Annotated in this window: 65 protein-coding genes and 1 pseudogene (2 of these 66 only partly in view); 54 read left to right on the forward strand and 12 right to left on the reverse strand. The window is 66.0% G+C overall.

Translation table 11 applies throughout. The annotated features are described in order from the left end of the window. The 6 genes in view from ACZY0B_RS14310 to ACZY0B_RS14335 are tightly spaced (at most 46 nt apart) and all read left to right on the forward strand, a layout consistent with a single transcriptional unit that may run on beyond the window. A protein-coding gene (locus tag ACZY0B_RS14310; RefSeq protein ID WP_463764782.1) for a deoxyribonuclease IV crosses the window boundary here: on the forward strand, window positions 1–444 show its 3' portion. It extends 315 nt beyond the left edge of the window; the window shows 444 of its 759 coding nt (coding positions 316–759); its start codon lies beyond the left edge, outside the window; its stop codon occupies window positions 442–444. Between the two features lie 10 nt (window positions 445–454). Continuing rightward, window positions 455–1,291 (forward strand): extracellular catalytic domain type 1 short-chain-length polyhydroxyalkanoate depolymerase, encoded by an 837-nt coding sequence (locus tag ACZY0B_RS14315; RefSeq protein ID WP_463764783.1) that lies wholly within the window; start codon window positions 455–457, stop codon window positions 1,289–1,291. A 46-nt stretch (window positions 1,292–1,337) separates the two neighbouring features. Further along, a complete protein-coding gene (locus tag ACZY0B_RS14320; protein ID WP_463764785.1) occupies window positions 1,338–2,966 on the forward strand; it encodes an acyl-CoA dehydrogenase family protein in 1,629 nt (542 codons plus the stop codon). Between the two features lie 8 nt (window positions 2,967–2,974). Continuing rightward, entirely contained in the window at window positions 2,975–3,922 is a 948-nt protein-coding gene (locus ACZY0B_RS14325) for a crotonase/enoyl-CoA hydratase family protein (RefSeq protein WP_463764786.1), read from the forward strand. A 2-nt stretch (window positions 3,923–3,924) separates the two neighbouring features. Next, entirely contained in the window at window positions 3,925–4,647 is a 723-nt protein-coding gene (locus ACZY0B_RS14330) for a PaaX family transcriptional regulator C-terminal domain-containing protein (RefSeq protein WP_463764787.1), read from the forward strand. Further along, entirely contained in the window at window positions 4,644–5,411 is a 768-nt protein-coding gene (locus ACZY0B_RS14335) for a crotonase/enoyl-CoA hydratase family protein (protein ID WP_463764788.1), read from the forward strand. The genes ACZY0B_RS14330 and ACZY0B_RS14335 overlap by 4 nt, the downstream gene beginning before the upstream one ends. 14 nt (window positions 5,412–5,425) lie before the next feature. On the opposite strand, the gene ACZY0B_RS14340 is transcribed toward ACZY0B_RS14335, so the two are convergent. Further along, window positions 5,426–5,905 (reverse strand): DUF3060 domain-containing protein, encoded by a 480-nt coding sequence (locus tag ACZY0B_RS14340; RefSeq protein WP_463764789.1) that lies wholly within the window; start codon window positions 5,903–5,905, stop codon window positions 5,426–5,428. Between the two features lie 38 nt (window positions 5,906–5,943). After that, a complete protein-coding gene (locus tag ACZY0B_RS14345) occupies window positions 5,944–6,321 on the reverse strand; it encodes a DUF3060 domain-containing protein (protein ID WP_463764790.1) in 378 nt (125 codons plus the stop codon). Window positions 6,322–6,521: 200 nt separating this feature from the next. Between ACZY0B_RS14345 and ACZY0B_RS14350 the strand changes: the two genes are divergently transcribed. The 10 genes and pseudogenes from ACZY0B_RS14350 (at window position 6,522) to ACZY0B_RS14395 (ending at window position 16,765) form a co-directional block, all read left to right on the forward strand. Beyond that, on the forward strand, window positions 6,522–7,169 hold the full coding sequence (locus ACZY0B_RS14350) for a TetR/AcrR family transcriptional regulator (protein ID WP_463764791.1): 648 nt from the start codon (window positions 6,522–6,524) through the stop codon (window positions 7,167–7,169). Between the two features lie 279 nt (window positions 7,170–7,448). Further along, window positions 7,449–7,823: a 30S ribosomal protein S12 gene (rpsL, locus tag ACZY0B_RS14355; RefSeq protein WP_007167812.1), complete on the forward strand. Its 375-nt coding sequence runs from the start codon at window positions 7,449–7,451 to the stop codon at window positions 7,821–7,823. Continuing rightward, a complete protein-coding gene (rpsG, locus tag ACZY0B_RS14360; protein ID WP_463764792.1) occupies window positions 7,823–8,293 on the forward strand; it encodes a 30S ribosomal protein S7 in 471 nt (156 codons plus the stop codon). The genes rpsL and rpsG overlap by 1 nt, the downstream gene beginning before the upstream one ends. A 74-nt stretch (window positions 8,294–8,367) precedes the next feature. After that, complete coding sequence (fusA, locus tag ACZY0B_RS14365) at window positions 8,368–10,473, forward strand: elongation factor G (protein WP_463764793.1); 2,106 nt, start codon at window positions 8,368–8,370, stop codon at window positions 10,471–10,473. A 101-nt stretch (window positions 10,474–10,574) separates the two neighbouring features. Next, complete coding sequence (gene tuf, locus ACZY0B_RS14370) at window positions 10,575–11,765, forward strand: elongation factor Tu (RefSeq protein WP_463764794.1); 1,191 nt, start codon at window positions 10,575–10,577, stop codon at window positions 11,763–11,765. Window positions 11,766–11,931: 166 nt separating this feature from the next. Further along, window positions 11,932–12,153 (forward strand): annotated as a pseudogene (locus ACZY0B_RS14375) (PE family protein); the annotation flags it as partial. A 682-nt stretch (window positions 12,154–12,835) separates the two neighbouring features. Continuing rightward, window positions 12,836–13,660, forward strand: a complete 825-nt coding sequence (locus tag ACZY0B_RS14380) for an SHOCT domain-containing protein (RefSeq protein ID WP_463764795.1) — start codon at window positions 12,836–12,838, stop codon at window positions 13,658–13,660. 89 nt (window positions 13,661–13,749) lie between these two features. Then, window positions 13,750–14,577, forward strand: coding sequence for a mycofactocin-coupled SDR family oxidoreductase (locus ACZY0B_RS14385; RefSeq protein ID WP_463764796.1), 828 nt, complete (start codon window positions 13,750–13,752; stop codon window positions 14,575–14,577). Between the two features lie 25 nt (window positions 14,578–14,602). Beyond that, window positions 14,603–15,775 (forward strand): NAD(P)/FAD-dependent oxidoreductase, encoded by a 1,173-nt coding sequence (locus tag ACZY0B_RS14390; protein ID WP_463764797.1) that lies wholly within the window; start codon window positions 14,603–14,605, stop codon window positions 15,773–15,775. A gap of 6 nt (window positions 15,776–15,781) precedes the next feature. Next, window positions 15,782–16,765, forward strand: coding sequence for a D-2-hydroxyacid dehydrogenase family protein (locus ACZY0B_RS14395; RefSeq protein WP_463764798.1), 984 nt, complete (start codon window positions 15,782–15,784; stop codon window positions 16,763–16,765). Here the strand turns inward: ACZY0B_RS14395 and ACZY0B_RS14400 are convergent. The 4 genes from ACZY0B_RS14400 to mftR all read right to left on the reverse strand — a co-directional run bounded on the left by ACZY0B_RS14400 (window position 16,762) and on the right by mftR (window position 20,276). Then, a complete protein-coding gene (locus ACZY0B_RS14400; RefSeq protein ID WP_463764799.1) occupies window positions 16,762–18,036 on the reverse strand; it encodes a VOC family protein in 1,275 nt (424 codons plus the stop codon). The two genes, ACZY0B_RS14395 and ACZY0B_RS14400, sit on opposite strands and share 4 nt — an antisense overlap. Next, window positions 18,033–18,554, reverse strand: coding sequence for an RNA polymerase sigma factor (locus ACZY0B_RS14405; protein WP_463764800.1), 522 nt, complete (start codon window positions 18,552–18,554; stop codon window positions 18,033–18,035). Before ACZY0B_RS14405 ends, ACZY0B_RS14400 begins: the two co-directional genes overlap by 4 nt. Window positions 18,555–18,621: 67 nt before the next feature. Then, on the reverse strand, window positions 18,622–19,683 hold the full coding sequence (locus tag ACZY0B_RS14410) for a DUF2332 domain-containing protein (protein ID WP_463764851.1): 1,062 nt from the start codon (window positions 19,681–19,683) through the stop codon (window positions 18,622–18,624). Further along, complete coding sequence (gene mftR / locus ACZY0B_RS14415; RefSeq protein ID WP_463764801.1) at window positions 19,680–20,276, reverse strand: mycofactocin system transcriptional regulator; 597 nt, start codon at window positions 20,274–20,276, stop codon at window positions 19,680–19,682. Before mftR ends, ACZY0B_RS14410 begins: the two co-directional genes overlap by 4 nt. Window positions 20,277–20,374: 98 nt before the next feature. On the opposite strand from mftR, the gene mftA reads away from it, so the two are divergent. The 7 genes from mftA (at window position 20,375) to mftG (ending at window position 26,997) form a co-directional block, all read left to right on the forward strand. Next, window positions 20,375–20,464, forward strand: a complete 90-nt coding sequence (gene mftA / locus ACZY0B_RS14420; RefSeq protein ID WP_036466690.1) for a mycofactocin precursor MftA — start codon at window positions 20,375–20,377, stop codon at window positions 20,462–20,464. After that, window positions 20,449–20,778 carry a mycofactocin biosynthesis chaperone MftB gene (gene mftB, locus ACZY0B_RS14425; RefSeq protein ID WP_463764802.1) on the forward strand — a complete coding sequence of 110 codons (330 nt, stop codon included), beginning with the start codon at window positions 20,449–20,451 and terminating at the stop codon, window positions 20,776–20,778. The genes mftA and mftB overlap by 16 nt, the downstream gene beginning before the upstream one ends. Next, the gene (gene mftC, locus ACZY0B_RS14430; protein WP_463764803.1) at window positions 20,775–21,965 is read left to right on the forward strand and encodes a mycofactocin radical SAM maturase; all 1,191 of its coding nucleotides are present in this window, start codon (window positions 20,775–20,777) and stop codon (window positions 21,963–21,965) included. Before mftB ends, mftC begins: the two co-directional genes overlap by 4 nt. Window positions 21,966–21,967: 2 nt before the next feature. Next, on the forward strand, window positions 21,968–23,137 hold the full coding sequence (gene mftD, locus ACZY0B_RS14435) for a pre-mycofactocin synthase MftD (protein ID WP_463764804.1): 1,170 nt from the start codon (window positions 21,968–21,970) through the stop codon (window positions 23,135–23,137). A 277-nt stretch (window positions 23,138–23,414) separates the two neighbouring features. Beyond that, window positions 23,415–24,146, forward strand: a complete 732-nt coding sequence (gene mftE / locus ACZY0B_RS14440; RefSeq protein WP_463764805.1) for a mycofactocin biosynthesis peptidyl-dipeptidase MftE — start codon at window positions 23,415–23,417, stop codon at window positions 24,144–24,146. After that, window positions 24,143–25,555, forward strand: a complete 1,413-nt coding sequence (gene mftF / locus ACZY0B_RS14445) for a mycofactocin biosynthesis glycosyltransferase MftF (protein ID WP_463764806.1) — start codon at window positions 24,143–24,145, stop codon at window positions 25,553–25,555. Before mftE ends, mftF begins: the two co-directional genes overlap by 4 nt. An 8-nt stretch (window positions 25,556–25,563) precedes the next feature. Beyond that, a complete protein-coding gene (gene mftG / locus ACZY0B_RS14450) occupies window positions 25,564–26,997 on the forward strand; it encodes a mycofactocin dehydrogenase MftG (RefSeq protein ID WP_463764808.1) in 1,434 nt (477 codons plus the stop codon). An 8-nt stretch (window positions 26,998–27,005) separates the two neighbouring features. On the opposite strand, the gene ACZY0B_RS14455 is transcribed toward mftG, so the two are convergent. After that, window positions 27,006–28,490, reverse strand: a complete 1,485-nt coding sequence (locus ACZY0B_RS14455) for an MFS transporter (RefSeq protein ID WP_463764809.1) — start codon at window positions 28,488–28,490, stop codon at window positions 27,006–27,008. A gap of 244 nt (window positions 28,491–28,734) precedes the next feature. On the opposite strand from ACZY0B_RS14455, the gene ACZY0B_RS14460 reads away from it, so the two are divergent. From ACZY0B_RS14460 to ACZY0B_RS14530, 15 genes are all read left to right on the forward strand, one after another. Beyond that, window positions 28,735–29,337 carry a TetR/AcrR family transcriptional regulator gene (locus ACZY0B_RS14460; RefSeq protein WP_463764852.1) on the forward strand — a complete coding sequence of 201 codons (603 nt, stop codon included), beginning with the start codon at window positions 28,735–28,737 and terminating at the stop codon, window positions 29,335–29,337. A 516-nt stretch (window positions 29,338–29,853) separates the two neighbouring features. Further along, window positions 29,854–30,159 carry a 30S ribosomal protein S10 gene (gene rpsJ / locus ACZY0B_RS14465; protein ID WP_003873519.1) on the forward strand — a complete coding sequence of 102 codons (306 nt, stop codon included), beginning with the start codon at window positions 29,854–29,856 and terminating at the stop codon, window positions 30,157–30,159. 14 nt (window positions 30,160–30,173) lie between these two features. Then, the gene (gene rplC / locus ACZY0B_RS14470) at window positions 30,174–30,827 is read left to right on the forward strand and encodes a 50S ribosomal protein L3 (protein ID WP_463764810.1); all 654 of its coding nucleotides are present in this window, start codon (window positions 30,174–30,176) and stop codon (window positions 30,825–30,827) included. Then, window positions 30,827–31,495, forward strand: a complete 669-nt coding sequence (gene rplD, locus ACZY0B_RS14475) for a 50S ribosomal protein L4 (protein ID WP_463764811.1) — start codon at window positions 30,827–30,829, stop codon at window positions 31,493–31,495. The genes rplC and rplD overlap by 1 nt, the downstream gene beginning before the upstream one ends. Beyond that, complete coding sequence (gene rplW / locus ACZY0B_RS14480) at window positions 31,495–31,797, forward strand: 50S ribosomal protein L23 (protein ID WP_463764812.1); 303 nt, start codon at window positions 31,495–31,497, stop codon at window positions 31,795–31,797. Before rplD ends, rplW begins: the two co-directional genes overlap by 1 nt. A gap of 29 nt (window positions 31,798–31,826) precedes the next feature. Beyond that, a complete protein-coding gene (gene rplB, locus ACZY0B_RS14485) occupies window positions 31,827–32,669 on the forward strand; it encodes a 50S ribosomal protein L2 (protein ID WP_463764813.1) in 843 nt (280 codons plus the stop codon). Between the two features lie 18 nt (window positions 32,670–32,687). Continuing rightward, window positions 32,688–32,969, forward strand: a complete 282-nt coding sequence (gene rpsS / locus ACZY0B_RS14490; protein ID WP_019514048.1) for a 30S ribosomal protein S19 — start codon at window positions 32,688–32,690, stop codon at window positions 32,967–32,969. Continuing rightward, on the forward strand, window positions 32,966–33,541 hold the full coding sequence (rplV, locus tag ACZY0B_RS14495) for a 50S ribosomal protein L22 (RefSeq protein ID WP_463764814.1): 576 nt from the start codon (window positions 32,966–32,968) through the stop codon (window positions 33,539–33,541). The genes rpsS and rplV overlap by 4 nt, the downstream gene beginning before the upstream one ends. Next, window positions 33,541–34,377 (forward strand): 30S ribosomal protein S3, encoded by an 837-nt coding sequence (gene rpsC, locus ACZY0B_RS14500; protein WP_463764815.1) that lies wholly within the window; start codon window positions 33,541–33,543, stop codon window positions 34,375–34,377. Before rplV ends, rpsC begins: the two co-directional genes overlap by 1 nt. Before the next feature lie 2 nt (window positions 34,378–34,379). Further along, complete coding sequence (rplP, locus tag ACZY0B_RS14505; RefSeq protein WP_096284779.1) at window positions 34,380–34,796, forward strand: 50S ribosomal protein L16; 417 nt, start codon at window positions 34,380–34,382, stop codon at window positions 34,794–34,796. Then, the gene (gene rpmC, locus ACZY0B_RS14510; RefSeq protein WP_463764816.1) at window positions 34,796–35,029 is read left to right on the forward strand and encodes a 50S ribosomal protein L29; all 234 of its coding nucleotides are present in this window, start codon (window positions 34,796–34,798) and stop codon (window positions 35,027–35,029) included. The genes rplP and rpmC overlap by 1 nt, the downstream gene beginning before the upstream one ends. Continuing rightward, window positions 35,029–35,373: a 30S ribosomal protein S17 gene (gene rpsQ, locus ACZY0B_RS14515; RefSeq protein ID WP_463764817.1), complete on the forward strand. Its 345-nt coding sequence runs from the start codon at window positions 35,029–35,031 to the stop codon at window positions 35,371–35,373. Before rpmC ends, rpsQ begins: the two co-directional genes overlap by 1 nt. Before the next feature lie 113 nt (window positions 35,374–35,486). Continuing rightward, window positions 35,487–37,838, forward strand: coding sequence for an arylsulfatase (locus ACZY0B_RS14520; RefSeq protein ID WP_463764818.1), 2,352 nt, complete (start codon window positions 35,487–35,489; stop codon window positions 37,836–37,838). Window positions 37,839–37,884: 46 nt separating this feature from the next. After that, the gene (locus ACZY0B_RS14525; RefSeq protein ID WP_463764819.1) at window positions 37,885–38,538 is read left to right on the forward strand and encodes a hypothetical protein; all 654 of its coding nucleotides are present in this window, start codon (window positions 37,885–37,887) and stop codon (window positions 38,536–38,538) included. 87 nt (window positions 38,539–38,625) lie between these two features. Next, window positions 38,626–39,552, forward strand: coding sequence for a DUF4436 domain-containing protein (locus ACZY0B_RS14530; protein ID WP_463764820.1), 927 nt, complete (start codon window positions 38,626–38,628; stop codon window positions 39,550–39,552). 13 nt (window positions 39,553–39,565) lie between these two features. Here ACZY0B_RS14530 and pstS read toward each other — a convergent pair whose 3' ends face one another. Continuing rightward, window positions 39,566–40,693 (reverse strand): phosphate ABC transporter substrate-binding protein PstS, encoded by a 1,128-nt coding sequence (pstS, locus tag ACZY0B_RS14535; protein ID WP_463764821.1) that lies wholly within the window; start codon window positions 40,691–40,693, stop codon window positions 39,566–39,568. 484 nt (window positions 40,694–41,177) lie between these two features. On the opposite strand from pstS, the gene ACZY0B_RS14540 reads away from it, so the two are divergent. From ACZY0B_RS14540 to rplO, 14 genes are all read left to right on the forward strand, one after another. Continuing rightward, the gene (locus ACZY0B_RS14540; protein WP_463764822.1) at window positions 41,178–42,062 is read left to right on the forward strand and encodes a DUF4436 domain-containing protein; all 885 of its coding nucleotides are present in this window, start codon (window positions 41,178–41,180) and stop codon (window positions 42,060–42,062) included. Window positions 42,063–42,104: 42 nt separating this feature from the next. Then, window positions 42,105–43,004 carry a formylglycine-generating enzyme family protein gene (locus tag ACZY0B_RS14545; protein WP_463764823.1) on the forward strand — a complete coding sequence of 300 codons (900 nt, stop codon included), beginning with the start codon at window positions 42,105–42,107 and terminating at the stop codon, window positions 43,002–43,004. A 135-nt stretch (window positions 43,005–43,139) separates the two neighbouring features. Beyond that, window positions 43,140–44,096 carry a DUF4436 domain-containing protein gene (locus ACZY0B_RS14550; RefSeq protein WP_463764824.1) on the forward strand — a complete coding sequence of 319 codons (957 nt, stop codon included), beginning with the start codon at window positions 43,140–43,142 and terminating at the stop codon, window positions 44,094–44,096. A gap of 73 nt (window positions 44,097–44,169) precedes the next feature. Beyond that, on the forward strand, window positions 44,170–45,663 hold the full coding sequence (locus tag ACZY0B_RS14555; RefSeq protein WP_463764825.1) for an HNH endonuclease signature motif containing protein: 1,494 nt from the start codon (window positions 44,170–44,172) through the stop codon (window positions 45,661–45,663). Between the two features lie 269 nt (window positions 45,664–45,932). Further along, entirely contained in the window at window positions 45,933–46,301 is a 369-nt protein-coding gene (rplN, locus tag ACZY0B_RS14560; RefSeq protein ID WP_085233453.1) for a 50S ribosomal protein L14, read from the forward strand. After that, window positions 46,302–46,619: a 50S ribosomal protein L24 gene (rplX, locus tag ACZY0B_RS14565; RefSeq protein WP_463764826.1), complete on the forward strand. Its 318-nt coding sequence runs from the start codon at window positions 46,302–46,304 to the stop codon at window positions 46,617–46,619. After that, window positions 46,619–47,182: a 50S ribosomal protein L5 gene (gene rplE, locus ACZY0B_RS14570; RefSeq protein WP_463764827.1), complete on the forward strand. Its 564-nt coding sequence runs from the start codon at window positions 46,619–46,621 to the stop codon at window positions 47,180–47,182. The genes rplX and rplE overlap by 1 nt, the downstream gene beginning before the upstream one ends. Window positions 47,183–47,186: 4 nt before the next feature. Further along, entirely contained in the window at window positions 47,187–47,372 is a 186-nt protein-coding gene (locus ACZY0B_RS14575) for a type Z 30S ribosomal protein S14 (RefSeq protein WP_463764828.1), read from the forward strand. A gap of 85 nt (window positions 47,373–47,457) precedes the next feature. Beyond that, a complete protein-coding gene (rpsH, locus tag ACZY0B_RS14580; protein ID WP_463764829.1) occupies window positions 47,458–47,856 on the forward strand; it encodes a 30S ribosomal protein S8 in 399 nt (132 codons plus the stop codon). A 10-nt stretch (window positions 47,857–47,866) separates the two neighbouring features. Then, window positions 47,867–48,406: a 50S ribosomal protein L6 gene (gene rplF, locus ACZY0B_RS14585; RefSeq protein ID WP_463764830.1), complete on the forward strand. Its 540-nt coding sequence runs from the start codon at window positions 47,867–47,869 to the stop codon at window positions 48,404–48,406. 38 nt (window positions 48,407–48,444) lie between these two features. Then, complete coding sequence (gene rplR, locus ACZY0B_RS14590) at window positions 48,445–48,813, forward strand: 50S ribosomal protein L18 (RefSeq protein WP_463764853.1); 369 nt, start codon at window positions 48,445–48,447, stop codon at window positions 48,811–48,813. A gap of 22 nt (window positions 48,814–48,835) precedes the next feature. Then, a complete protein-coding gene (gene rpsE, locus ACZY0B_RS14595; RefSeq protein WP_463764831.1) occupies window positions 48,836–49,513 on the forward strand; it encodes a 30S ribosomal protein S5 in 678 nt (225 codons plus the stop codon). Then, complete coding sequence (rpmD, locus tag ACZY0B_RS14600) at window positions 49,510–49,692, forward strand: 50S ribosomal protein L30 (protein WP_463764832.1); 183 nt, start codon at window positions 49,510–49,512, stop codon at window positions 49,690–49,692. The genes rpsE and rpmD overlap by 4 nt, the downstream gene beginning before the upstream one ends. Continuing rightward, entirely contained in the window at window positions 49,689–50,132 is a 444-nt protein-coding gene (rplO, locus tag ACZY0B_RS14605) for a 50S ribosomal protein L15 (RefSeq protein WP_463764833.1), read from the forward strand. Before rpmD ends, rplO begins: the two co-directional genes overlap by 4 nt. Here rplO and ACZY0B_RS14610 read toward each other — a convergent pair. After that, complete coding sequence (locus tag ACZY0B_RS14610) at window positions 50,129–50,728, reverse strand: TetR/AcrR family transcriptional regulator (RefSeq protein ID WP_463764834.1); 600 nt, start codon at window positions 50,726–50,728, stop codon at window positions 50,129–50,131. The two genes, rplO and ACZY0B_RS14610, sit on opposite strands and share 4 nt — an antisense overlap. 95 nt (window positions 50,729–50,823) lie before the next feature. Between ACZY0B_RS14610 and ACZY0B_RS14615 the strand changes: the two genes are divergently transcribed. Beyond that, window positions 50,824–51,735, forward strand: a complete 912-nt coding sequence (locus ACZY0B_RS14615) for an alpha/beta hydrolase fold domain-containing protein (protein WP_463764835.1) — start codon at window positions 50,824–50,826, stop codon at window positions 51,733–51,735. On the opposite strand, the gene ACZY0B_RS14620 is transcribed toward ACZY0B_RS14615, so the two are convergent. Then, window positions 51,732–52,658, reverse strand: a complete 927-nt coding sequence (locus ACZY0B_RS14620) for an LLM class flavin-dependent oxidoreductase (protein ID WP_463764836.1) — start codon at window positions 52,656–52,658, stop codon at window positions 51,732–51,734. The two genes, ACZY0B_RS14615 and ACZY0B_RS14620, sit on opposite strands and share 4 nt — an antisense overlap. A 39-nt stretch (window positions 52,659–52,697) precedes the next feature. Here ACZY0B_RS14620 and sppA point away from each other — a divergent pair, with 39 nt between their 5' ends. Continuing rightward, window positions 52,698–54,500 carry a signal peptide peptidase SppA gene (gene sppA, locus ACZY0B_RS14625; protein ID WP_463764837.1) on the forward strand — a complete coding sequence of 601 codons (1,803 nt, stop codon included), beginning with the start codon at window positions 52,698–52,700 and terminating at the stop codon, window positions 54,498–54,500. A gap of 6 nt (window positions 54,501–54,506) precedes the next feature. Here sppA and ACZY0B_RS14630 read toward each other — a convergent pair whose 3' ends face one another. Both ACZY0B_RS14630 and ACZY0B_RS14635 read right to left on the reverse strand, forming a co-directional pair. Next, window positions 54,507–55,421, reverse strand: coding sequence for a class I SAM-dependent methyltransferase (locus tag ACZY0B_RS14630; protein ID WP_463764838.1), 915 nt, complete (start codon window positions 55,419–55,421; stop codon window positions 54,507–54,509). Between the two features lie 20 nt (window positions 55,422–55,441). Then, window positions 55,442–55,495 carry the final stretch of a class I SAM-dependent methyltransferase gene (locus ACZY0B_RS14635; RefSeq protein WP_463764839.1) on the reverse strand. The gene runs 861 nt beyond the window's last position, so 54 of the gene's 915 nt are visible here — the last part of the coding sequence; its start codon lies off the right edge, out of view; its stop codon occupies window positions 55,442–55,444.

The following is a 55,495-nucleotide window of genomic DNA, read 5'->3' on the forward strand; positions in this document are numbered from 1 at the left end:
CTGGACGAGGGTTTTGCCCGCTGGCGCAAGGCTCTCGATCAGCTGGAATCCACCGTGCCGGTGTATCTGGAAAACACCGCGGGCGGGGACCACGCGATGGCGCGCCGCTTCGACACCATCGGCCGCCTTTGGGATGTCATCGGCGACACCGGAATTGGCTTCTGCCTGGACACCTGCCACACCTGGGCGCCCGGTGAAGCCCTGATCGATGCCGTCGATCGGATCAAGGCGATCACCGGCCGGATCGATTTGGTGCACTGCAACGATTCCAAGGACGAGGCGGGCTCGGGCCGCGACCGCCACGCCAACCTGGGGACCGGCCAGATCGATCCCGAATTGCTGGTCGCAGCCGTCAAAGCCGCGGAGGCGCCGGTGGTCTGCGAAACGTCCGACGAGGGCCGCAAGGACGACATCGCGTTCCTGCGGGAAAAAACAAACGGCTGATTGCAGGCCCATGCCCGGCCGGCTCGCAACGCTTTTCGGGATAGTTCTGCTGATTGCGGCATGTTCGTCGGGGCAGACGCTGCCGTCGGGCTTCGTCGCCGGCACCAGCATCCACCACATCAGGGCCGCCGGATACGATCGCAGCTATCGGCTCTACCAGCCCACTGGCGTGTCGGCGTCGGCTCCGCTGGTGGTCATGTTGCATGGCTTTTCCGGCAGTGGCGTGCAAGCCGAAAGGGATTACGGTTGGGACGGATTGGCCGAATCAGGCAAATTCGTCGTCGCCTACCCGGATGGCCTCGGCCGGGCCTGGAACGTCGACGGGGAAGGCTGCTGCGGGCGACCGGGCCGAGAAGGCGTCGATGACGTCGCCTTCATCACCGCCGCCGTCGCCGACATCGCCCAGAACATCGGTATCGATCCCGCCAAGGTCTACGTCACCGGGATGAGCAACGGCGGCATCATGTCTTACACGCTGGCGTGCACCACCGACATATTCGCGGCGATCGGTCCGGTCGCCGGCATCCAGCTGAACCCGTGCCGGTCTGCCCGGCCGACATCGGTCATGCACATTCACGGCACCGCGGATCGCCTGGTGCCGTACGGCGGCGGCCAGGGTTTCAGCGTCATCAATGGTCCACCCGTGGCAGCGGTGAATGCGTTCTGGCGCAACGTCGATCAATGCACCACCCCGGCTGTCACGACCGATGGTCCGGTCACCACGTCGTCCGCCGGATGCGCCGACAAACGCCAAGTCACGCTCATTACCATCGACCAGGGTGCCCACGAGTGGCCGCCGTTGGCGACCCGGACGCTGTGGGAGTTCTTCGCCGCGCGCTCGCGCTAGTATTACACCTCTTGTGCGGTTGTTGGAAAAATGTAATATGGGTGCCATGTCAGACACGCATGTCGTCACCAACCAGGTCCCACAGCTGGAGAACTACAACCCCGCGACATCGCCGATGCTTGTCGAGGCCCTGATCCGCGAGGGCGGGCAGTGGGGGCTGGATGAGGTGAACGCGGTCGGGGCGCTGTCGGCCAGCCACGAAGCCCAGCGTTGGGGTGAGCTCGCCGACCGCAACCAGCCCATCCTGCGCACCCACGACCGCACCGGACACCGTGTCGACGAAGTCGAGTACGACCCGGCTTACCACGAGCTGATGCGCGCGGCGATCGCGCACGGCCTGCACGCCGCGCCGTGGGCCGACGAACGGCCGGGCGCCCATGTGGTGCGGGCGGCCAAGATGTCGGCCTGGAACGTGGAGCCGGGCCATGTCTGCCCGATCTCGATGACCTACGCCGTCGTCCCGGCGCTGCGCTACAACCCCGAGCTGGCGGCGGTTTACGAACCGCTGCTGGCCAGTCGCGAGTACGACCCGGACCTCAGGCTGGCCACCACCAAGGCCGGCATCACCGCGGGCATGTCGATGACCGAGAAGCAGGGCGGCTCCGATGTGCGCGCCGGCACCACGCAGGCCACCCCGAACGGCGACGGCACCTACAGCCTGATCGGCCACAAATGGTTCACCTCGGCGCCGATGTGCGACGTCTTCCTGGTGCTGGCGCAGGCACCGGGCGGGCTGTCGTGCTTCATGCTGCCGCGCATCCTGCCCGACGGCAGCCGTAACCGGATGTTCCTGCAGCGCTTGAAGGACAAGCTCGGCAACCACGCCAACGCCTCCAGCGAGGTGGAATACGACGGCGCCATCGCCTGGCTGGTGGGGGAAGAGGGCCGCGGCGTGCCGACCATCATCGAGATGGTCAACCTCACCCGGCTGGACTGCACCCTGGGCAGCGCCACCAGCATGCGCACCGGGCTGACTCGCGCCATCCACCACGCCCAGCACCGGAAAGCGTTCGGCGCCTACCTGATTGATCAGCCGTTGATGCGCAACGTGCTGGCCGACCTGGCCGTCGAGGCCGAGGCCGCGACGATCGTCGCGATGCGGATGGCCGGTGCCACCGACAGCGCGTTGCGCGGGGACGAGAAGGAGACGCTGCTGCGCCGAATCGGCTTGGCGGCCAGCAAGTACTGGGTGTGTAAGCGTTCCACCCCGCACGCGGCCGAAGCGCTGGAATGCCTGGGTGGCAACGGCTACGTCGAAGAGTCCGGAATGCCACGTCTGTACCGCGAGGCGCCGCTGATGGGTATCTGGGAAGGTTCCGGCAATGTCAGCGCTCTGGATACCTTGCGCGCCATGGCAACTCGTCCGGAGTGCATCGAAGTGCTCTTTGCCGAGCTGGACGAGAGCGCCGGCCAGGACCCGCGACTGGGCAGCCACGTCGAGCGGTTGCATCAAGACCTGACCGACCTGGACACCATCGCCTACCGCGCCCGCAAGGTCGCCGAGGACATCTGCCTGGCCCTGCAGGGCTCGCTGCTGGTGCGTCACGGCCATCCCGCGGTCGCCGAGGCGTTCCTGGCGACCAGGCTGGGCGGTGCGTGGGGCGGCGCATTCGGCACGATGCCGACCGGGCTGGATCTGGCGCCCATCCTGGAGCGAGTCCTGGTCAAGGGCTGAGTCGCAACATGACTCATGCGATCAGGCCAGTCGATTTCGACAACCTGAAGACGATGACCTACGAGGTCACCGACCGGGTTGCGCGGATCACGTTCAATCGGCCGGAGAAGGGCAACGCGATTGTCGCGGACACCCCGCTGGAGCTCTCGGCATTGGTGGAGCGGGCCGATCTCGACCCAGGCGTCCACGTCATTCTGGTATCCGGTCGCGGGGAAGGCTTTTGCGCGGGCTTCGACCTGTCCGCATACGCCGATCGCACCGGCTCGGCCGGCGACGCGGGCCTTAAAGGCGCGTATGCGGGCACCGTGCTGGACGGCAAGACGCAGGGCGTCAACCACCTGCCCGATCGCCCGTGGGACCCGATGATCGACTACCAGATGATGAGCCGATTCGTGCGCGGCTTCTCCAGCCTGCTGCACGCCGACAAGCCGACGGTGGTGAAGATCCACGGTTACTGCGTGGCCGGCGGCACCGACATCGCGCTGCACGCCGACCAGGTGATTGCCGCGGCCGACGCCAAAATCGGCTACCCGCCCACGCGGGTGTGGGGTGTCCCGGCGGCGGGCCTGTGGGCGCACCGGCTCGGTGACCAGCGGGCCAAACGCTTACTGTTCACCGGTGATTCGATCACCGGCGCGCAAGCCGCCGAATGGGGCCTGGCCGTCGAGGCGCCGGACCCGAAAGACCTCGACGAGCGCACCGAGCGACTGGTTCAGCGCATTGCGGCGGTTCCGGTCAACCAGCTGATCATGATCAAACTCGCCCTGAATTCGGCTCTGCTGCAACAGGGTGTGGCCACCAGCCGGATGGTCAGCACGGTGTTCGACGGCGTCGCCCGGCACACGCAAGAGGGGCACGACTTCGTCGCCGATTCGGTCGAACACGGCTTCCGCGAAGCGGTGCGGCATCGCGACGAGCCGTTCGGCGACTACGGCCGCCGCACCTCCGAGGTGTAGTCATGCCGAACATGACGGCCCGGTCCGTGGTATTGAGCGTGCTGCTCGGCGCCCACCCGGCCTGGGCAACCGTAAGCGAATTGATCAGGCTGACAACTGATTTCGGAATCAAGGAGACGACGTTGCGGGTCGCGCTGACCCGTATGGTCGGTGCCGGCGACCTGATCCGCTCCGCTGACGGCTACCGGCTCTCGGATCGGCTACTGGCCCGCCAGCGCCGCCAGGACGAGGCCATGCGGCCGCAAACCCGGGCCTGGCGCGGAGACTGGCATGTCGTGATCGTCACCAGTGTCGGCACCGATGCCCGCACCCGGGCCGCACAACGAACCAGTATGTACCGCAAGCGCTTCGGTGAACTGCGCGAAGGTGTTTGGATGCGGCCTGACAACCTTGGCCTCGACTTGGAACCCGACATTGCCGACCGGGTACGGGTGCTCATCGCGCGTGACGACGCGCCCGGACAGCTGGCTGCCCAGCTGTGGGATCTGCCCGCGTGGGCGAGCGCCGGTCGGCAGTTGATCGACGAAATGGCCGATGCGCCGGACGTTCCCGGCCGGTTTATGGTGGCGGCGGGGATAGTGCGACACCTGCTCACCGACCCGATGCTGCCCGTCGAACTGCTGCCTGACGATTGGCCGGGCGGGCGGCTGCGCAGCGCCTATCACGACTTCGCGACCGAGCTGCTTCAGCGGCGCGATGCAACTCAACTCCTGGAGGCGAAATGAGTGATCCGGTGCGTGTGGAACGCAACGGCCCGGTGACCACGGTGATCCTCAACCGGCCGGGTGCGCGTAACGCGGTCAACGGCCCGACGGCCGCCGCGCTGTACGCGGCGTTCGGGGAATTCGACCGCGACGACTCGGCGTCGGTGGCTGTGTTGTGGGGTGAGGGCGGAACCTTTTGCGCGGGGGCCGATTTGAAGGCATTCCAAACGTCGGAGGCTAACACCATCCATCGGACCGGTCCCGGCCCGATGGGCCCGTCGCGAATGGTGTTGTCCAAGCCCGTGATTGCCGCGGTGAGCGGCTACGCCGTGGCGGGGGGCCTGGAGCTGGCCATCTGGTGCGATCTGCGGGTGGCCGAGGAAGATGCCGTGTTCGGTGTGTACTGCCGCCGATGGGGGGTGCCGCTGATCGACGGCGGCACCGTGCGGCTGCCGCGACTGATCGGGCAGAGCCGAGCGATGGACATGATCCTCACCGGCCGCGCTGTCAACGCCGACGAAGCACTCGCGATCGGACTGGCCAATCGGGTTGTCGCCAAAGGCCAAGCGCGACAGGCCGCCGAGGAGTTGGCCGCTGAATTGGCCGCCCTGCCCCAGCAGTGTCTGCGCGCGGATCGGCTTTCGGCGCTACATCAATGGGGCTTGCCCGAACCGGAGGCGATCGACCAAGAATTCGCCAGCATCGCCAAAGTTGCCGTGGAGGCCAATGAAGGGGCGGGGCGGTTCGCCGCCGGCGCCGGCCGTCACGGGGTGCCCGCGAGCTAGCCCTTCGCCAGGGGTCAGCTCGCCTTGTTGATGGTGTTGCCCGAGCCGAGGTTGTCCACCTTCGGGTCACCGTCTTTGTAAGTGATGGTGTTGTCGAGCCCCAGCACCGTGATCCGGGTCTCGACCTTGTCGATGGTGATCTTGTTGTTTGTGCCGCCGATGCTCACCGTCGCGCAGCTGCCGGTAACGGTCAGCGTGTTGTTGGAACCGGCGACATTCAGCGATTTGCCGCTGGCGCAGTCGAGCGTGCTCGTGGTCCCCATCGATCCGTAGTTCAGCGTGTTCCCGATCTCGACGGAAGCGGTGGTGCTTGCGCCGCTCGTTCCGGTAGTCGGTGCGGCCGCGCTGGTCTTCGTCGTCGTCGTGGTTGTCGTGCTGGGGCCCCCGGGCGGGTTGGCGGTCGAACTGCAACCGGCCAGCACCGCAGCCGCAACGGCCGGCGCCAGGGCGAGCATCACGAGCCGCGACGATCGGTCAGTGATGTGGACGCGCATATTCCCCTCCTCGGTACTCCCAACTGCAGTGCTGTGCCTCAGGCAGGCACCTGCTGCAGCCGGTTGGTCATTCCCAGTTCGCGGCCGCGGTCCCAGAGGATCGGCGCGCCATTGTGATAGAAGACGGTCTGGTCATAGCCATACACCGTGATGTCGTGCGTGACCGAGTCCGCGATGATCGTGTTGCCCGAGCCCATCACCGTCACCGCCCAGCAGTTGCCCATCGCGTTGACGTAGTTCCCGCTGCCGTTGACGATCAGAGTCGCGTCGTTGCAGTCCAGGGTCTGTTGGATGCCCTGCCCGATGACGTGGGTGTCGCCGTTCTTGGCCTGCGCGACCGGCGGTGGCGCGGCGGGTGTGGCGGTAATCGTGATGACACAGGTTGCAAGCGACCCGGCGACGGTTCTCCAACGCACCGCGGCCCCCTTCGCTGGGTATGTCTCTGGCGGGAATCTGCTGGACTGAGCCTACGTGTATTTGCCTGCTCGATGGCAAATTTTTTTCGTCGCGGCCAACCGCGACCCGCCCCGGATCCGTCCGAGTAGATTGGCGACTCCGTCAACTAGAGTCATTAGTTTGACCTTCACCTATTCACCGCAATCGAAGGGCGATCGCCATGGCAGTTCACCCGGAACAGCCGTCGGCGGGCGGGCGCCAGCGTGCCGGCAGATCCCCGTCTCGCCCGGGCAAGTTGAGCCGGGACGGCATCGTCGATGGCGCACTGACGTTCCTGGACCGAGAGGGCTGGGACTCGCTGACCATCAACGCGCTGGCGACTCAGCTGGGCACGAAGGGGCCGTCGCTCTACAACCACGTAGACAGCCTGGAAGACCTGCGTCGCGCCGTGCGGATCCGGGTCATCGACGACATCATCACGATGCTGAACCGGGTCGGCGAGGGCCGGTCCCGCGATGACGCGGTGCTGGTGATGGCGGGCGCCTACCGCAGTTATGCCCACCACCACCCCGGGCGGTACTCGGCGTTCACCCGGATGCCGCTGGGCGGCGACGACCCCGAGTACACCGCGGCCACCCGGGGTGCAGCCGCACCCGTCATCGCCGTGTTGTCCTCCTACGGACTCGACGGCGAGGAGGCTTTTTTCGCCGCGCTGGAATTCTGGTCCGCGTTGCACGGGTTCGTCTTGCTGGAAATGACCGGTGTTATGGACGACATCGACACGGATGCTCTGTTCAGCGAGATGGTGTTGCGGCTGGCGACAGGCTTGGACAGGCGCACTGCGCCGGACGGTACTCCGCCGAAATAGCGGCCGACCGGACACGGGCGCGCAGGTGTGTGGTTGGGTGCAGCGGTCGCTTTGACCTGCCAGACCAGCGGCGGGTATTGTGGTGGCTCGTGCCTGGCGGCTTACGGCGCCTGACGTAAGGAAGTGGATGCCGGGCAAATTCGCATGTCCACCACGCATCGGATGAATTCGGTGCTGAGCGAGTGCGACACACCCGGCCGCGGGGTAGTGCGGCGGGGCATAACCGCAGTACAGAGACTTAAGAGCAGCAAGAAGACTTCGAAGAGAGAAAGCCGGTAGATGCCAACCATTCAGCAGCTGGTCCGCAAGGGTCGCCGCGACAAGATCGCCAAGGTCAAGACCGCGGCCCTGAAGGGCAGCCCGCAGCGCCGTGGCGTATGCACCCGCGTGTACACCACCACCCCGAAGAAGCCGAACTCGGCGCTTCGGAAGGTGGCGCGCGTGAAGCTGACGAGCCAGGTCGAGGTCACGGCCTACATTCCTGGCGAGGGCCACAACCTGCAGGAGCACTCGATGGTGCTGGTGCGTGGTGGCCGTGTGAAGGACCTGCCCGGTGTGCGGTACAAGATCATCCGCGGTTCGCTCGACACCCAAGGTGTCAAGAACCGCAAGCAGGCTCGCAGCCGTTACGGCGCCAAGAAGGAGAAGAGCTAATGCCGCGCAAGGGCCCCGCGCCGAAGCGCCCGCTGGTCAACGACCCGGTCTACGGGTCGCAGCTGGTGACCCAGCTCGTCAACAAAGTTCTGCTGGACGGGAAGAAATCCCTGGCCGAACGCATTGTTTATGGTGCGCTCGAGCAAGCTCGCGACAAGACCGGCACCGACCCCGTCATCACGCTGAAGCGTGCCATGGACAACGTCAAGCCCGCCCTAGAGGTACGCAGCCGGCGCGTCGGTGGTGCGACCTACCAGGTCCCGGTCGAGGTGCGTCCGGAACGCTCGGTGACGTTGGCACTGCGGTGGCTGGTCAGCTTCTCCAAGCAACGTCGAGAGAAGACGATGGTCGAGCGACTGGCGAACGAGATCCTGGACGCCAGCAATGGCCTGGGTGCCGCCGTCAAGCGGCGTGAGGACACCCACAAGATGGCCGAGGCCAACCGCGCCTTTGCGCACTATCGCTGGTGATCACCTCCGGCAGTGCAGCCGGGGCGACAGACAAAGCGAACTAACTACGCAATCGAAAGAGTGGGAAGACTTCTGTGGCACAGAAGGACGTGCTGACCGACCTGACCAAGGTCCGCAACATCGGCATCATGGCGCACATCGACGCCGGCAAGACGACGACGACGGAGCGCATCCTCTACTACACCGGTATCAGCTACAAGATCGGTGAGGTCCACGACGGCGCCGCCACCATGGACTGGATGGAGCAGGAGCAAGAGCGCGGAATCACCATCACCTCCGCAGCCACCACCTGCTTCTGGAATGACAACCAGATCAACATCATCGACACGCCTGGGCACGTCGACTTCACCGTCGAGGTGGAGCGCAGCCTGCGGGTTCTCGACGGTGCCGTTGCCGTCTTCGACGGCAAGGAAGGTGTCGAGCCGCAGTCCGAGCAGGTGTGGCGCCAGGCCGACAAGTACGACGTCCCGCGGATCTGCTTCGTCAACAAGATGGACAAGGTCGGCGCCGACTTCTACTTCTCGGTCAAGACGATGGAAGAGCGCCTCGGCGCCAACGTCATCCCGATCCAGCTGCCCGTCGGTTCCGAGGGCGACTTCGAAGGCGTCATCGACCTGGTCGAGATGAAGGCGAAGGTCTGGCGCGGCGAGACGAAGCTCGGCGAGACCTACGAGACCATCGACATCCCGGCCGAACTTGCCGAGAAGGCCGACGAGTACCGCACCAAGCTGCTCGAGGCCGTCGCCGAGACCGACGAGGCGCTGCTGGAGAAGTACTTCGGCGGCGAGGAGCTCACCGTCGCCGAGATCAAGGGCGCCATCCGCAAGCTGACCATCAGCTCGGAGGCCTACCCGGTGCTGTGCGGCAGTGCGTTCAAGAACAAGGGCGTGCAGCCGATGCTGGACGCGGTCATCGACTACCTGCCCTCGCCGCTGGACGTACCGCCGGCCATCGGCCATGCGCCGGGCAAGGAGGACGTGGAGATCGTCCGCAAGCCGTCGACCGACGAGCCCTTCTCCGCGCTGGCGTTCAAGGTCGCGACGCACCCGTTCTTCGGCAAGCTGACCTACGTCCGGGTGTATTCGGGCAAGGTCGATTCCGGCAGCCAGGTCATCAACGCCACCAAGGGCAAGAAGGAGCGGCTGGGCAAGCTGTTCCAGATGCACTCCAACAAGGAGAACCCGGTGGAGACCGCGTCGGCGGGTCACATCTACGCGGTGATCGGCCTCAAGGACACCACCACCGGGGACACCCTGAGTGACCCGAACAACCAGGTCGTGCTCGAGTCGATGACCTTCCCCGCCCCGGTTATCGAGGTGGCGATCGAGCCCAAGACCAAGAGCGACCAGGAGAAGCTGAGCCTTTCGATCCAGAAGCTCGCCGAGGAGGACCCGACCTTCAAGGTGCACCAGGACTCCGAGACTGGCCAAACCGTGATCGGCGGCATGGGCGAGCTGCACCTGGACATCCTGGTGGACCGCATGCGCCGCGAGTTCAAGGTCGAAGCCAACGTCGGCAAGCCTCAGGTCGCCTACAAGGAGACCATCAAGCGGTTGGTGGAGAAGGTCGAGTTCACCCACAAGAAGCAGACGGGTGGCTCGGGCCAGTTCGCGAAGGTGCTGATCAACCTCGAACCGTTCCACGGCGAGGACGGTGCCACCTACGAGTTCGACAACAAGGTCACCGGAGGCCGCATCCCGCGCGAGTACATCCCTTCGGTGGATGCCGGCGCGCAGGACGCGATGCAATACGGTGTGCTGGCCGGCTACCCGCTGGTGAACGTGAAAGTCACCTTGCTCGACGGCGCCTACCACGAGGTCGACTCCTCGGAAATGGCGTTCAAGATCGCAGGATCACAGGTGCTGAAAAAGGCTGCGCAGCAAGCCCAGCCGGTGATCCTCGAGCCGATCATGGCGGTCGAAGTGACCACACCCGAGGACTACATGGGTGACGTGATCGGCGACCTGAACTCCCGCCGTGGCCAGATCCAGGCCATGGAGGAGCGGGCTGGTGCGCGCGTCGTTCGGGCGCACGTGCCGCTGTCGGAGATGTTCGGCTACGTCGGCGACCTGCGGTCCAAGACTCAAGGCCGGGCGAACTACTCCATGGTGTTCGACTCGTATGCCGAAGTCCCGGCGAACGTCTCGAAGGAGATCATCGCCAAGGCGACGGGCGAGTGAATATCAGCTCGGAGTAACCTGGCCCGGTTACCACCGCGGCATTTACAACAACATCAACACTGCTTTAACCAAAGCACCAATTAGTCCAGGAGGACACAGAAGTGGCGAAGGCGAAGTTCGAGCGGACGAAGCCGCACGTCAACATCGGGACCATTGGTCACGTTGACCACGGCAAGACCACACTGACCGCGGCGATCACCAAAGTCCTGCATGACAAGTACCCGAACCTCAACGAGTCGCGCGCCTTCGACCAGATCGACAACGCGCCTGAGGAGCGTCAGCGCGGTATCACCATCAACATCTCCCACGTGGAGTACCAGACCGAGAAGCGTCACTACGCCCACGTGGACGCCCCGGGTCACGCTGACTACATCAAGAACATGATCACCGGCGCGGCCCAGATGGACGGCGCGATCCTGGTGGTCGCCGCCACCGACGGCCCGATGCCGCAGACCCGTGAGCACGTGCTACTCGCCCGTCAGGTCGGGGTGCCCTACATCCTGGTCGCCCTGAACAAGGCCGACATGGTCGACGACGAGGAGCTGCTCGAGCTCGTCGAGCTGGAGGTCCGCGAGCTGCTGGCCGCCCAGGAGTTCGACGAGGAGGCTCCGGTCATCCGCGTCTCGGCGCTCAAGGCACTCGAGGGCGACGCTCAGTGGGTCGAGTCCGTCGTGCAGCTGATGGACGCCGTCGACGAGTCGATTCCGGACCCGGTTCGTGAGACCGACAAGCCGTTCCTGATGCCCGTCGAGGACGTCTTCACCATCACCGGTCGTGGCACCGTGGTCACCGGACGTGTCGAGCGCGGCGTGATCAACGTGAACGAGGAAGTCGAGATCGTCGGCATCAAGCCGACCAGCACCAAGACCACGGTCACCGGTGTGGAGATGTTCCGCAAGCTGCTCGACCAGGGGCAGGCCGGCGACAACGTCGGGCTGTTGCTGCGTGGTATCAAGCGCGAAGACGTCGAGCGCGGCCAGGTCGTGGTCAAGCCCGGCACCACCACGCCGCACACCGAGTTCGAGGGCAGCGTCTACATCCTGTCCAAGGATGAGGGCGGCCGGCACACGCCGTTCTTCAACAACTACCGTCCGCAGTTCTACTTCCGCACCACCGACGTGACCGGTGTGGTGACGCTGCCGGAGGGCACCGAAATGGTGATGCCCGGTGACAACACCAACATCTCGGTGAAGCTGATTCAGCCCGTCGCCATGGATGACGGTCTGCGCTTCGCGATCCGCGAAGGTGGCCGTACCGTCGGCGCCGGCCGGGTCGTCAAGATCATCACCTAGCTCGACCGCACAAGGCCCGGATTGCCCGTATCGGCGATGCGGGCCTTTGTGCATTTCGGCCGTGCAGAAGCTGCATAGATGGTTGGCAAATTTCCGGTAAGCTGTTTCGATGTCAGTAATTGACGGTCGGGGAATTTGACCGTCGCGGTCTGGCCGGGAGGTTCGGATGTCGTTCGTGAATGCGACGCCGGAGTATGTGGCGTCTGCGGCATCCGACTTGGCAAAAGTCGGATCCGCCATCGAGTACGCCAACTCGGCGGCATCGGGCGCGACCTCCGCCGTTGAGGCCGCCGGCGCCGACGCAGTGTCGACCAGCATCTCGCAGCTGTTCGGCGCGCACGCCGCCGCCTACCAAGCGATCAGCTCCCAGGCGGCGCTGTTCCATCAGCAGTTTGTGCAGCTCATGAGCGGTGGCGCGACGGAATATGCGAGCACTGAGGCCGCCAACGCCGCGCCGCTGGACATCGGGCCGCAGGCCGTGCTGGGCGCGGCCAACGCCTCCGGTCCCGGGCTCGGCGCCCAGCAGCCGGTAATCGGAGCCGCGGCACAGGCAAGTTCAGTAGCGGCGGGGGTGCCGGTGGGGGCTGCTGTGCAGCCGGGTGCCGTCGCGCCGGCGGCCATGTCAGCGACGGCGGCGCCGGCCACGGCGCCGATCACTCCGATGGCCGCGACCACCGCGGTGGCGGCCGCGCCGGCGGGATCGGCGGCCCAGGCGTCGCCGCACACGCAAACACCGGCGTATGCACCGGCGTATGCACCGGCAGCGACGACCGCGGCAGCGGCAGCGGCGGCCGCGGCAGCGGCACCGGACGTGTCCAGCCCGCTGACCGCCTCGGCTGCCCAGGTGGACGCGGCATCCGCGGAACTCTCGTCGGCCGGCATGCTGCCGGCGGCGATGCCGACACCGTCGGCCGGGCCGGCCACGCCGCCCCCGCCGGCGTCTCCCAAAGGCCGACCGCCGACACCGTCGCGCTGACCGGCCGGGCTGATGCCCGGACGCGGTTTGTACCTAAGGCGCACGCGACAGCGCTAATCTGACACGAACTTCCCGGCAAGGCGAGGAGACCCACGTGTTGGCGCGTTATCTGAAGACGCAGTTAGTGGTTTTGCTGTGCGGCGGTTTGGTCGGGCCGATCTTTCTGGTCGTCTACTTCACCCTCGGCCTGGGCAACCTGCTGCAGTGGATGTTCTATGTCGGCCTGCTCATTACCGTGGCCGACGTACTCATCGCGCTCGCGCTGACCAACTACGGCGCCAAGTCGGCGGTCAAATCGGCGTTGCTGGAGCAACACGGGGTGCTTGCGCTCGCGCAGATCACCGGGCTCGCCGAAACGGGTACCCGGATCAACGAACAGCCGCTGGTGAAGGTCGATCTGCACATCTCCGGACCGGGGTTCACGGCGTTCGATAGTCAAGACCGGGTCATCGCCAACGTCACCAGGTTGGGCAACCTCACCGCCCGCAAGCTCGTGGTCCTGGTCGATCCCACCACGCAACAATACCAAATCGACTGGGAGCGAAGCGCTTTGGTCAACGGTCTGGTGCCCGCGCAGTTCACGGTGGCCGAGGACAACCGGACTTACGACCTGAGCGGGCAGGCCGGGCCGTTGATGGAGATCCTGCAGATCCTCAAGGACAACAACATTCCGCTCAACCGGATGGTCGACATCCGGTCAAACCCGGGACTGCGTCAGCAGATCCAAGCGGTGGTGCGCCGCGCGGCCGAGCAGACACCCGCGGCGCAGGGGGCACCGGCGGGGGCGGCGCCGGTAGGCACACCCCCTCAGGCATCGATCGCCGAGCGGCTCCAGCAGCTCGAAACGCTGCGCGCCAGCGGCGCTTTGACCGATGACGAGTACAACGCCAGCCGGACCCAGATCATCTCGGAGATCTGAACCCTCCCGGTCTTCCAGCCGAGTTAGAACACGTTTCAGTTCCGCTGCTAGCCTGTGATTCGGCGAGATGCCGGCGAAAGGGGCGTGCAGTGTCGGGACGTGAAGGATCACTGCAAGGACGGGTGGCATTCGTTACCGGTGCCGCCCGCGCGCAGGGGCGCGCGCATGCGGTGCGGCTGGCCGCCGAAGGCGCCGACATCATCGCGCTCGATATCTGTGCGTCGGCGTCGAGCACCATCACCTACACGCCGGCCACACCCGAGGACCTCAACGAGACCGTCCGCTTGGTGGAGGCCGAGGGCCGCAAGGTGCTGGCCCGCGAGGTGGACATTCGCGACGACCCCGCGGTGCGGCAGCTGGTGGCCGACGGCGTCGAGCAGTTCGGCCGGCTCGACATCCTGGTGGCCAACGCCGGGGTGCTGGGCTGGGGCCGGGTCTGGGAACTCACCGACGAGCAGTGGGACACCGTCATCGGGGTCAACCTGACCGGTACCTGGCGCACCCTGCGCGCAGCGATACCCGCGATGATCGAGGCCGGCAACGGCGGATCCATCGTGGTGGTGAGCTCGTCGGCCGGCATCAAGGCCACACCCGGCAACGGCCACTACGCCGCCAGCAAGTTCGGGCTGACCGCGCTGACCAACACCCTGGCGATCGAGCTCGGCGAATACAACATCCGGGTCAACTCCATCCACCCCTACTCGATCGACACCCCGATGATCGAACCGGAAGCGATGATGGAGATCTTTGCCAAGCATCCCCGCTTTGTGCACAGCTTCCCGCCAATGCCGATGCAGTACAAGGGATTCATGGCGGCCGAGGAGGTTTCCGACGTCGTCGCCTGGTTGGCCGGCGATGGCTCGGGCACGGTGACCGGCATGCAGATCCCCGTTGATAAGGGCGCCCTAAAGTACTGACCGCCCCGCGTGCTATGAACTCCACGTGAGCAATAACGGAATCGTGATCGTCGGGGGAGGGCTGGCTGCTGCCCGCACGGCCGAGCAATTGCGTCGGTCGGAGTACGCCGGACCCGTCACGATCGTCAGCGACGAGGTGCATCTGCCCTACGACCGGCCGCCGTTGTCCAAGGAAGTGCTGCGCAAAGAGGTCGACGACGTCGCCCTCAAGCCGCGTGAGTACTACGACGAAAACAACATCACACTGCGGCTGGGCGCGGCGGCCACCGGCCTGGACACCCCCGCGCAGACGCTGACGCTGTCCGACGGAACGTCGCTCGGCTACGACCAGCTGGTGATCGCGACGGGTTTGGTCCCGCGGCGCATTCCGGCGTTCCCGGACCTCGACGGCATCCGCGTGCTGCGTTCGTTCGACGAGAGCATGGCGCTGCGCGAGCACGCCTTGAAGGCGCAGCGCGCCGTGGTGGTCGGCGCGGGTTTCATCGGCTGCGAGGTTGCGGCCAGCCTGCGCAACCTGGGGGTTGACGTCGTGCTGGTGGAGCCGCAGCCGACGCCGTTGGCCTCGGTGCTCGGCGAACAGATCGGCGAACTGGTGACGCGGCTGCATCGCGATGAGGGTGTCGATGTGCGCACCGGCATCGGCGTTGCCGAGGTACGCGGTGCGGGCCACGTCGAGACGGTGGTGCTGACCGATGGCAGCGAGTTGCCGAGTGACCTGGTGGTCGTCGGCATCGGATCACGGCCGGCCACCGAGTGGCTACAGGGCAGCGGCGTCGAGGTCGACAACGGTGTCATCTGCGACGAGGCCGGGCGCACCAGTGCGCCCAACGTGTGGGCCCTTGGCGACGTCGCCTCCTGGCGTGATGCGACGGGACATCAAGCGCGCGTGGAGCATTGGAGCAATGTGGCCGATCAGGCCCGGGTGGTGGTGCCCGCGATGCTTGGTCAAGAGGTGCCGTCGGTCACGGTCGTGCCGTACTTCTGGAGCGACCAATACGATGTCAAGATCCAGTGCCTGGGGGAGCCGGAAGCCACCGACACCGTGCATCTGGTCGAGGATGACGGCCGAAAGTTTCTGGCGTACTACGAGCGCGACGGGGTAGTGGTCGGTGTGGTCGGCGGCGGCATGCCGGGCAAAGTCATGAAGGCCCGCGGCAAAATCGCTGCCGCAACACCCATTTCGGAAATGCTGGGCTGACACCAGATGCGCCGGGTGGCGATACTCGATGACTACGCCGGCATGGCGCTCGAGCTCGCCGACTGGTCGCCGGTGCAGAGCCGATCCGACATCACCGTCTTCGACCGACATCTCTCCGAAGCGGAGGCGGCGGAGGTCCTGCGGCCGTTCGAGGTGATCTGTACCCTGCGCGAACGTATGGCACTGCCGCGCACGCTGATCGAGCGGCTGCCCAATTTGAAGCTGATCACGATCGTGGGCATGAGCCTGCCGAACCTGGACATGGCCGCGGCCAGCGAATGCGGTGTACTGGTTGCCCATTCGGATTTCGCGAACCCTCGCTTCAGGACCGTCCGCGACGCCACTCCGGAACTCGCCTGGGGGTTGCTGATCGCGACGGTGCGCAATCTGGCCGACGAGCATCGGCGGATGCGAGACGGTGGGTGGCAGAGCAGCGTCGGTGTGACGCTTGCCGGTAAGACACTCGGGTTGCTGGGTCTGGGCCGGACCGGCAAGCGGATGGCCGAATACGCCAAGGTGTTTGACATGGATGTCGTTGCTTGGAGCCAGAATCTCACCGAGGAGACCGCGGTTGCGGCCGGCGCGAGCCGAGTTTCGAAAGCGGCTTTGTTCGAGTCCTCCGATGTGGTCTCCATTCACCTGGTGCTCTCCGAGCGGACGAGAGGTTTGGTCGGCGAACCGGAACTTGCGTTGATGAAGCCACACGCCCACCTGATCAACACGTCGCGGGGCCCCATCGTCGACGAGGCGGCGCTGATCACGGCGCTGCGGACCGGGCGCATCGCCGGAGCCGGGCTCGACGTCTTCGACGTCGAACCGCCCGCGGCCGATCATCCGTTGCGGCGCCTGCCGAATGTGACGTTGTCACCGCACCTGGGGTACGTCACCCGCGAAATGTTGGGCGCCTTCTACTCGGACAGCATCGAAGCCGTGGTGTCCTGGCTGGACGGAACGCCGATTCGGATCGCCAATCCCGAAGCGCTGAACTAGAACTCGCCCAGGTAGAACCGCGCACCCTGATCGTCGGTGCACTCGGCGGTCACGCCGTAGGGCTGGCGGGCCGGCTCGGCAAGCACGGTGCCGCCGGCCTCGCGGACCCGCGTGACCGCCACCTCGATATCGGCCACTGTCCACATCGGCACGGTGGTGGGACGCTCGCTGCCACCGGCGGCGCCGGCCATCGGATGCGTGCCCACCACCTGCCAGCCGTCGGCCACGCGGCCGGGCTCGAAGCTCCAGCGCAACAGCCGGCCATAGAAATCGCGGAACCCGGCTGTATCCGGCACCTGGTAGGTGACGTAGGACAGTTCGCCGGGCCCAGAGCCGTTGATCTTCGGGCGTTTTCGTACGGCGCTCGGTTGGTGAACCGCGAACGCCGCGCCCTGCGGGTCGGTGGCGTCGAGCAGGACGCCGTAGTCGGTCTGCCGGATCTCGCCCGGGACACCGCCCGCCTCGGCTATCGCGATGCGAGCGGCCTGCACGTCCGCGACGGCGTAGCAGCAGAACAAGGTGGCGGGTTGATCGGTGGCGAAGATTCCGGTCGGCAGATCGGTGTTGGTCACCCGATGCGACGCGGGGTCGTATATCCAGCCCAGCACATGCCCGTAGAAGGCGGCCGCGCGGTCGGCGTCCGGGGTCCACACCGAGACATATCCGATGTCGCCGTGCCGGATGCCGCCACCGGGCACCGCCGACGGCCCGGACAGCATCCAGCGGTGCCCGAACGGGTCGACGATGGTTGCGTTGCGCGTTCCGTAGTTTTCGTAGACCTCTCGTTCGACGGTGGCACCGTGTTCGCGTGCTCGCTGCACGGCGGCATCGGCGTCCGTCACATGCAGCATCAGACTGACCGAAACAGCGTTCGGGGCAGGCGCTTTCAAGCCGAGCTCAGGGTACTCGTCAGCCAGATACAGCACGCCATCATCAATCGCGATCTCGGCGTGCCCAATTCGTCCGTCGTCCATGACGATGGGATCGCCGACTACGACGGCGCCGAATGCGTCGGCGTACCAGGCGATGGCCGCACGCGCGTTCACCACGCTCAGGTAGGGCAGTGCCGCCGGCCGCGGTGCAGTCGGTGTAACGGGTTCGGCCAGTTCGGCAATGGCGGTGGTAGTGCCGCTCATGACAACTCCTTCTGGTAGGGAGAGCGCGGATTCCAATTGCCGGCGCAGCCGCGCGGCAAAGGCCGAATCGGGTTGAACGGGAGGGTCATTGGTGTGCAGCACGCTGAGCGGGTCGCTATGGTCGCGCGGGTTCATGACATGCCTCCCTCCGGGTATTGCTTCTTGAATGCGCGGCGTGCCCGCACCAGTAATGCTTCGGTGGCGTGCACCGTGCGCCCGATCAGCGCGGCGCACTCGCCGACGCTGCAGTCGTCCATGTAGCGCAGCACCAGCACCGTGCGGTGTGCCTCGGCCAGCCGGGCCAGCACGGCTTCGGCGACCAGGCGATCCAGTTCGGCGTCGCAGTCGTCGGCCGTGTCGACGGGCTCCGGCAGCTCGGCCACCGGCACGCTGAGCCGGTCCGGACCGCGCCGGTAGTGGTCGGCCAGCTTGTGTCGCGCCACGCCGAGCAACCACGCAATCGTGATCGGCGGCGGTTCGGCCTTGCGAGCGGCGTCCATCGCGGCGAGAAACGTCTCCGACGTCAGGTCCTCCGCCGCGCCGCGATCGCCACAGCGTCGGACGAAGTACCCGTAAACCAGCGGCAACGCCTCGTCGTAGAGCGCCAAAAGCGCGCGTCGAGCGTCGGATTGGTGATCCGTTTCGGCGCTCACACCCTTATCGTCGCCGCAGCACGGCCAACTCCGACGGGTTGTGCGCGAAAAGTTTTCAATATCGCCGCTATTGCCAGTTCACGGGTGCGCCATGCGCATGGCATTCACCCAGAACGCCTTGGTCACCGCCCGGCCAGCGACGCACGCGCACCAGGAACTTCAGCCCAGAGTCCGGGCCGTCGCGCGCGGGCTCCATCGTCAGGTGCGCGAAGGGGGAGCGGGCATCAGCGCGTGCACCCAGTGCATTGACGCCAGCGCGCACGGCCGCGCGTTCGTGCTCGGACAGGTACTGCCAAGTGATCGAATGCCACAGCACGGTCAATGCGCCGTCGGCCAGTGTCAGGCCGGCGACCGCGTCGGCGGCGCTTTGCCGCACCAGCTGTGCCGGTACCTTCCGGGCGACCGCGATGGCGCCGCGTAGCCTCTCCAGCCGGGCGGCCTGGTCGGGCCAGACATAGCTCAATGCGGTCATCTCCCCGTCTGTGCCGGTGACGCCGGTGACGTCAATGGGTGCGATGTCGTAACCGCGCCGTTCGACGATCTGCACCGAACCGGCCGGCGGCAACCGACCCTGCCACGCGTCTTCGATGAGCACCGGCGAGTCGCTCGGTCCCCACTGCCCGCTGCCATAGCGGTACTGGTAATTGTCGGCACGCAGGTTCAGCCCGGCGCTACATCCGACCTCGAAAAGTCGTACCGGGAAACCGATTTCGTGATTGATGCGCAGCAAAGCGCCGATCAGCGCGGCAGATCGACCCACCTCGTTGGTTTGCGGCGGATGACCCAGCGCCGCGCGCAGCGAGTCGGCATGGTCGACGGCGACGACCTTGATCTCGGGCCACGCGCTGCTGGCGTCCCAGGTGCCGCCGGTGCTGGGATACCACTGGCGCAATCCTGGTGCCCGGCCGCCGAGCACCAACCGGTGCAAGCCGCCCAGCAGCCGTAGCGGCACCGCCTCGCGTGACGGGTCATCTTCGTGGCCGGACAGGATCGACGCGAAGATGCCGCCGGCTTCGACATCGGAGGCCACCAGCTCGAACAGCTCGCGGTACATCGTGGACCCGGAGGCGCCGCAGAAGCGGCCCTGCGATCGCAGAGTGTGCAGCAGGTGCTCGGTGTTGGCGCTTATGACTTCAGCCTTTGCAGCCCGGTGCCGACGACGTCGAAGGCGTTGCCGAGAGCCACCGGCAACGGGACGGATTCGTCGCCCAGCCAATGCTCGTAGGCCGAGAGTGCGACACCGAGCAGCGTCCATGCGACGGTCTGGGGCGCCAGGTCGGTCGTCTTGGCGCCCGAGCGCCGGGCGACGAATTCTGCGATCACCTCGCGCCAGCCGGCGTACATCGTCATCGAATACGCCTGCAGTTCGGCCGTCTGCAGGATGACCCGCATCCGCTGGCGGTGCTGGGCGGTCTCGGAGTCGTCAAAGGTGTTGAACGCCAACAGTGCCGCCCGCAGCGCGTCGCCCAGCGGAACCCGCGGGCCGACCGCGTCGAGCAGTTCCCGCAGATGCGCGAGGTGGCCGTCGAACTCGCCCCACAGGATGGCGTTTTTGGAGGCGTAGTAGCGGAACAACGTGCGCCGCGAGATCCCGGCAGCCTGCGCGACATCGTCGACGCTGACCTCGGCGAAACCGCGCGCCGTGAACAGCTCGATCGCGACGTCGGTGATGTGGTCTGGTGTCGTCGAGCGGCGCCGGCCCAACCGCGACTGCGGAAGCATCAGACCCGCCCTTCCATTTCGGCACTCGATGCCATATTCTGACGTCGATTGTGACAAGAACGACCTTCGTTGTCGAGACCGTAGGAGAGGCAATTCATATGGACCGCGAGATCGAAACCGACGCCGAGCTCGTCACCGAGACTCTGGTTGAAGAGGTGTCCATCGACGGAATGTGCGGGGTTTACTGACCGTGCCTGCGCCCGCGCAGGCACGACCGACCCAAAGCCGGTTCGATCCTGATCGCGGTTGGCGATTGCACCCGCAGGTCGCGGTTCGACCGGAACCGTTTGGCGCACTGCTCTATCACTTCGGCACCCGCAAGCTGTCTTTTCTGAAGAACCGCACCATCCTTGCGGTGGTGCGGTCGCTGGCCGACCATCCCGACGTCCGGTCGGCTTTGCGCGCGCAGGGAGTCGAGGACTCCGAGCAGGGGCCCTACCTGCACGCGTTGGGTGTGCTGGTCGATTCCCGCATGCTGTTACCCCAGGAGGATCATCAATGACAACCGCGGCCGTACCACGGCTCATCGAGCAATTCGAGCACGGGTTGGACGCGCCCATCTGCCTGACGTGGGAGCTCACGTACGCCTGCAACCTGGCCTGCGTGCACTGTCTTTCCTCCTCGGGTAAGCGCGACCCACGCGAGCTGTCCACCCGCCAGTGCAAGGACATCATCGACGAGCTGGAACGCATGCAGGTGTTCTACGTCAACATCGGTGGCGGGGAACCCACTGTGCGCCCGGACTTTTGGGAGCTGGTGGACTACGCCACCGAGCACCACGTCGGTGTGAAGTTCTCGACCAACGGGGTCCGGATCACGCCGGAGGTCGCCGCGCGGCTGGCGGCCAGCGACTACGTGGACGTCCAGATCTCGCTGGACGGTGCGACCGCCGAGGTCAACGACGCCGTCCGCGGGCCCGGATCGTTCGCGATGGCGGTGCGTGCGCTGGAAAACCTGGCCGCGGCCGGATTCTCCGACGCCAAGATCTCCGTTGTGGTCACCCGGCACAACGTCGACCAGCTCGATGAATTCGCCGCCCTGGCAAGCCGTTACGGCGCGACGCTGCGGATCACCCGGCTGCGGCCCTCGGGGCGTGGCGCGGACGTCTGGGAAGAGCTGCACCCCACCGCGGACCAGCAGGTCCAGCTGTATGACTGGCTGGTCGCCAAGGGGGAGCGGGTGCTCACCGGCGACTCCTTCTTCCATCTGGCCCCGCTCGGCTCGTCCGGCGCGCTGGCCGGCCTGAACATGTGCGGAGCCGGCCGGGTGGTGTGCCTGATCGACCCGGTGGGCGACGTGTATGCCTGCCCGTTCGCCATCCATGACCGCTTCCTGGCCGGAAATGTGTTGTCTGACGGTGGTTTTGACAACGTTTGGAAGAATGCCCCGCTTTTCCGCGAGCTGCGCGAGCCGCAGTCGGCGGGCGCCTGTGGCAGCTGCGGGCATTACGACAGCTGCCGCGGCGGCTGCATGGCGGCCAAGTTCTTCACCGGCCTGCCGATGGACGGGCCGGATCCCGAGTGCGTCCAGGGGCACAGTGCGTCGGCGCTGGCCCGGGACCGCGAGACCCCACGCCCACGTGCCGACCACTCGCGCGGACAAAAGGTGCGCCAGCCGGTGCCGCTGACCCTGTCCGTGCGGCCGCCGCAGCAACCACCGGCGCGGTTCTGCAATGAAAGCCCGGTATAGCCGTGGCCGAGGAGTGGTTTGAAACCGTAGCGATCGCTCAGCAACGCGCGAAGCGCCGGCTGCCGAAATCCGTTTATGCAGCCCTGGTTGCGGCCAGCGAAAAGGGAATTACGTCCTCCGACAACGTCGAAGCCTTCGGTGAGCTCGGTTTCGCGCCCCATGTTGTGGGCGCACAGGAAAAGCGCGATCTGTCGACCACCGTTATGGGACAAGACATTTCGATGCCGGTCTTGATTTCGCCGACCGGCGTCCAGGCGGTGGACCCGGACGGCGAGGTCGCCGTCGCGCGGGCCGCCGCGGCGCGGGGAACGGCGATGGGCTTGTCCTCGTTCGCCAGCAAGCCGATCGAAGAGGTCATCGCCGCAAACCCCAAGCTGTTCTTCCAGGTGTACTGGCTGGGCGGGCGCGATGCGATCGCCGAGCGGGTGGAGCGGGCGCGTGCGGCCGGCGCGGTCGGATTGATCGTCACCACCGACTGGTCCTTCTCGCACGGACGCGACTGGGGCAGCCCCAAGATTCCCGAAGAGATGAACCTGCGGACCATCCTGCGGTTGTCCCCGGAGGCGGCCTTCAAGCCCCGGTGGTTGTGGAAGTTCGGCAAGACCCTGCGGCCACCGGACCTGCGGGTGCCGAACCAGGCCCGGCGCGGCGAGCTGGGCCCGCCCTTCTTCGCTGCCTACGGCGAGTGGATGGGCACACCGCCGCCGACGTGGGAGGACATCGCCTGGCTGCGCGAGCTCTGGGGCGGGTCGTTCATGCTGAAGGGCGTCATGCGCGTCGATGACGCGAAAAGGGCTGTGGATGCCGGTGTTTCGGCGATATCGGTGTCGAACCACGGCGGCAACAACCTGGACGGGACGCCCGCGTCGATCCGTGCGCTGCCCGCGGTGGTGGCGGCGGTGGGCGATCAGGTCGAGGTCTTGCTGGACGGCGGAATCCGGCGCGGCAGCGACGTCGTGAAGGCGGTGGCCTTGGGGGCGCGGGCGGTGATGATCGGTCGTGCCTATCTGTGGGGCCTCGCCGCCAATGGTCAAGCCGGCGTCGAAAACGTGCTCGACATATTGCGCGGGGGTATCGACTCGGCGCTCATGGGGCTGGGGCACGCCTCGGTCCACGACTTGAGCCCGGACGACATTCTGGTGCCGGATGGTTTCACCCGCGCGCTCGGCTAGCCTCCGGGCAAGGCGGCTTGGGCCGACGATCTTGGCGGCACCCAGGCAAATTCTGAGCATCTTGGGCGGCTTTGCCCGATTTAGCGCGAGGAGCTGCGGCGGACCTCGTCGCAATGCCACGGAAATCGCGCGGATGTGCGATTGGCAGCGAAAATCGACGTGTGCGAAAATTGTGATACGCGCGTGGCAACCGTGACGGACGAGCCGAATTTCGGCGCCTCGATGAACAGCCCAGAAAAAAAATAACTTTGAACGCTCAACAATTGGTGCACGCCAGGTGAATTCGGCCTACCATCACCGAGTGCCCGTACTCGGCGAATTAGGAGCTGCGACGTCGAGCGAGCTATTTCCCACCTCGCCGTCGATAATGATTCCGCTGGGGTCGACCGAGCAACATGGTCCGCACCTGCCGTTGGACACCGACACCAGGATCGCGACCGCGGTTGCCCGAGGGGTCAGGGCATGCCTCGCCCAGGCCTGGTTGGTCGCGCCGGCCATCGCCTACGGCGCCAGCGGCGAGCACCAGAGTTTCGCCGGAACCATCTCCATCGGCACCGACGCCCTGACGCTGCTGCTGGTCGAGTACGGCAGGTCGGCCGCCTGCTGGGCCCAGCGCCTGGTCTTCGTCAACGGCCACGGCGGCAACGCGGAGGCGTTGCACCGCGCCGTGCGGACGCTTCGTGCCGAAGGTCGTGACGTCGCCTGGTGTCCCTGCGCCGCCGCCGGCGCGGATGCCCATGCGGGCCATACCGAAACATCGGTGTTGCTGCATATCTCGCCGTCCGATGTGCTGACCGACCGGTGGCTGGCCGGGAATCGGTCGCCGCTGCCCGAGTTGCTCCCGGCGATGCGCAGCGGCGGCGTCGCGGCGGTCAGCCCGGCAGGCGTATTGGGCGACCCGACCACCGCCACCGCGGCCGAGGGCAAACGCATCTTCTCCGAGATGGTCGACGGCTGCGTGCGCCGGATCGTGCGTTGGTCGCCCGGCCCCGACGGCATGCTGACATGAGTCAGCCTCGACTGCCGGACGGGTTCGCCGTTCAGGTCGATCGCCGCGTGCGGGTGCTCGGCGACGGCTCGGCGTTGCTCGGCGGCTCACCGACCCGACTGCTCAAGCTGGCTCCCGCCGCCCAGGGCATGCTCTCGGATGGCCGGCTGAAGGTTCGCGACGACGTCAGCGCCCAACTGGCCCGCACCTTGCTGGACGCCACCGTCGCACATCCGCGGCCTGCCGGCGGCCCGTCGCACCGCGATGTCACCGTAGTAATCCCGGTGCGGGACAACGCTTCTGGGGTGCGACGCCTGGTGAACTCGCTGCGCGGCCTGCGGGTGATCGTGGTGGACGACGGTTCGTCGCCGCCGATCGAGGCGGCGGACTTCGCCGGCACGCACTGCGACATCGAGGTGTTGCACCACCCCCGCAGCAAGGGGCCGGCGGCGGCGCGCAACACCGGGCTGGCGGCCTGCACCACCGACTTCGTCGCATTCCTGGACTCCGACGTGTCGCCGCGCCGCGGCTGGCTGGAAGCCCTCCTCGGTCACTTCTGCGACCCCACCGTGGCCCTGGTGGCTCCACGCATCGTGGGCCTGGCACACAGCGAGAACGTGGTGGCTCGGTACGAGGCGGTGCACTCCTCACTGGACCTCGGGCAGCGCGAAGCGCCGGTGGTGCCGCACAGCACGGTGTCCTACGTGCCCAGCGCGGCGATGATCTGCCGCCGCTCGGCCCTCAATGAGGTCGGCGGGTTCGACGAGACCATGCAGTCCGGCGAGGACGTCGACCTGTGCTGGCGGCTCATTGAGGCGGGCGCCCGGCTGCGCTACGAGCCGATTGCGCTGGTCGCCCACGATCACCGCACGCAATGGCGGGATTGGCTCGCGCGCAAGGCATTCTACGGCGGTTCGGCGGCGCCGTTGTCGGTGCGCCACCCAGACAAGACCGCCCCGGTGGTCATCTCGGGCTGGGCGCTGATGGCCTGGATACTGATGGCGCTCGGGACGAGCCTGTCCCAGCTGGCCTCGATCGTGATCGCGATCTTCACCGGTCGGCGTATCGCCCGAGCCATGCGCAGCGCCGAGACCTCGTTTGCCGACGTCGTGGTGATCGCGGCCCGCGGTCTGTGGTCGGCGGCGTTGCAGCTGGCATCGGCCATCTGCCGGCACTACTGGCCGGTGGCGCTGCTCGCGGCGATCATGTCGCGGCACTGCAGACACGTCGTGGTGGTCGCGGCCGTAATGGACGGAGTCGTCGACTGGCTCCGTCGCCGGGACGCCACCGGCGACGAGGCCGAGCCGATCGGGCTGCTGACCTATCTGTTGCTCAAGCGCGTCGACGACTTGGCCTACGGCCTCGGGCTGTGGTGGGGCGTGGTGCGCGAACGCAACCTGCGCGCGCTCAAGCCGCAAATCCGGAGCTAGTCACCGCCTTGACCACCACGCGCAGCGATGTGCTGATCGTCGGTGCCGGAAGTGCTGGATCGGTTGTTGCCGAACGTCTTTCCGCCGATCCTGGCTGCACCGTGACCGTCCTCGAGGCGGGTCCCGCTCTCACCGATCCGGCGCTGCTGGCGCAAACCATCAATGGGCTGCAGCTGCCGATCGGGGCCGGCAGCCCGCTGGTGCAGCGCTTTCAGGCCCGCATCACCGAGCAGCCCGTCCGCGAATTTCCGATCGTGCGCGGGGCGACGGTCGGGGGTTCGGGGGCGATTAACGGCGGATATTTCTGTCGCGGGTTGCCACGCGATTTTGACCGGGCCGCAATACCGGGCTGGGCATGGTCCGACGTCATCGAACATTTCCGGGCCATCGAGACCGACCTCGATTTCGACGGCCCCGCCCACGGCGATAGTGGTCCGATCCATATTCGCCGCACGCACGAAATGGCCGGCACCACTGAACGTTTCATCGCCGCGGCGCAAGCTGCCGGGTTTTCCTGGATCACCGACCTCAACGATTGCGGGCCGGAGCTGGTGCCCGGTGTGGGCGCTGTGCCGCTCAACATCGTCGACGGGGTACGGATCGGATCGGGAGCCGGATATCTGCTGCCGGCCCTGGGCCGATCGAATCTGACCTTGCTGTCGCAGACTCGTGCCGTGCGGCTGCGGTTTGACGGCACCGCCGCCGTGGGGGTCGACGCGGTGGGCCCCAATGGCCCGACCACACTTACTGCTGACCGAATTGTGTTGTGTGCTGGTGCTATTCAATCGGCGCATCTGTTGATGCTGTCCGGTATCGGTGATGAGCCGATGTTGCGGGGCCTTGGCGTGCCGGTGGTAGCGCCGCTTCCGGTGGGATTGTTCTGCAGCGATCACCCCGAATGGGTGTTGCCCACCGACTGGACGGTGGCCACCGGCCGGCCCGTGCTGGAGGTGGTGCTCAACGCCGCCGACGATATCGAGATCAGACCGTACACCGGTGGCTTCGTCGCGATGACCGGCGACGGCACCGCGGGTCATCCAGACTGGCCGCACATCGGTGTGGCGTTGATGCAGCCGCGGGCACGCGGGCGCCTTTCGCTGGTGTCCGCGGATCCGGCCGTGCCCCCGCAGATCGAGCACCGCTACGACAGCGAGCCCGAGGACATCGCGGCCCTGCACCTCGGCAGCGAGCTGGCCCGTGAACTTGCCAGTGCGGCAACATATGTCGGTCCACCGGCATGGGCGACCTCGCAGCACCTGTGCGCCAGCGCCCCGATGGGTACCGACGGTGACCCGCACGCGGTCGTCGACCCAACATGTCGCGTGCGCGGGATAGAGAACCTCTGGGTGATCGACGGATCCGTCCTGCCCACGATCACCAGTCGTGGACCGCACGCCACCATCGTGATGCTCGGGCACCGCGCAGCGGAATTCGTTCGCTGAGCGGCAGGCTATCCGCGGCGGGTAAGAATCCGGCGCACCAGGCGTAGCTGTTTTCCATCCCGTCCGGGAGCCCACAGCGCGATCAAGATGGAAATCACGGCGACGATCACGGCCATCACGATCGTGGACGCGTGCATGGCCGTGAGGAATGCGGTCTTGCTGAGCTCGGCGAGCTTGGCCCCTTGCGGCCCGAGTTGGCCGGCCATCTCCACGGCCTTGGCCAGTGAGTCGGTAGCCGGGCCGCGCACCGGCGGCGGGAAGGTCACCAATTGTGGCGCCAGCTCATGGGAATAGCGTCCGGCCAGGATCGAACCGGCCACGGCGATTCCCAACGCGCCGCCCATCTCCCGCGAGGTGTCGTTCACCGCGGAGGCGACTCCCTGTTTTTCGTCGGGGACCGCGCCCATGATCGCTGAAGTCGTCGGTGCCGTGCAGATTCCGATTCCGGTAGCCAGAACCAATGTCGGCCAGGCGAATTGAGAGTAGCTCGAGTGCAGGTCCAGTCCGTACATGCACGCGAAACCAACCGCCATCAGCAGGGTGCCGATGAACAACACAAGGCGTAGCCCGAGTTTCGGCACATACCAGAACGACAGCGCCGAGAAGATGCCCAACGGCACCATGAAGGGGCCGAACGCAATTGCCGTCGTCAGCGGTGAATAGCCCATGATCTGCTGGACATACTGCATGCCTATATAGAAGAACCCGAACGTTGCGCCGAACAGAACGACGATCGCTGCCACGCCGGTGGCGAAATTGGGATCGGCGAACAGCCGCACATCGAGAAGTGGCTGCTGCCGCCGGAATTCGACGACACCGAACAGCGCGGCGATGATCACCCCCGCGGCGATGCCGCCCCAGACCAGCGGATCGTCCCAGCCGCGGTTGGGTGCTTCCAGGATGGCGGCCACCGCAATCGCGACGGCGGCTCCGATCAGGACTGCGCCCAGCGCATCGATGCGGGGAGCGGTGTGGTCGCGAGACGGTGAGACGGTACATGCCAGGGCGAAGATCACCAGGCCGGCGATGCCCAGCGACCAGAAGATCGCGTGCCAATCCCAAAAGCGGAGCAGCAGGCCGGAACCGATCAAGCCGAGGACCCCGCCGGATCCGGCGGTACCGGCCCAGATGCCGACGGCCTTCATGCGGTCGTCTTTCGGGTAGGCCACGGTCAGCAGTGACAGCGTCGCGGGCATGACGAAGGCCGCGCCGACGCCGGCCACCGCGCGTCCCGCGATGATCTGCAGGGGACTGTGCAATATCGCGGGTGTCACCGAGCCGAGCGCGAACACCAACAGACCGGTCAGCAGCGCGCCGCGCCTGCCGTAGCGATCACCGATGGCGCCGGCGGGCAGCAGCAGGCAGGCCAGCGCAACGGTGTAGCCGTCAACGATCCAGTTCAGCTGCGACTGCGTCGCCGAGGTCGCCACCGCGAGATCACCCAGCGCGGTGTTCAGCGCCGTCATCGACGCGACGACCAGTGCGACACCCATGCAGGCGACCGCCAGGGTCCAGGCTCGCGCGCGAGGGCTACCGCCGATGCTGATCGCATCAGTACGCTGGTCAGGCCGGACAAGGACATCGACCATGAGACGCGCCTCCCTTCGGGGGCCGTACGAAGTTTTAAGACCAATAGTCTCGTAGATAGACCGATAGTCTTGTTGCTAAACAGGGAGGTGAGTCACAATCACCGAGGGAAGTACGGATCCCCGGCCAGCGCGGTCGCGGGCTCGTTTGCTGGACGCCGCCGCGGCGCTGCTGCGGTCCGGGGGTCCCAGTGCGGTGACCGTGGAAGCCGTCACCCGTACCGCCAACGTAGCGAGAGCCACCCTGTATCGCCACTTCCCGAGTGGCAATGATTTGCTGGCCGCGGCATTCAACAGCCTCATCCCGCCGTCCCCGACGCCGCCCGACGAGGGCTCGCTGCGGGATCGCCTTCTCGCCCTTGTGCTTGCCCAAGCCGAATCGGTGGCCCAGGCACCGGCCGTCATGACCGCCATGTCCTGGCTGGCCCTGGGCCGCGACCTCGAAGGTTTGCCAGAACCCCACAACAACTCCACCGACAGCCCGGCCATCACCACGCTTCGCGAGCGGATCGCCCAGCAGTATGCGGCGCCGTTCGATGCCTTATTCGATAGCCCGGAGGCGGCCGAACTGGGTGAGGTGGACCGATCCCGCGCCATTGCCATGCTGATCGGCCCGCTGGTGCTGGGGCGTCTGTCGACGCTGCCGGATTTCGACTATCGGGAATGCGCGCTCGCGGCCGTCGACGGTTTCCTGCACGTTCAGCGTGCGCAGGGCAGGGCTAGCGCAGCGAGTATCGAATCGGCAGGTGCTTGAGTCCGCCGACGAACGTCGTGGCGATGGGGTCGTTGCGGGTGCGCCTACGGTTTTAGGTGTGCTTTGGCGGCGGTGTATCCCGGCGATTCCTCACCGTGGGCGCACGGTGAAAACCCGGGGCGCACAGCTAAAGCCCGGACCGCACAAGCGGCCCGCTGACCAGGGGATAAGCGAACCGGCGTAGGCGTGCGGCCGACGACCGACCGAGATTTGGCCGAAGCGATGATCTGAGGCATACTGTTCGGGTTGCCTTGCGCCGGGTTCGCGCCTGGACGGGCATACGACCAGCGCCCAAACGGGCGCGTCCGGTCCCATCCTTATCGGCGACGAATTTTGGCCGCGGATGAGGCTGCGTGCGGGTGACACACCCGACCGCGGGGGCCGGTGGACCACGACAGGTAAACAGCGGCGCATTAACCGGCGCGACGCTCGATCGGCCTCAGACGGCCGAGTCGAAGCGCGCCGGGGGCACCAGGCCCGAATACGGGTCTCAAGAGGAGTGAGGGTAGGAGAAGCGTGGCGGGACAGAAGATCCGCATCAGGCTTAAGGCCTACGACCATGAGGCCATCGACGCCTCGGCGCGCAAGATCGTCGAGACCGTCGTCCGTACGGGTGCCAGCGTCGTAGGGCCGGTGCCGCTGCCGACCGAGAAGAACGTGTATTGCGTCATCCGCTCCCCGCATAAGTACAAGGACTCGCGGGAGCACTTCGAGATGCGTACGCACAAGCGGTTGATCGACATTCTTGATCCGACGCCGAAGACCGTTGACGCGCTGATGCGCATCGATCTTCCGGCCAGTGTCGACGTCAACATCCAGTAGGAGATCCAGAACTCATGGCAAGAAAAGGCATTCTGGGTACCAAGCTGGGCATGACGCAGGTGTTCGACGAGAACAACCGGGTCGTGCCGGTGACTGTGGTCAAGGCGGGGCCCAACGTGGTGACGCGCATCCGCACCCCGGAGCTCGACGGCTACAGCGCCGTGCAGTTGGCCTACGGCGAAATCAGCCCACGGAAAGTCAACAAGCCCGTCACGGGCCAGTACGCCGCCGCGGGTGTGAACCCGCGCCGTCACTTGGCTGAGCTGCGTTTGGACAACCCCGACGCGGCAGCCGAATACGAGGTCGGCCAGGAGCTGACGGCCGAGATCTTCGCCGACGGCGCCTATGTCGACGTGACCGGTACCTCCAAGGGCAAGGGCTTCGCCGGCACGATGAAGCGCCACGGCTTCCGCGGCCAGGGCGCCAGCCACGGTGCTCAGGCGGTGCACCGCCGTCCGGGTTCGATCGGTGGCTGTGCCACTCCCGCGCGCGTCTTCAAGGGCACGCGGATGGCGGGCCGGATGGGTAGCGACCGGGTGACCGTCCAGAACCTGGTGGTGCACAAGGTCGATGCCGAGAACGGCGTGCTGTTGATCAAGGGTGCGGTCCCCGGCCGCACCGGCGGACTCGTCGTGGTCCGCAGCGCGGTCAAACGAGGTGAAAAGTAATGGCAGCGGTAAAGATTGACGTAAAGACGCCGGACGGCAAGGTCGACGGCTCCATCGAGCTGCCCGCCGAATTGTTCGACGCCCCGGCCAATATCGCGTTGATGCACCAGGTGGTCACCGCGCAACGGGCCGCGGCCCGCCAGGGCACGCACTCGACCAAGACACGCGGCGAGGTCAGCGGTGGTGGCCGTAAGCCCTACCGGCAGAAGGGCACCGGACGCGCGCGGCAGGGTTCGACCCGCGCCCCGCAGTTCGCCGGTGGTGGTGTCGTGCACGGTCCCAAGCCGCGCGACTACAGCCAGCGCACGCCCAAGAAGATGATCGCGGCCGCATTGCGCGGTGCGCTGTCCGACCGGGCCCGCAACGGCCGCATCCACGCGGTCACCGAGCTGGTGTCGGGTCAGACTCCGTCTACCAAGAACGCCAAGGCATTTCTGAGCACGCTGACCGATCGCAAGCGGGTGCTGGTCGTCGTCGGCCGCACCGACGAGGCCGGTAGCAAGAGCGTGCGCAACCTGCCCGGTGTGCACATCCTGGCGCCCGACCAGCTCAACACCTACGACGTGCTGCTCTCCGACGACGTGGTGTTCAGCGTCGAGGCGCTCAACGCCTACATCTCCGCAGCAAGGGGAACGGCTGACAACAATGATGTGGAGGTTTCGGCCTGATGGCGACCGTCACTGACCCACGCGACATCATCCTGGCTCCGGTCATCTCCGAGAAGTCCTACGCACTGCTCGACGACAACGTGTACACCTTCGTGGTGCGCCCCGATTCGAACAAGACGCAGATCAAGATCGCTATCGAGAAGATCTTCTCCGTCAAGGTCGCATCGGTGAACACCGCGAACCGGCAGGGCAAGCGGAAGCGCGCCCGGACCGGGTTCGGCAAGCGCAAGGGCACCAAGCGCGCGATTGTCACCCTGGCCCCGGGCAGCAAGCCGATTGACCTTTTCGGAGCACCGGCCTAGCCGCGCGCGAGAAAGAGACCTGATAAGACATGGCAATTCGCAAATACAAGCCGACGACCCCCGGTCGTCGCGGCGCGAGCGTGTCCGACTTCGCCGAGATCACTCGTACGGAGCCGGAGAAGTCGTTGGTGCGCCCGCTGCACGGTCATGGCGGACGCAATGCCCACGGCCGCATCACCACTCGTCATAAGGGTGGTGGTCACAAGCGTGCCTACCGGGTGATCGACTTCCGGCGCAACGACAAAGACGGCGTCAACGCGAAGGTCGCGCACATCGAGTACGACCCCAACCGCACCGCCAACATCGCGCTGCTGCACTTCCTGGATGGCGAGAAGCGCTACATCATTGCCCCGCAGGGACTCTCGCAGGGCGATGTGGTGGAATCCGGCGCCAACGCCGACATCAAGCCCGGCAACAACCTGCCGTTGCGCAACATCCCGGCCGGTACGTTGGTCCACGCCGTGGAGCTGCGTCCGGGCGGTGGCGCCAAGCTGGCGCGGTCGGCCGGGTCCAGCATCCAGTTGCTCGGTAAAGAGGGCGCCTACGCGTCGCTGCGTATGCCCAGCGGTGAGATCCGCCGTGTCGACGTGCGCTGCCGCGCCACCGTCGGCGAGGTGGGCAACGCCGAGCAGGCAAACATCAACTGGGGCAAGGCCGGTCGTATGCGCTGGAAGGGCAAGCGTCCGACGGTCCGTGGTGTCGTGATGAACCCGGTGGACCACCCGCACGGTGGTGGTGAGGGCAAGACCTCCGGTGGTCGCCACCCAGTCAGCCCGTGGGGTAAGCCCGAGGGCCGTACCCGCCAGCCGAACAAGCCCAGTAACAAGCTCATCGTCCGACGTCGGCGTACCGGCAAGAAGCACGGGCGCTAGGAAGTCGAGGAACAAGCCATGCCACGCAGCCTGAAGAAGGGTCCGTTCGTAGACGACCACCTGCTCAAAAAGGTGGACGTGCAGAACGAGAAGAACAGCAAGCAGGTCATCAAGACCTGGTCGCGTCGTTCGACGATCATTCCGGATTTCATTGGCCACACCTTCGCCGTGCACGACGGCCGCAAGCACGTCCCGGTGTTCGTCACCGAGTCGATGGTCGGCCACAAGCTCGGTGAGTTCGCGCCGACGCGCACCTTCAAGGGCCACATCAAGGACGACCGAAAGGCCAAGCGCCGATGAGCACCACGACGACTGAATATCCGTCGGCCGTCGCCAAAGCACGGTTCGTGCGGGTATCGCCGACCAAAGCGCGCCGGGTGATCGACCTGGTGCGCGGCAAATCCGTGGCCGACGCGCTCGACATCTTGCGCTGGGCGCCGCAGGCCGCCAGTGAGCCGGTCGCCAAGGTGATCGCCAGTGCCGCGGCCAACGCGCAGAACAACAACGGCCTGGACCCGACCACCCTGGTGGTCGCCACGGTCTACGCCGACGATGGCCCGACCGCCAAGCGCATCCGGCCGCGCGCCCAGGGCCGTGCGTTCCGGATCCGCCGGCGCACCAGCCACATCACCGTCGTGCTGGAAAGCCGCCCGGGCAAGGACCAGCAGTCCTCGAAGTCGTCGCGGGCTCGTCGCGCCGAGGGCAGCAAGGCCGCCGCGAAGGCACCGGCCAAGAAGGCTGGTTCTGGTCCAAAGGCCAACGCGCCCGCCAAGAAGGCGCCCGCGGCCAAGAAGGCGCCCGCGAAAAAGGCAGCGCCTAAATCTGAAGCCAAGACGTCTGAGACTTCTGACGCGAAGGGAGGCTCAGACTAGTGGGCCAGAAGATCAATCCGCACGGCTTCCGGTTGGGGATTACCACCGACTGGAAGTCCCGCTGGTACGCCGACAAGCAGTACGCCGACTACGTCAAGGAAGACGTAGCGATCCGTCGGCTGCTGTCCACCGGTCTGGAGCGCGCCGGCATCGCCGACGTGGAGATCGAGCGCACCCGCGACCGCGTCCGGGTCGACATCCACACCGCGCGTCCCGGCATCGTCATCGGCCGCCGCGGCACCGAGGCTGACCGAATCCGTGCGGATCTGGAGAAGCTGACCGGCAAGCAGGTCCAGCTGAACATCCTCGAGGTCAAAAACCCGGAGTCGCAAGCACAATTGGTGGCCCAAGGTGTGGCCGAGCAGCTGAGCAACCGCGTGGCGTTCCGTCGTGCGATGCGTAAGGCCATCCAGTCGGCGATGCGTCAGCCCAACGTCAAGGGCATCCGGGTGCAGTGCTCGGGCCGCCTCGGTGGCGCCGAGATGAGCCGCTCCGAGTTCTATCGCGAGGGGCGCGTGCCACTGCACACCCTGCGCGCCGACATCGACTACGGCCTGTACGAGGCCAAGACCACCTTCGGCCGGATCGGTGTGAAGGTGTGGATCTACAAGGGCGACATCGTCGGTGGCAAGCGCGAATTGGCCGCTGCCGCACCGGCAGGTGCCGACCGTCCGCGTCGCGAACGGCCGTCGGGCACCCGCCCGCGCCGCAGCGGCGCATCGGGTACCACGGCCACCAGCACTGAGGCTGGACGGGCCGCCGGCGCCGAGGAAAGCACGGCGTCCGCCGCGGCCGAAAGTGCGCCTGCCCCTGAACCGCAGAGCACGGAGAGCTGAACATGTTGATTCCCCGCAGAGTCAAGCACCGCAAGCAGCACCATCCCCGCCAGCGCGGCATCGCCAGCGGTGGCACGGAGGTGAACTTCGGCGACTTCGGCATCCAGGCCCTCGAGCACGCCTACGTCACCAACCGGCAGATCGAGTCCGCGCGTATCGCGATCAACCGCCACATCAAGCGTGGCGGCAAGGTGTGGATCAACGTCTTCCCGGACCGGCCGCTGACCAAGAAGCCCGCGGAAACCCGGATGGGTTCCGGTAAAGGCTCCCCGGAGTGGTGGGTCGTCAACGTCAAGCCGGGCCGGGTGCTGTTCGAGCTCAGCTACCCCAACGAGCAGACCGCCCGGGAAGCGCTGACCCGGGCAATCCACAAGTTGCCGATCAAGGCACGCATCATCACCCGAGAGGATCAGTTCTGATGGCAGTGGGCATTTCGCCTGGCGAACTGCGTGAGCTCACCGACGAGGAGCTGACCGATCGCCTGCGCGAATCCAAGGAGGAGCTGTTCAACCTCCGCTTCCAAATGGCGACGGGACAGCTCAGCAACAACCGCCGACTGCGCACGGTGCGTTCGGAAATCGCCCGTGTGTACACGGTGCTGCGTGAACGAGAGCTGGGCCTGGCGTCCGGACCCGACGGTAAGGAATCGTGATGGCAGAAGCTAAGGCCGCCCCCAAGAAGGCCGCCGCGAAGGATGGCGCTTCGAAAGAGAAGGGCCCCCAGCGCACTCCGGCCAACCCGAAGACACGTGGCCGGCGCAAGACGCGCATCGGCTACGTGGTGAGCGACAAGATGCAGAAGACCATCGTGGTCGAGCTGGAAGACCGGATGCGTCACGCGCTGTACGGCAAGATCATCCGGACGACCAAGAAGGTCAAGGCGCACGACGAGGACAGCGTCGCCGGCGTCGGCGACCGCGTCTCGCTGATGGAGACGCGCCCGACGTCGGCCACCAAGCGGTGGCGTCTCGTCGAGGTGCTGGAAAAGGCCAAGTAACTCCAAGCAAACACGGAACGCCCGGGACCTCACGGTCTCGGGCGTTTCGCTTTGAGGCGTAACGCCACTGCGAAAAAAGATCGGAATTCTCGCAGCGGCGTTACGCTCGGCGCATGTCCCCTGAATTCAACGGCAAGGTCGAGCTGGACATTCGCGATTCGGAGCCGGACTGGGGTCCGTACGCGGCGCCGACCGCGCCGGAGAACTCGCCGAACATCCTCTATCTGGTGTGGGATGACACCGGCATCGCGACCTGGGACTGCTTCGGCGGCCTGGTCGAGATGCCCGCCATGACGCGGATTGCCGAGCGCGGCATCCGGCTATCGCAGTTCCACACCACCGCGCTGTGCTCACCGACCCGGGCGTCGCTGCTGACCGGCCGCAACGCCACCACGGTGGGGATGGCCACCATCGAGGAATTCACCGATGGCTTCCCGAACTGCAACGGCCGGATCCCGACCGACACCGCGCTGGTCTCCGAGGTTCTCGCCGAACGTGGTTACAACACTTACTGTGTCGGCAAGTGGCACCTCACCCCGCTCGAAGAGTGCAGCATGGCCTCGACGAAACGGCACTGGCCCACCTCGCGCGGTTTCGAGCGGTTCTACGGATTCATGGGCGGTGAGACCGACCAGTGGTACCCCGACCTGGTCTACGACAACCACCCGGTGAACCCGCCCGGCACACCCGACGACGGCTACCACCTGTCCAAGGACATCGCCGACAAGACCATCGAATTCATCCGCGACGCCAAGGTGATCGCGCCCGAAAAGCCCTGGTTCAGCTACGTGTGCCCCGGCGCGGGACACGCCCCGCATCACGTCTTCTCCGAGTGGGCCGACAAGTACGCCGGCCGGTTCGACATGGGCTACGAACGCTACCGCGAGATCGCGCTGGAGAAGCAGAAGTCGATGGGAATCGTGCCGCCGGACACCGAGCTGTCCCCGGTCAATCCGTACCTGGACGTCAAGGGACCCAACGGTGAGGCGTGGCCGGTGCAGGACACGGTGCGACCGTGGGATTCGCTCAACGACGAAGAGAAGAAGCTGTTTTCCCGGATGGGCGAGGTGTTCGCCGGCTTCCTGAGCTACACCGACGCCCAGATCGGCCGCATCCTGGACTATCTCGAGGAGTCCGGCCAGCTGGACAACACCATCATCGTGGTGATCTCCGACAACGGTGCCAGCGGCGAGGGCGGTCCGAACGGATCGGTGAACGAGGGCAAGTTCTTCAACGGCTACATCGACACCGTCGAGGAGAGCATGAAGCTCTTCGATCACCTCGGCGGACCGGAGACCTACAACCACTACCCGATCGGGTGGGCGATGGCCTTCAACACGCCCTACAAGCTCTACAAGCGCTACGCCTCGCATGAGGGCGGTATCGCCGATTCGGCAATCATCTCGTGGCCCAACGGAATTGCGGCACACGGAGAGGTTCGCGACACCTATGTCAATGTTTCCGACATCACTCCGACCGTCTACGACCTGCTGAACATGACAGCGCCGGAGACCGTCAAGGGCATCACGCAGAAGCCGCTGGACGGCGTGAGCTTCAAAGCCGCCCTTGCGGATCCGACCGCGAACACCGGAAAGCAGACGCAGTTCTACACGATGCTGGGCACCCGCGGGATCTGGCACAACGGCTGGTTCGCCAACACCGTGCACGCCGCCACCCCGGCGGGCTGGTCGCACTTCGATGCCGACAGGTGGGAGTTGTTCCACATCGAGGCCGACCGCAGCCAGTGTCACGACCTGGCCGCCGAGCAACCCGAGAAGCTGGAAGAGCTTAAGGCGCTGTGGTTTTCCGAGGCCGCAAAGTACAACGGTCTGCCGTTGTCGGACCTGAACCTGATGGAGACCATGACCCGCTTCCGGCCGTATCTGGTGGGGGAGCGGACCGGCTACGTCTACTACCCGGATTGCGCGGACGTCGGAATCGGCGCCGCCGCCGAAATCCGCGGCCGCTCGTTCGGCGTGCTGGCCGACGTGCACGTGGATACCGCCGGCGCCGAAGGGGTGCTGTTCAAGCAGGGCGGCGCGCACGGCGGACACGTGCTCTTCATCCAGGACGGCCGCCTGCACTACGTCTACAACTTTCTGGGCGAGCGCCAGCAGCTGGTTTCCTCCTCGGGCGCGGTGCCGTTGGGCAGACGCCTGCTCGGCGTCAGCTACGTACGGACCGGAACCGTGGAGAACAGCCACACACCGCTGGGTGACGTCACCATGTTCATCGGCGACGAGGTGGTCGGGACTCTCGCGGGGGTGGTCACGCACCCGGGAACGTTCGGGTTGGCGGGTGCCGGTATCACCGTCGGCCGAAACGGCGGTTCCGGAGTTTCCAGCCGTTACAAGGCGCCGTTCACCTTCACCGGAGGCACCATCGCAGCGGTCACCGTCGACCTGTCCGGGCGGCCCTACCAGGACGTGGAAATCGAACTTGCGCTTGCATTTTCGCGCGACTGAGCACAGAAGGCGAGCTAAGCCTGTCGCGCTTGCCGCGGCGGGCGTGATGTGTGTGCTGGCATGCGCGGTCGCGGGGTGCGGAAAAACCACCGGCGGCAACGCCGTTCGGTCGGCCACCACGGCGTCGTCAACGACGACGCCTAGCGCAACGCGCCGGTCCGACCCTGCCGAGCCGGTGCCCGGCGTGGAGGCCACAGTGCCCGATCACATTCCGCCCAACGCCCTGGCGTGCTTGCCGTCGGCCACCGGCAAGGGCCTGATGACCACGGCTTCGATTTCGGATCCGGTGGCGCCCAAACTCACGGTGCCGCTGCCCGCGGGCTGGAACTCGGCCCCCGGCACCGGAAATGTGGCACTGACCGCGACCGGGCCGGGCGGGTTGTCGTCCACGGTGACCATCACCCCGACCGACCTCACTCCCGGCGGGGCGTTCTTGCGCTACGGCGCCGACCTGCGCACCGCCAAGCCGGGCGTGCAGGTCAGCGTTGACGCGGCTCAATTCTGCGGCTACAGCAGCCAGTTGCTCAGCGGCAGCCTCGGCGGAGCCGGTGGCGTCGCCTTCGCCGATCGCATCACCCACATCTGGACGAACACCAAGGCATTTCTGGTGGCCGTCCATCTGGAGGGGCCCGCGAGTGCGCCCGGGTTCAGCGCGGCGAAATCCACGGTGATGCAGCAATTTGCGGTCGTTATCCCCTGAAACAGGGTGCCCGACTGCTAGCATCTGACCCCGTGCCTGCCGGGAAAGGCGTCAAACTATCCGTTCTACTCGTGGTGGTGATGTCCGATGACTGCTGAAGCTCCGCCGCAGCCGCCCAAACCCGACTCGCGCGGTCGGCAAATCGCGATCGCCTTCGGGATTCTGGTAGCCCTCATCAGCGTCTACGTCCTATCCCTGATCGCGGTGCATCTGTTGGCCAAATCGGCACCGCCGCTTCCTGCCGTGGATTTCAGCAAGGTCGAGGCCGAGGACAGCGTCGTGCAGGTGAACCTGAGCGAGCTGAAAACCGTGGCGAATCGCCTGACGGTGAATGTGCTTGTCTACCCGAAAGATTCGCTTTACGACAAGAACTTCGGGGTGTTGACCACCGACGCGGCCGTGCGACTGTATCCCGATAACGACCTGGGCGACCTGCAGTACCCGGTAGGAAAAGCGCCGGCTCAACTCACCACCACGATTGAGGCGCGCGGTGATCCCGGTAACTGGCCATTCGACTCATACACGACGCAAGTCATCGCGGCAGACGTGTTCACCGGAACGGGCCAGAACCGCGAAAAGGCGCCAGCCCGTGTGGAAGTGACCGGAAGGCTGGACGGTTGGGACGCTAGTGTCACCCGCGTTCACGACCCTGACGATGCCGACCCCAATGTCTTGGACAATGTGGTCATCACGCTGCACCGGGCCAAGGGCCCGCTGATCTTCGACGTTGGTGTGTGCCTGGTGCTCATCGCCCTGCCGATCTTGGCGTTGTGGGTGGCCATTCCGATGGCTTTGGGCAGGACCTCGTTCATTGCGCCGTTCATCACCTGGTACGGCGCGATGCTGTTCGCTATCGTCCCGCTGCGCAACATCCTGCCCGGCAATCCTCCGTATGGATCCTGGATCGACCAAGCGATCGTGCTATGGGTATTGATAGGCCTCGTCGCCGCCATGACGATCTTCGTCTCCGCCTGGTGGCGGCATCGAGATCGAAAGTCGCCGACGAAGACCTAGAGCCCGAAAAGCCTTAGCCCGCATTCGCTATCGGCGCAGAGGTGATGGCGTCGATGGCCGTGAAGACTCGCGACTGGAAATCGGGCGGCAACGGGATGTAGCCGTTCTTGTCCAGGTCGGCCTGGCCCGGGCCGACGGCCGCCTGCAGGAAGGCCTTGACCGCCTGGCCGACGTTGGCGTCGGGATATTTCGAGCAGACGATCTCGTAGGTGACCATCACGATCGGGTACACGTCCGGCTGGGTGGGGTTGTAGAAGGATGTGGTATCCAGCACGAGGTCGTTACCCTTGCCGATGATCTTGGCGTTGGTGATGGTCTTGCCGACGGTGTCGGCGCCGATGCGCACCGGGCGCAAGGATTTCCGGCTCGCCGGGGTCTTGATCTGGGCGGCGAACAGTCCCTCCGCCATGGCGAACGACAACTCGTTGTAGGAGATCGCGCCCTCGGTGTTCTTCACCTCCGCCGAAGTGCCGATGTTGCCGTGGGCGCTGCTGCCGACGCCACCGTTGAAGATCTTGCCGGTGCCCTTATCCCAGGCCCCGCCGGCCGCGGCCTGCAAGTAAGCCTGGAAGTGGGCGGTGGTGCCGGATGGGTCGGCGCGGTAGACGACGTGGATGTTCTCCGGCGGCATCGAGGCGTTCATCGCGGTGATGGCCGGATCATCCCAGCGCGTGATGCTGCCGTTGAAAATCCGGGCGAGCGTGGGCGCGTCGAGTACCAGCGAGTCAATGGCGTTGAGGTTGTATGTGATAGCGATCGGGCCGAACACCACGGGCAGGTTCCAGGCATCGGCGCCGCCGCAGCGCTGCTTGGCAGCCGCGTATTGGTCACCGGACAGGGGTAAGTCGGACCCGGCGAAATCGGTCTTGCCCGCGAGGAAGTCGGCGACGCCGGCGCCCGAAGCGTTTGCGGTGTAGCTGAGATTTTGTCCCTTGCAGGCCTTCGCGTACGCATCGACGAATCGCTTCATCGCATTTGCCTGCGCGGTCGAACCGCTCGCGGTGAGGTCCTGTTTACCGCCGCAATCCACCCGCGATCCGTTGGCATAAGACAGAGAGGTGTGGGGTTTGCCGCATCCGGAGAGCACCAGTGCGGCCGCGGTCAGCACGCTTATGGCGACAGCCGGTCTGTTGTGCTTCACGTTGATTGCCTCCTCAGGAACGGCAGTGGTGAGACCCGCCTTGGGCTGTGGCCGAGGTCTAGCGATGCGACGTTTTTCGTGGCAGCCGTGACCTGGGGTGACCGCATAAACCGGATCAGGGCCTGGCAGTTGTGCACTCAGTCTCCGGCGGCATAGATGTCGGGCAGGTTTGTGCGCATAGCCGAGACGACCACGACGGCGCCCGGCATCGGCGGCGAGCCCGGTTTCGGGGTGCATGTCCACCCCGCTTTCGACACACCTCGACATTTACAGCTATCGAAGCGACGCGCAAACAAACACCAGATGAAATGAAGATTGCACGGCCTATCGCGGTGACGGGAACCTCAAGCCAATTTGCGAAAAATCGCATTTCGCACGCGATCGGCATGGGGTGACTACCATCTGAGTTTGTGTCGTCTTCGGTTAGCTGGAATCGCCCAGCGAATGTGAGTACGTTGCGAATCGTCCGCCGCGGTGGTGCGCAATGACCACCCAGACCCCGCCAACGCACGCCGCCCCGCCGCCGCCCAAACCTAAAGGCCGCTTGCTCCTCGGTCTGGGAGTTCTCGTTGCTCTCATTGTGGTCTACGGCTTGTCGTTGTTCGGCTTTCATCTCCTGGGAGAGTCGGCGGCGCCCCTGAAGGCCCCGGATCTCAACGCGGCCGACGACACCGTCGTTCTGATACGCCTCGACGAACTCAAGACCGTCGCCAATCGCCTCGGGGTGAAGGTGCTCGTGTACCCGCAGGAGGCCATGTGGGACTCGCGCCTGGACGTCTTGAAACAGGACACGGCGGTGCGGATGGATCCGCCGAACGACCTGGGGGACCTGGCCTATCCGGCGGGGAAGTCGCCCGCACAGGTGGCCACCACGGTCGAGGCCCACGGTGACCCCGAGATCTGGCCCTTCGACTCCTACCAGACCGACACCCTCTCGGCCGACGTACTCGTCGGGTCTGGTGACGACCGCAAATACAAACCCGCCCGTATCGAGGTGGCCGGAAAATTGGAAGGCTGGGACGTCAGCGTTCAACGGGTCGGCGAAGGTGGCGACAGCGTGATCATCACCCTGCAAAGGTCCAAGGCCCCGCTGATCTTCGATCTGGGAATTTGCCTGGTCCTCTTCGCACTGGCCGCCATGGCGCTGGCGGTCGTCGTTCCAATGGCGCTCGGTAAGCGGAAGTTGGTGCCCCCGTTCGGCGGGTGGTTCGCCGCGCTGCTGTTCGCGGTCATCCCGATTCGCAATTTCCTGCCGGGGGCCCCACCGCCGGGTGCCTGGATCGACCAAGCGCTGGTGATCTGGGTGCTGATCGCACTCGTCGCGGCGATGATGACCTACATGTTCACGTGGTACAAGAAGTCGGACTAGTGCGCGGGGTTTGACAGGTTCGGTGCGCCCTACGCTGAAGTGGTGCTCACCGAGTTGGTCGATCTCCCCGGCGGTACCTTCCGCATGGGCTCGACGAGCTTCTATCCGGAAGAGGCTCCGATCCACACGGTGACCGTGAGCGCGTTTGCGGTGGAGCGACACCCGGTGACCAATGCGCAATTTGCCGAATTCGTCGACGCCACAGGCTATGTCACAGTCGCTGAGCAGCCGATCGATCCGGCGCTATACCCCGGGGTGGGCCCCAGCGAGCTGCGCGCGGGCGCGATGGTTTTCCGTCCCACGCCGGGCCCCGTCGACCTGCGGGACTGGCGGCAATGGTGGGACTGGATGCCGGGCGCGTATTGGCGTCATCCCTTCGGACCGGACAGCGATGCCGCGGACCGGGCCGATCACCCGGTCGTACAGGTCGCGTATCCGGACGCCGCCGCCTACGCGCGATGGGCCGGGCGCCGGCTGCCGACCGAAGCCGAGTGGGAGTATGCGGCCCGCGGCGGGAGCGTGACCACCTATGCCTGGGGCGACGAGCCCCATCCCGACGGGCAGCTGATGGCCAACACCTGGCAGGGCAGCTTCCCGTACCGCAACGACGGTGCGCTCGGTTGGGTGGGAACGTCGCCGGTGGAGATGTTCCCGCCCAACGGGTTTGGGCTGCACGACATGATCGGCAACGTCTGGGAGTGGACCACCACCCAGTTTTCCGCGCACCATCGCCTCGATCAGCCGCCGAAGGCCTGTTGTGCGCCATCGGGACCCGCGGACCCGGCCGTCAGCCAGACATTGAAGGGCGGTTCGCACCTGTGTGCGCCGGAATACTGCCACCGCTACCGTCCGGCGGCCCGGTCGCCGCAATCGCAGGACACCGCCACCACCCATATCGGGTTTCGCTGCGTGGCCGATCGCGAAACTGCCGCCTTGCGTTAACGCCGCCTTTCGCGCAGGTGACAAAAGCCCCTCTGGCAAGGGATTTCGCTGCGCGGGCGACATCGATATTCGCTACCATTCGCCCGTGTCGCCCCTGACTGCCGGACTTCGCCAGCGCGTTGCTGGCCGGGATCAATGACCACCGAAACTCCGCAGGCTGCGGCGCCCCCCGAGCCGGACAAGCCGCGGAAATCGGGGGGCCCGTTCGGCTTTCTCAACAGGCACCGGCCGCGCATCTCACTCGGCGTGTTCATTCTGGCGATAGTCATCGGTGCCTACGGGTTTTCGCTGTTCGGTGTGCACTATCTGCAGCGATCGGAGGGCCCGCTTCCGCCGCTGGACCTGAGCCAGGGTGGGGGCAATGACACGATCGTGCAGCTGCGCCTGGACGATCTCAAAACCACTGCGAATCGGCTCAAGGTGGATGTGCTCGTCTATCCTCCGGATTCGTTGTACGACAATCGATTCGACGTGCTGAAGACCGACGTCGCGGTGCGCCTGTATCCGACGAGCGACCTCGGAGATCTGCAATTCCCTAAGGGGAAGGCGCCGGCGCAGGTGGAAACCACCATCGAAGCCCACGGTGATCCCGCCAACTGGCCGTTCGATACCTACAAAACCGAGAAGATCTCGGCCGACACGATCATCGGCTCCGGCGATGATCGCAAAAAAATACCCGCCCGCGTCGAAGTGACCGGGGGTCTGGATGGCTGGGACGTCGACGTCAACCGCGTCGACGAAACGAGCGACGTGAACTCGCGCGGCCTGGACGACGCGCAGCTGGTGATCACCCTCAAGCGGGCCAAGGGGCCGTTGGTCTTCGACATCTTCATCTGCGTCGTGCTGGTCACCCTGCCGACCCTGGCGCTGTTGGTGGCCATTCCGATGGCTATGGGCAGGAGAAAGTTCGTGCCGCCGTTCGGCACTTGGTATGCCGCGATGCTGTTCGCGATCGTCCCGCTGCGCAACATCCTGCCGGGTTCGCCACCGCCGGGTTCCTGGATCGACCAGGCCGTCGTGCAATGGGTGCTGATCGCGTTGGTGGTGGCGATGAGCCTCTACATCTTCTCCTGGGTTCGGCAAGGGGACTGACCCGCGACGCGGTTGTCCACGGGCCGAAAGTTTCGGCTGTTTGGTGTCGGGCGGATATGGCAAAATCGAACTCATGTTCGAGGTGGCGGCCTGGTTCGATGAGTTGTTCGAGCGGCGGTATCCATCGACGACGGCGGAGTCGGCGGAGCTGGTGGATCGGATTTGCTCGTCGTCGCGGGCGGAGAACCGGGCGGCGGCCGAGCAACTGGCCGCGATCGGCGACTTGTTGGCCTATCGGCTGACACGCTGCTCGGACACCGAGGCGTGGGCCGTCGACACCGAGGAGGCGGTCGCTGCTGAGCTGGCAGCGGCGTTGCGCATCGGTCAAGGGCTGGCGGCGAGTCGGCTGCGGTATGCCCGCGCCATGCGTGAGCGGCTGCCAAAGGTGGCAGACGTCTTCAAAGCCGGAGACATCGACTACCGCATGTTTCAGACGATCGTGTATCGCACGGATTTGATTACCGATCGTGAGTTGTTGGCGGCGGTGGATGCAGAGTTGGCCGTCAAGGTGCCGCGGTGGCCGTCGATGACGCTGAGTCGGTTGGCCGGGCAGGTGGACAAGATCGTGGTCCAGGCCGACGCCGACGCGGTGCGGCGGCGCAAACAGCGCCACGCCGATCGGGAGCTCTGGATCGGGGATGTCGACGGCGGGATGTCGGAGATCCACGGCAGCCTGTTCAGCCCTGATGCGCATGCTCTGGACAAGCGATTGAATGCGCTGGCGGCCACGGTCTGTGAGCACGATCCCCGCAGCCGTGAGCAGCGCCGCGCCGACGCCTTGGGCGCGCTGGCGGCAGCGGCTGATCGGCTGGGCTGTCGCTGTGGTCGGCCCGACTGCGCTGCCGGAAAGCGGCCTGCCGCAACACCTGTGGTGATTCACGTGATTGCCGAGCAATCCTCGATCAACGGCTTCGGCTCGGCGCCCGCATCCGAGGTGAGCGCCGACGGTCTCATCACACCCGAACTTATTGAGCAGCTGGCCCAGTCCGCCAAGCTGGTCCCACTCATCCACCCGGTCGATGCCTTGCCCGAGCCGGGGTATGTGCCGTCGGCGGCGCTGGCCGATTTCGTGCGCTGCCGGGATTTGACGTGCCGCTGGCCTGGCTGCGACCGCCCCGCGGTGCACTGCGATCTCGACCATACGATCCCCTACGCAATGGGTGGGCCGACGCACGCGTCGAATTTGAAGTGCTATTGCCGCACACATCACTTGATCAAAACGTTTTGGGGGTGGCGTGATACGCAGTTGCCCGACGGAACGGTGATTCTGACCTCACCCGCGGGGCGAACCTATGTCACCACACCGGGCAGCGCGCTGCTTTTTCCGAGTTTGTGTTTGTCCACGGGCGGTGTGCCGGCCCCGGAAGCGGACCCGCCGATCGACTACTGCGGCGATCGGACCGCGATGATGCCAAAACGCCGCCGCACCCGCGCGCAATACCGCGCTCACCGCATCGCCACCGAACGCCGACACAATCGCGACGCGCGCAAACCCCGGCGGGCCGAGCGCCTGGCCAACGTCGGGCCGGGCCCACCGGAAACCGACGACGACCCACCACCTTTTTAGGTGGCGATCCGCTCGCCCGGCGAGCGACCCACTGCGCGCTGGCTGGTCGCTGATCCCGCTTCGGCCGGAATTTGGCGCTGAGCAGGTCTTCACCTAGACTCTAGGGGTTGCCTTGGGCAGACCTCGGCCGGTGCGTGCAAGCGTCACAGGCCCCGCGTGCCCTTCGGTGACAAAGACCGCGCACGTCAGGTTTGTGGTGGGCCTTGCTTTTCGGAGGTTCTCCGAGGTGTTCTCCTGCCGTGCACACGTGAACTCAGTCAGGAGATCGAGTGATTCAGCAGGAATCGCGGCTGAAGGTCGCCGACAACACCGGCGCCAAGGAGATCTTGTGTATCCGGGTGCTCGGTGGCTCGTCGCGACGCTACGCCGGCATCGGTGATGTCATCGTCGCCACCGTCAAGGACGCGATCCCCGGCGGCAACGTCAAGCGCGGCGACGTCGTCAAGGCCGTCGTGGTGCGCACCGTCAAGGAGCGCCGGCGTTCCGACGGCAGCTACATCAAGTTCGACGAGAACGCCGCGGTGATCATCAAGCCCGACAACGATCCCCGCGGGACCCGCATCTTCGGGCCCGTCGGGCGTGAACTGCGCGAGAAGCGATTCATGAAAATCATCTCGCTGGCTCCGGAGGTTTTGTAGATGAAGGTCAAAAAGGACGACACCGTCCTGGTGATCGCGGGCAAGGACAAGGGCGCCAAAGGCAAAGTGCTGAAGGTTTACCCGGAGCGCAACCGCGTGCTGGTCGAGGGTGTCAACGCGATCAAGAAGCACACGGCGGTTTCCACCAACCAGCGCGGAGCCCGGTCGGGCGGAATTGTCACCCAGGAAGCGCCGATCGACGTCTCCAACGTGATGGTGGTCGACTCCGACGGTAAGCCGACCCGCGTCGGCTACCGCCTCGACGAGGAGACCGGTAAGCGCGTCCGTATCTCCAAGCGCAACGGCAAGGACATCTGATGACCACCGCAGAGAAAGTGCAACCGCGCCTGAAAGAGCGCTACCGCAGCGAGATTCGCGATGCGTTGCACAAGGAATTCGGATACGGCAACGTCATGCAGATCCCGACCGTCACCAAGGTCGTGGTGAACATGGGCGTGGGCGACGCGGCCCGGGATGCCAAGTTGATCAACGGCGCGGTCAGCGACCTGGCGCTGATCACCGGCCAGCGACCCGAAATCCGCAAGGCCCGCAAGTCCATCGCGCAGTTCAAGCTGCGCGAGGGCATGCCGATCGGTGCCCGGGTCACCCTGCGGGGAGACCGGATGTGGGAGTTCCTCGACCGGCTCACTTCCATTGCGCTGCCGCGTATTCGTGACTTCCGCGGGCTTTCGCCCAAGCAGTTCGACGGTGTCGGCAACTACACCTTCGGCCTGGCCGAGCAGTCGGTGTTCCACGAGATCGACGTGGACAAGATCGACCGGGTCCGCGGCATGGACATCAACGTCGTCACCTCGGCGACGACCGACGACGAAGGGCGAGCGCTGTTGCGGGCCCTTGGCTTTCCGTTCAAGGAGAACTGACTAGATGGCTAAGAAGGCATTGGTAAACAAGGCCAACCGCAAGCCCAAGTTCGCGGTGCGCGGCTACACCCGCTGCCAAAGGTGCGGTCGTCCGCGTGCGGTGTTCCGCAAATTCGGGCTGTGCAGGATCTGCCTGCGCGAGATGGCGCATGCGGGCGAGTTGCCCGGCGTGCAAAAGAGCAGCTGGTAACAGGCACAGGACGAGAGACCACTCCAGAACAGGTGCGCGACAGGCCCGAATGGGAACCATCGCGAGGAAGGTTACAGAAGCTGTCATGACAATGACGGATCCGATCGCAGACTTTTTGACGCGTCTGCGCAACGCCAACTCGGCGTACCACGACGAGGTGACCCTGCCTCATTCGAAGATCAAGGCGAACATCGCCCAGATCCTCAAGAGCGAGGGGTACATCACCGATTTCCGGACCGAAGACGCTCGGGTCGGCAAATCGTTGGTGGTGCAGCTCAAGTACGGGCCCAGCCGGGAGCGCAGCATCGCCGGCCTGCGGCGAGTGTCCAAGCCCGGTCTGCGGGTGTACGCGAAGTCCACCGGCCTGCCGCGCGTGCTCGGCGGGCTGGGCGTGGCGATCATCTCGACATCCTCGGGCCTGCTGACCGACCGTCAGGCCGCCAGACAGGGCGTGGGCGGCGAAGTCCTCGCGTTCGTGTGGTGAGGGGGTAACCATGTCGCGCATTGGTAAGAAGCCGATTCCGGTTCCCAACGGAGTCGACGTAACGATCGACGGCCAGAAGGTCTCGGTCAAGGGGCCCAAGGGCGCCCTCGACCTGACCGTCGCCGAGCCGATCACGGTGGCACGCAGCGAAGACGGTGCGATCGTGGTCAACCGGCCGGACGACGAGCGGGAAAACCGTTCGCTGCACGGGCTTTCGCGAACCCTGGTGTCCAACCTGGTCACCGGTGTCACGCAGGGCTACACCACCAAGATGGAGATCTTCGGGGTCGGCTACCGGGTGCAGCTCAAGGGCTCCAATCTTGAGTTCGCCCTGGGCTACAGCCACCCCGTGTTGATCGAGGCGCCCGAGGGCATCACGTTCGCAGTCGAGACGCCGACGAAGTTCAGCGTCACCGGCATCGACAAGCAGAAGGTCGGCCAGATCTCGGCGAACATCCGCCGCCTGCGTCGCCCCGACCCGTACAAGGGCAAGGGCGTGCGCTACGAGGGCGAGCAGGTCCGCCGCAAGGTCGGAAAGACAGGTAAGTAGGCATGGCGCAAAAACAAGCTACAGCCGAGCGGAAGCCGGTGGGGCAGAGCGTTTCCGGAACCCGCCGGGTCTCCCGGCTGCGTCGGCACGCCCGGCTGCGCAAGAAGATCGCTGGTACCCCGCAGCGCCCGCGGCTGGTGGTGAACCGGTCCGCACGGCACATTCACGTGCAACTGGTCAACGACGAGAACGGCACCACCGTGGCCGCCGCCTCGTCCATCGAGTCCGATGTGCGTGGACTGGACGGGGACAAGAAATCCCGCAGCGTGCGGGTCGGCCAATTGATCGCCGAGCGTGCCAAGGCCGCCGGTATCGACAGCGTGGTGTTCGACCGTGGCGGATACAGCTACGGCGGACGGATCGCGGCGCTGGCCGATGCCGCCCGCGAGAACGGATTGAAATTCTGATGACTACTGGAAGGACCGCATAATGGCGGAACAGTCGGCGGGGGGCCAAGGCCCAGACAACCGCGACAGCCGCGACTCGCGCGGTGACCGGGACGGCCGGGGTCGACGCGACGGCGGCGGCCGAGGCCGCGACCGCGACGGCGACAAGAGCAACTACCTGGAACGGGTCGTCGCCATCAACCGTGTTTCCAAGGTGGTCAAGGGTGGTCGGCGATTCAGCTTCACCGCTCTGGTCATCGTGGGAGACGGCGCCGGCATGGTCGGTGTCGGCTACGGCAAGGCCAAGGAAGTTCCGGCCGCGATCGCCAAGGGTGTGGAAGAGGCACGCAAGGGCTTCTTCCGGGTCCCGCTGATCGGCGGCACGATCACGCACCCGGTGCAGGGTGAGGCGGCGGCTGGTGTGGTGCTGCTGCGCCCGGCCAGCCCGGGTACCGGTGTGATCGCCGGCGGTGCGGCACGTGCCGTGCTGGAATGCGCCGGGGTGCACGACATCCTGGCCAAATCGCTGGGAAGCGACAACGCGATCAACGTGGTGCACGCCACGGTGGCCGCGCTCAAGCTGCTGCAGCGCCCGGAGGAGGTGGCCGCTCGTCGCGGTCTGCCGATCGAGGATGTCGCCCCGGCCGGGATGCTGAGGGCGCGACGGGAAAGTGAAGCGCTGGCCGCCAGTGCCACGCGAGAGGGAACGGCACAGCGATGAGCCAGCTGAAGATCACCCAGGTGCGTGGCACGATTGGGTCGCGCTGGAAGCAGCGCGAGTCCCTGCGCACCCTTGGCCTGCGCAAGATTCGCCAGTCGGTCCTCCGCGAGGACAACCCCCAGACCCGCGGGCTGATCGCGGTGGTGAGCCACCTGGTTGAGGTGGAGGAGACCAAATGACCATCAAGCTGCACGACCTGAAGCCGGCCGCCGGGTCGAAGAAGGCGCGCACCCGCGTCGGTCGCGGTGAGGGCTCGAAGGGCAAGACCGCCGGCCGTGGCACCAAGGGCACCAAGGCGCGCAAGAACGTGCCGGTCACCTTTGAGGGTGGCCAGATGCCGATCCACATGCGGCTGCCCAAGCTCAAGGGATTCAAGAACCGGTTCCGCACCGAATACGAGATCGTCAACGTCGGTGACGTCAGCCGGCTGTTCCCCGAGGGCGGTGCCATCGGCGTCGCCGAGCTGGTCGCCAAGGGCGCGGTTCGCAAGAACTCGTTGGTGAAGGTCCTCGGCGACGGCGAGCTGACCGTCAAGGTCGACGTGTCCGCGCACAAGTTCAGCGGCAGTGCCCGCGAGAAGATCACCGCCGCTGGCGGCTCGGCGACCGAGGTCTCCTAGCCTTCGGCCTCGGCCCCCGCGTCCGTCAGCGCGGATGCCGTACTAAGCGCTGAATCTATTGGCGCGCTTCGGTTTTCGCTCTGCTCAGGCATGCCGCGCGAGATCAGGATCGATCCGACCATCAAAGCGACGATGCTCCATGCGCGTTGCCGCCGGTCGGATTCTTCTCCGTCGAGCAGTTCGCTGATCCGGTCGATCAGTGCGATCATCTTGCGCTGGTAAGCCTCTTTGACGTCCGGTTCGGCGCGGGATACGTCGGCGCTCAGGGCGGGCATCACGCACCCTTCGGCAGCGTCGAGGCTGTGATCGGTGCTCATGTATTCGTGCAGAAACGCGATCAGGCGCGCCCGCCCCTCGGCGGGTGTCATCGCGCCCGTTTCCGACACGAACGGTTCACCCAGCCCCGCTTCGATCACCGCCTCGAGCATCGCCGTCTTGTTGGGGAAGTTCGAATAGAACGCACCCGACGTGACACCCGCGGCGGCGGCCAGCCCGTCCACCCCGACGCCGTTGAATCCGCTCGTCTTGAGTGACCGGGTGCCGGCGTGCAACAGGGCGTCGCGCGCGCGTGCCTTCTGATCTGCTGGGTATCTCACTGGTCGGTCCCTTCGGCTTGACGCTCACACCATCATAGGATAACGTCCGTTACGATAACGATCGTTATTCTACAACTTCGACGATAGGCGATTCAATGACAAGCACGCAGGCGAAAGAGTTCGCCGACTTCTTCGGCGCTCTGAGCGCGCGATCCGCCAACCCCAACTTCGACCTGGAAACGGTGCGGGACGTCATCGAGACGATGCATGTCGCCACCAGGGAGCCCGCGGGTGTCACCTACGCCGAAGTGAACGCCGGCGGCACCGAGGCACTGTGGTGCATTCCGGTCGACAGCGACCCGGACCGCGTGCTGCTGCACAACCACATGGGGGGCACCGTCGTCGCGTCCATGCACTCCGACCGCAAGGCCGCGGCGCACCTCGCGAAGGCGGCGGGCGCGCGATCCCTGGTGCTCAACTTCCGGCGCTCGCCGGAACACAAATTCCCGGCCCAGATCGATGATGTACGTAACGCCTACAACTGGCTGTTGCAGCAGGGCTATCGGCCCGAAAACATTGCCAGCGTCGGACATTCGATCGGCGGCAACTTCGCGGTCGGCCTGGCCATTGCGCTGCGCGATGAGGGGGCCGCACTGCCGGGAGCGATCGTGTCGATCTCGCCGTGGGTCGACCTGACGTTGTCGGACGAGACCTACACCAGCAATGCGGATTCCGACAGGCTGCTGTCGCGTCCACTGGCGGAGTTCTTCAGGTCGTCGTGGCTGGACGGAACCGGCGTGGATTTCGCGGACCCGCGGGTGAGTCTGCTTGGCGCCGACCTGTCCGGCCTGCCGCCGATCGCGGTGTTCTGGGGCAGCGACGAAGTGCTCGCCGGCGAGGACGCGGAGTTCGCCCGCCTTGCCGACGCGGCCGGCAATGACGTCTTGGTGCGCGAGGTCGAGGGCGGTCAGCACTCGTTCATCATCGGTGCCGGCTGGGTTCCTGAGGTCGACGCGGCGATCGCCGAGATCGGCGCCTGGCTGCAGAAGAAACTTGGCGCTGTCTAGGCCAGCTGGGGAATCACTTGGGCGGCAAGGCGTTCCATCTGCTCGCGATTTTCTCCGACGTCGAGGCCGAGGGGATTGAGCAGCAGGGTCTGCGCGCCGGCGTCGATCACCTCTTTCAGGCCGCGCGCGACGTCGTCGGGTGTGCCCGACACCGGAAACGATTCGATGCCGGGCATCTGGCCGTAGAGGCGGCCCAGCCCGTCGAGCACCCGCTCGCGGGCGCGGGCCGGGTCATCGTCGACCATCAGGTAGACGCGCTTGCTGATGGGGAAGTGCGCCGGGTCCTTCTGCTGTTCGTCGAGCTCGCGGCGCACGATCGAGACGGCGCCGGCGAACGCTTCGGTGCTCGACGCGCCCGCGCCCATGAATGCGTCACCATGGCGCACCGCCCGGGCCAGGGCCTTGGGGGCCATACCGCCGAACCAGATCGGCGGGTGCGGGCGTTGCACCGGCTTGGGCTGGAAGGGGAGATTGTCGACATCCCGGAACCGGCCGTGGAATGTCACCGTCGGCTCGTCGGACCAGGCCGCCTTCATCAACTTCAGGCCCTCGGTGAAATAGGAGATGAAGGTGTCCTTCTCGACGCCGAACGCGGCCAGCGTGGGGCCGCCACGGCCCGGTGCGACGCCGATGTCCAGCCGGCCGTGGCTGATCCGGTCGACCGTCGTCACCGCCGAGGCCAACTGAAGCGGCTCGTGCTGCGACGTCACCAGCACGGCCACCCCCAGCCGCAATCGCTCCGTGTAAGCCGCGCAATAAGCAAGCAGCTCCAACGGTGCCAGCAACGGCCCCCGGCCGATGGTCTGCTCGAGCGTCCAGATCCCTTCGAACCCGAGTTCCTCGGCGCGCAACACGTATGAGCGCAGCTCCGCCGCGTCGAAGGCGCCGTAATCGAACTGTGGGATGGCGATCGAGAACCTCACGAACTCACCCTACGGTCGTCGATCGGTACGCTGCAGAGCATGTTTGCCTTTCTGCCTTCTCTGCCCGGTGTCGACGACGTCCGTGCCCTGGCCGACCGCGTCGATACGGTCCGCCACCACGGCGTACCCAACGGCTGCGTGCTCGAATTCAACCTGCGGTCGGTGCCGCCCGAAACGGCGGGCTTCGACCCGATAGCGCTGGTCACCGGGGCGCAGCGACCGATGCGGCTGCGCGAGGCGGTCGCCGCGATCCATCGCGCTGCCGAGGACCCCAGGGTCGCCGGGCTGATCGCCCGTGTGCAGCTCGACGCCTCGCCGCCGGCGGCCGTCCAGGAGCTGCGCGAGGCGATCGCGGCGTTCACCGCCGTCAAGCCGTCGCTGGCGTGGGCCGAGACCTATCCGGGCACACTGTCCTACTACCTGGCTTCGGCGTTCGGCGAGGTCTGGATGCAGCCCTCGGGAAGCGTCGGGCTGATCGGCTTCGCGAGCAATGCGAACTTCCTGCGTACCGCGCTCGACAAGGCGGGAATTGACGCCGAGTTCGTCGCCAGAGGTGAATACAAGTCGGCGGCAAACGTTTTCACCGAGGAAGGGTTCACCGACGCCCACCGTGAAGCAGTGACCCGAATGCTGGAAAGCCTGCAGGACCAGGCGTGGCACGCGATCGCCGAATCTCGCAACATCGATTCCACTGCGCTCGACTCGGTTGCCGACCGTGCCCCACTGCTGCGCGATGACGCCGTGGCCTCCGGCCTGATCGACCGGATCGGCTTCCGGGATCAGGCCCACACCCGGATCGCGGAAATGATTGGTGTGGAGGGTGTTTCAGCAGACGATGGCGAGTCCGAGGCCGACCCGGAGAAGCTGGCGCCGCGGCTCAATCTGGCGCGCTATGCCGCCGCGTCCCGGTCGCGGCTGGTGCCGCCGGCTCCACCGATTCCCGGCCGCCGGTCCAAGCCCACCTTCGCGGTGATCACCCTGCAAGGGCCGATCGTCAACGGACGCGGTGGACCCCAGTTCCTGCCGTTCGGCAACTCGAGCGTCGGCGGTGACACCATCGCGGCGGCCCTGCGGGAGGCGGCGGGCGACGACTCCGTGTCGGCGATCGTGTTGCGGATCGACAGCCCCGGCGGCTCGGTCACGGCGTCCGAGACCATCTGGCGCGAGGTGGCACGGGCCCGCGAACGCGGCAAGCCGGTGGTGGCATCGATGGGCTCGGTGGCCGCCTCCGGCGGCTACTACGCCGCGATGGCCGCCGACGTGATCGTTGCCAACCCGGGCACGATCACCGGGTCGATCGGTGTGATCACCGGGAAGCTGGTGTTCCGGGATCTCAAGGAGCGCCTCGGAGTCGTGTCAGATGCGGTGCGTACCAACGCCAATGCCGACGCGTGGTCAACCGATGTGCCATTCACCGCGCAGCAGCGGGCCGATCGTGAGGCCGAGGCGGACTTGATCTACGCCGACTTCGTGCAGCGGGTGGCCGAAGGCCGCAACCTGAGTACCGAAGCCGTGGACGCCGTTGCCCAAGGACGGGTGTGGACGGGTGCCGACGCTCTCGAGCGTGGCCTGGTCGACGAACTCGGCGGCCTTCGAACCGCGGTGCGCCGGGCCAAAGTCCTGGCCGGCCTGGACGAGGACGCCGAAGTGAGGGTCGCCGGTTATCCGGGATCGTCGTTGCGTCAGCTGGTGCGACCCCGGGCGTCCTCGCAACCGGCCGCCGCGTCGCTGCCGGACGCGCTGGGCGCACTGCTCGGCCGCACGGTTGCCGCGATCGTGGCCAACCTCGAGCAGGCGGTCAACGGTGCCAGTGTGCTGTGGCTGGGGGAGTCGCGCTTCTAATCGCTTCTAGCCGGTGAGGCGGCCGCTGATGAAGATGATCTCGCCGAGTGGGTCGTCGTTTTCCGGTGGCGGGACATCCATGTTGTGCTGCTGGAACAGTTCCGTGCGCGTCACACCCTCGACGGCCCAGCCCTTGGCACCCAGATAATCGACGACGTGGTTGCGTTCCCCGGCGTAGACCAGCGACGCCATATCGATGTCGACGCCGTGGTCCTTGAAGGACCCCGACATCTCCCGCACCCGGTCGGCATCGAAATCCACGATGCCCGGTACGAATTCGGTGGCGATGGTGCTGCCCGGTGCGCTGAGTGCGGTGATGTTGTCGAACAACCGGTCTTGGGCCTCCGGCGGCAGGTAGATCAGCAGACCTTCGGCCAGCCAGGCGGTCGGCGTGCTGGTGTCGAATCCGGCGGCGCGTAGGGCCGCCGGCCAATCCTGGCGCAGGTCGATCGGAATGGTGCGTCTGGTAGCGGTGGGTTGGGCCCCGGCATCCGCCAAAGTGGTTGTCTTGAACTCGATTACCTGTGGCTGGTCGATCTCGTACACCACCGTCTCGGCGGGCCACGGCAATCGATAGGCGCGTGAGTCCAATCCGGACGCGAGGATCACGACCTGGCGCACGCCAGCTGCGGTGGCGTTGAGGAAGTAGTCGTCGAAATACTTGGTGCGTACCGCCATTCCGTCGATCATCGACTGCATGCGAACCGGCGTGGCGTTTTCGACGGCCGCGAGGTCGAGCTCACCGTCCATCATCTTGGTGAAGAATTCCACCCCGACCGCGCGTACGAGTAGTTCGGCGAACGGATCGTTGATCAAACCGCGGGGATCTTTCGTCGCCATGGCGCGTCCGGTCGCGACCATGGTTGCGGTCGCGCCCACGCTGGACGCCAGATCCCAATTATCGTCGTGTGCGCGAGGCATGAGACGACCCTAGCCAAGCCCTACTTCAGCGTCGCGGCGACATAGCTCATGTCGGCGAAGGCAGCGTTCAGCTC

This window comes from Mycobacterium sp. IDUB_19, from assembly GCF_055419445.1.

Coding starts and splice junctions, on each gene's coding strand:
- ACZY0B_RS14315 (WP_463764783.1), top strand. CDS start 455: ATGCCCGGCCGGCTCGCAACGCTTTTCGGGATAGTTCTGCTGATTGCG.
- ACZY0B_RS14320 (WP_463764785.1), top strand. CDS start 1,338: ATGTCAGACACGCATGTCGTCACCAACCAGGTCCCACAGCTGGAGAAC.
- ACZY0B_RS14325 (WP_463764786.1), top strand. CDS start 2,975: ATGACTCATGCGATCAGGCCAGTCGATTTCGACAACCTGAAGACGATG.
- ACZY0B_RS14330 (WP_463764787.1), top strand. CDS start 3,925: ATGCCGAACATGACGGCCCGGTCCGTGGTATTGAGCGTGCTGCTCGGC.
- ACZY0B_RS14335 (WP_463764788.1), top strand. CDS start 4,644: ATGAGTGATCCGGTGCGTGTGGAACGCAACGGCCCGGTGACCACGGTG.
- ACZY0B_RS14340 (WP_463764789.1), bottom strand. CDS start 5,905: ATGCGCGTCCACATCACTGACCGATCGTCGCGGCTCGTGATGCTCGCC.
- ACZY0B_RS14350 (WP_463764791.1), top strand. CDS start 6,522: ATGGCAGTTCACCCGGAACAGCCGTCGGCGGGCGGGCGCCAGCGTGCC.
- rpsL (WP_007167812.1), top strand. CDS start 7,449: ATGCCAACCATTCAGCAGCTGGTCCGCAAGGGTCGCCGCGACAAGATC.
- rpsG (WP_463764792.1), top strand. CDS start 7,823: ATGCCGCGCAAGGGCCCCGCGCCGAAGCGCCCGCTGGTCAACGACCCG.
- ACZY0B_RS14395 (WP_463764798.1), top strand. CDS start 15,782: ATGCGCCGGGTGGCGATACTCGATGACTACGCCGGCATGGCGCTCGAG.
- ACZY0B_RS14400 (WP_463764799.1), bottom strand. CDS start 18,036: ATGAACCCGCGCGACCATAGCGACCCGCTCAGCGTGCTGCACACCAAT.
- mftR (WP_463764801.1), bottom strand. CDS start 20,276: ATGCTTCCGCAGTCGCGGTTGGGCCGGCGCCGCTCGACGACACCAGAC.
- mftA (WP_036466690.1), top strand. CDS start 20,375: ATGGACCGCGAGATCGAAACCGACGCCGAGCTCGTCACCGAGACTCTG.
- mftC (WP_463764803.1), top strand. CDS start 20,775: ATGACAACCGCGGCCGTACCACGGCTCATCGAGCAATTCGAGCACGGG.
- mftF (WP_463764806.1), top strand. CDS start 24,143: ATGAGTCAGCCTCGACTGCCGGACGGGTTCGCCGTTCAGGTCGATCGC.
- ACZY0B_RS14455 (WP_463764809.1), bottom strand. CDS start 28,490: ATGGGTGTCGCACTGGTCGTCGCGTCGATGACGGCGCTGAACACCGCG.
- rplC (WP_463764810.1), top strand. CDS start 30,174: ATGGCAAGAAAAGGCATTCTGGGTACCAAGCTGGGCATGACGCAGGTG.
- rplD (WP_463764811.1), top strand. CDS start 30,827: ATGGCAGCGGTAAAGATTGACGTAAAGACGCCGGACGGCAAGGTCGAC.
- rplW (WP_463764812.1), top strand. CDS start 31,495: ATGGCGACCGTCACTGACCCACGCGACATCATCCTGGCTCCGGTCATC.
- rplB (WP_463764813.1), top strand. CDS start 31,827: ATGGCAATTCGCAAATACAAGCCGACGACCCCCGGTCGTCGCGGCGCG.
- rpsS (WP_019514048.1), top strand. CDS start 32,688: ATGCCACGCAGCCTGAAGAAGGGTCCGTTCGTAGACGACCACCTGCTC.
- rplV (WP_463764814.1), top strand. CDS start 32,966: ATGAGCACCACGACGACTGAATATCCGTCGGCCGTCGCCAAAGCACGG.
- rplP (WP_096284779.1), top strand. CDS start 34,380: ATGTTGATTCCCCGCAGAGTCAAGCACCGCAAGCAGCACCATCCCCGC.
- rpmC (WP_463764816.1), top strand. CDS start 34,796: ATGGCAGTGGGCATTTCGCCTGGCGAACTGCGTGAGCTCACCGACGAG.
- rpsQ (WP_463764817.1), top strand. CDS start 35,029: ATGGCAGAAGCTAAGGCCGCCCCCAAGAAGGCCGCCGCGAAGGATGGC.
- ACZY0B_RS14520 (WP_463764818.1), top strand. CDS start 35,487: ATGTCCCCTGAATTCAACGGCAAGGTCGAGCTGGACATTCGCGATTCG.
- ACZY0B_RS14525 (WP_463764819.1), top strand. CDS start 37,885: ATGTGTGTGCTGGCATGCGCGGTCGCGGGGTGCGGAAAAACCACCGGC.
- ACZY0B_RS14530 (WP_463764820.1), top strand. CDS start 38,626: ATGACTGCTGAAGCTCCGCCGCAGCCGCCCAAACCCGACTCGCGCGGT.
- ACZY0B_RS14540 (WP_463764822.1), top strand. CDS start 41,178: ATGACCACCCAGACCCCGCCAACGCACGCCGCCCCGCCGCCGCCCAAA.
- ACZY0B_RS14550 (WP_463764824.1), top strand. CDS start 43,140: ATGACCACCGAAACTCCGCAGGCTGCGGCGCCCCCCGAGCCGGACAAG.
- ACZY0B_RS14555 (WP_463764825.1), top strand. CDS start 44,170: ATGTTCGAGGTGGCGGCCTGGTTCGATGAGTTGTTCGAGCGGCGGTAT.
- rplX (WP_463764826.1), top strand. CDS start 46,302: ATGAAGGTCAAAAAGGACGACACCGTCCTGGTGATCGCGGGCAAGGAC.
- rplE (WP_463764827.1), top strand. CDS start 46,619: ATGACCACCGCAGAGAAAGTGCAACCGCGCCTGAAAGAGCGCTACCGC.
- ACZY0B_RS14575 (WP_463764828.1), top strand. CDS start 47,187: ATGGCTAAGAAGGCATTGGTAAACAAGGCCAACCGCAAGCCCAAGTTC.
- rpsH (WP_463764829.1), top strand. CDS start 47,458: ATGACAATGACGGATCCGATCGCAGACTTTTTGACGCGTCTGCGCAAC.
- rplF (WP_463764830.1), top strand. CDS start 47,867: ATGTCGCGCATTGGTAAGAAGCCGATTCCGGTTCCCAACGGAGTCGAC.
- rpsE (WP_463764831.1), top strand. CDS start 48,836: ATGGCGGAACAGTCGGCGGGGGGCCAAGGCCCAGACAACCGCGACAGC.
- rpmD (WP_463764832.1), top strand. CDS start 49,510: ATGAGCCAGCTGAAGATCACCCAGGTGCGTGGCACGATTGGGTCGCGC.
- rplO (WP_463764833.1), top strand. CDS start 49,689: ATGACCATCAAGCTGCACGACCTGAAGCCGGCCGCCGGGTCGAAGAAG.
- ACZY0B_RS14615 (WP_463764835.1), top strand. CDS start 50,824: ATGACAAGCACGCAGGCGAAAGAGTTCGCCGACTTCTTCGGCGCTCTG.
- sppA (WP_463764837.1), top strand. CDS start 52,698: ATGTTTGCCTTTCTGCCTTCTCTGCCCGGTGTCGACGACGTCCGTGCC.
- ACZY0B_RS14630 (WP_463764838.1), bottom strand. CDS start 55,421: ATGCCTCGCGCACACGACGATAATTGGGATCTGGCGTCCAGCGTGGGC.